Here is a 47,778-nt window from a genome sequence, read left to right as displayed (position 1 = left end):
CGGTCCAGGAACGGCTTCAGCCAGCGTTCGAGTTCGTCTTCCCATTCCGCCATGGTCAGCCCTCCAAGAGCCGACCACCCATGAATCATTGAAAAATCGATTCGGGAATCCTAATAAAGAGCCCAAACCCAACAATCTGCCAAAGTAGTGCTAGGCGCGCCCGTCATCGACCCGCCCGGAAAGCTCGCAGTAATACAGCGGATGACATCCTCGGGTGACGGCAATTCGCCACGGATGGTGCTGACCAGTTGGTGCACGGTCTTGTAGCTTTCGATGTGCATGAGGCTTGGCACATGAACACTTCCGATGCGGCAGACGCGACCAAGATCGTTCCGCATGAGGTCCACGATCATGAGATTTTCGGCCCAGCTCTTCTCGTCCAAGCGCAATTCTTCAGCGATCCGGTCGTCTTCGTCCGGGACTTCGTGTCGAGGCGCGATGCCCTTGATAGGCTTGGTCTCGACAACGAGGTTGCGATCGATCCGCAGGAATCTTTCCGGGGAAGAGCTGGCAACGCAAATATCTCCAAGCCTGAGGAAAGCGGAGTATGGGGCCGGATTTCTCCGCCTTAGGATTCGCTACAGGTTGAGCGGGTCGATCTCTGTCTCGACGGTGATCTCGTTGGTCAGACAGATCTCGTAGGTCTCGCCAGCTCGGATCTTGGAAAGGCATTTTTCGATGTTTTGCAAGTATCGGACCCGTCCTGACGAAGCTTGAACTGAATTGGACCCCGATTTGCGTGGAGGGAGGACGGGGAGACGCCAGCAGCAGGTTCAATGCCGTGGATCTCCCGCTCGGTCTTGCTGATCCAAAGGGCAGCATCGTCGGACAATCCTGTCTCGATGTCGGGATAGAGCGCAACGATGTGGATGCGGCCATTCTCATGATCAAAGGCGAGGAATCTTGTGCAGAAGATGAAGACTGCATCCGGATATTTCGATGGTCGTGAGCTGACGCCGCAGGTGAGTGACTTCAGTTCATAGCCGAAATAGCCCACGTGGCCACCTTTGAAGGGAATGTCTTGCACATCAGCCTGATCTTTCAGCTTGTGCGCGGCACGTCTAACGGCGAGAAATTCGAAAATCGATTTGGAGATGATCATTGGTGATGCCTCGCCGTCGCGAGTGATCCCAATTTCCTGGCGAGTTGCATCGTAGCATCCCAGATAGCTGCCCGGCCCGCTAAGCCCTCCCATGAAGGACCACCGCGACACCCCGGGCACCAGCATGCTGCTGTCCAGCCAGAAAGCAGGCTGCGCACCACCAAAGAGACGCACGAAAACATCCTCAGCGCTTGCGGTGCATGAGGCCGTTGAACTTCTCGCCCTATACGTCGCCGTCTTGAAGAGAAGGTTGCTGGCGCGCGGGACGTTCATTTCAGGACCCCGCCAGTGCTCTGAGCGAGGATGGGGGCGCGGACGAGGCGCACAGATCAGAGAGGAAGTTGGCAAAAAGTTCTCGTCCGTATTGGGAGCAGATGGATTCCGGGTGAAACTGCACACCGTAGTGAGGCGCCTGCCGATGGCGTAGCCCCATAATCACGCCATCCTCACACATAGCACTACATTCAAGGCATTCCGGAAGCTCACTTGTCACTGCCAGAGAATGGTATCTGGTCACATTGAAAGAGCGCGGCAGCCCTTCGAATAGGCCCCTTCCGGAGGTTGTGATGCTGCGGATCCGGCCATGGAGCGGCTCTGGTGCGCGGGCAACGGATGCACCATGAAAATGGGCAATGCATTGATGTCCCAGCACACGCCCAAGACCGGAACGGCGCTCCCGGCCAAAACATCCATCGTTGAGCCGACATCCTTGGAATTTTGAGGACTTCCTGGGCCGGGTGAGAGAATGATCCGCTCATGAGGTATTTTGCGGATTTCGCTCCATGGCACTGTGTTATCCAAGACAATGACTTCCCTACCATTCACCTCGCCGACCATCTGGGCAATGTTGAATGTAAAGGAGTCGAAATTGTCGATCAGGATCACCGATCTCTCAAAGCCTCTCTCGTTTGCTGGCATCTCCATTTCCTGCTGCGCGCGGCTAATCCCATACAACGGAGAACTCCGCTGCGGTGAACGGCAGCGGCATGACCCAGCGTCGCGGTAGATGCGTGCTTCTCTGATCTGCTACGGCTCGAGAAGGCGCAGGGCGTTACTCTGCTGGATCCTACCTGAGCATGCTGTACTTTTGCCGCTGACACGTCAGCTCATTATGTCCATTGCGAGAGCCGACTTTGGTCGCTGCGAGAGTCTTTGTACCTGAGCTTGATCAGGCCAGCATTCGTTATCCGATTGTCCTCCTATCTCTCATCTCGATCAATCACCAGTGCTGGTAGTTGACGGGGGCGCAAAGCTACCGGGCTAAGATTCCGCCATATTGAAGAGGCTGCCATCGGCGCCCTCATCGTGAAGGCGAAGTAGATCGCATTCGGCACGAATGTCGGCGGAGAGTTCTTCTCGATCGCCAGCTGTGGCAAGCGCAGCACGTTCGGAAGCCACCGCTTGTCGGCCCGCAACCGCTCGGCGGCTTCCGCCATCGCGGGCTTCTTCAAGTAGACGAGTTGCGCGACCGACATGCCTACGCGGACGGCATCGACGATAACCGCCGTATCACCGGTCCAAGGTCGTTTGCCGCGTCGGCTGCCAGTGCGGCGCCATATCCAGCGAGACCTCCTCAAAGAGTGCCTCGGCGTGCGTACGCGTCCGGTGACTTTCAATTACCCACAAATGCTTGGCTCGACCGCGATCCGATCGAAAAAACTTGAAACGGATGAATCGCTTGTGATTCGTTGTCGGGCAGCCACCGCAAACCTTTGCCATCGTTGGGGTCGAACAGCTCGCGGGTGTGAGCACCCCACGATGGCGGGGCTTCCGCCGACCTTCGTGTAGAAGATCGCACCCGGCTTGAAGCAGTACTTGAGGGCTTCCTGCAGCGACTTGCGACCCGTGACGGTCAGCGGCGCGAAGCCGCCGCGCATCTTCTCGATCCGGACCATCGGGTCGTAGTCGGCGCGAGGCTTGCCTTCCAAGCCGCGCGCAGCTTTTCAAAAGAGAGATATTCCTTGCTGCCAGGCTCGAAGTAGCTGGGGCCGACGATAAAGATGCAGTGCAGGTGCACCATGAAAAGGCCCGTCTGTCCGTTGCCTGATTTCGAGCGCGCGCAGCCAGGCAAGTAAGGCCCGCCTTATCGCAACCGTGCGCATCAAACTGCGGTAGGCTTCGGGGATCTGGTTGACCGCGACCCAGAGGTCGTATGCCGGCACAGCCCGGGTCGTGAGGGTGCCCATCAAGGGCCGTGAGCCAGGGTTCTAGCGGATGTACCCTCGATCGCGGCGCCCTTCTCCTCGACCAGCTTGGCGGCCCGGCGGCGTTGAGCCGTCGGGCAGACGAGGTGGTTGCACTCGTTCATGGCGCGAAAGACCGCCTGTGCGGCGTCGATCTCTCCGTCCTCAAGCGCGTCGGCGATGCTCGGCCAGACTTGGATCTTAGTGCGCGGAACCTGCGGTCCCGCCACCGAGTTGCGCCACGAGCCAATCTGCAAAGGCTCGTACCGCAGATCTCTGTCGGCTGGCCCGTGGGTAGATCAGGCGATGGCCGACGTAGCGGATATCCTTGGCGCGTCCTGCCAGTGGCGCAACCAGTCGCCCGCTCGCCAGTTCGCGTTCGGCCAAAAGGGTTGATTCCATCGCTACTCCCAATCCCTCCGCGGCCGTTGCGATTGCCAGAAAGCTGCGATCAAACCTCATGCCGTGCAGGGCGGGGGCTTCCAATCCGTTGGCGGTAAACCATTGGTGCCATTGCACCTGCTTCACGTCGGAGCGGATCAGCGTCTGATCGAGGAGATCGGCCGGCTTCCTTATCGATTTTGCGAGAGCAGGGGAGCAGAGCGGGGTGACCGTTTCCTCGGGGAGAGGAACAACCTCCACGCCCTCCGCCCGCGGCGGACCGTAGACGATATCGATGTCGAAATCATCGTTGCTGAAGCGAGCGTAGTCCGTGCTCGCAGCCAGCCGCACTTCGAGCTTCGGATAGGCGGCGAGAAATTGTGCGAGGCGTGGTGCCAGCCACTGCGCAGCAAAACTAGGTGCCGAATGGACGCGCACCAATTGCGGTCCGCGCGCGGCGACTTCCTCGAGGCCACGGCGGAGCTGATCAAATGCCGCTCCCGTGTGGCGCATCAGGTTTTCGCCGGCTGGCGTGAGCCGCACTGACCGCGCGCTGCGCTCGAACAGAACGGTCCGAAGCGTGTCCTCCAGTTTGCGGATGGCATGACTGACCGCACTCGGTGTCAGGTGAAGCTCATTCGCCGCATCGCGAAAGGATCCGGTGCGGGCGGCGGCTTCAAAGGCGCGAATTGCCGATATCGGGACATTCGACAGCATCCCATAAGTGAACCAGATTCATCGATCCATGACAACTGTGCGTTTGTCTGTTGCGCGTCCGCGGTTCATTGGTCTTGCCAAGGAAAAAACATTAGTGGGAGGAACTGATGCTGCTCAGGGGTAAGACGGCCATCATTTCGGGCGCGGCCTCGCCGCGCGGCATCGGGCTTGCCACGGCGCGCCGGTTCGCTACCGAGGGCGCTCGGGTCGCCATTCTCGACATTGACGCGAGCGCGGCGGCGGACACCGCGGCATCGCTTGGCAAGTCCCACATTGGGCTGCGATGCGACGTCGCCGACAAATCATCCTGCGAGCAGGCCGTCGCTCGCGCGATCGAATCCTTCGGAAACATCGATATCCTCATCAACAATGCGGGCATCACCCAGCCGGTCAAGTTCCTGGATATCTCGCCGGCTGATTGGGATCGCATTCAGGACGTCAATCTGAAGGGCATTCTGTTCCTCTCCCAGGCGGTGATCCCGCACATGCGCGTGCGCAAGTCCGGATCGATCGCCTGCATGTCGTCGGTTTCGGCCCAGCGTGGAGGGGGAATTTTTGGTGGCCCGCATTATTCGGCGGCCAAGGCTGGCGTGCTCGGTCTCGCCAAGGCGATGGCCCGTGAGTTCGGCGCGGACGGCATCCGCGTCAATTGCGTAACGCCCGGCCTGATCGGCACCGATATCACCGCGGGCAAGCTGACCGACGAGATGACGGCGAAGATCCTGGAAGGCATTCCGCTCAATCGTCTTGGCACGGCAGACGACGTCGCCGGCATTTACACCTTCCTGGCCTCGGATCTCTCCGCCTACGTGACTGGTGCCGTGATCGACGTCAACGGCGGCATGCTCATCCACTGAGCCAGCAAGACAAGGTCCAGATCGATGGAAACGCTCACTAATACGCCCAAGCTGGCGGACCGCGCCTACAACATTCGCCGCAATGCGCTGCGCATGGGCGAGGTCCAGGGCCAGGGCTATATCGCACAGGCGCTGGACATCTCGGACGTTCTCGCCGTGGCCTATTTCCACGCGATGCGCTACCGGCCGGAAGATCCCTCCTGGGAAGACCGCGACCGCTTCCTATTATCAAACGGGCACTACGCCATCGCGCTCTATGCGGCTTTGATCGAGGCGGGGATTGTCCCCGAGGACGAGCTCGAAACCTACGGCAGCGACGAGAGCCGCCTGCCGATGTCGGGCATGCGCTCCTACACGCCCGGAATGGAGATGTCGGGCGGCTCGCTCGGGCTTGGGCTCAGCATCGCCGTCGGCATGGGCCTCGGGCTCAAGCGCAAGAAATCCGAGGCGCGGGTGTACACGTTGTTCTCCGATGGCGAGCTCGACGAGGGGGCGGTCTGGGAAGCTATTCAGTCGGCGGGCCATTACAGGCTCGACAATCTGATCGGCATCGTCGACGTCAACAATCAGCAGGCGGACGGTCCTTCCACGCAGGTGATGGCGTTCGAGCCGCTGGTCGAGAAGCTTCAGGCTTTCGGCTGGTTCGTGCAGCGGATCGACGGCAATGATCTCGATGCCGTCGTTGCCGCGTTCGATGCCGCCAAGTCTCATCCCGCGCCCAAGCCGCGGATGATCGTCGCCGACACGCTGATGGGCAAGGGCGTTCACTTCCTGGAGCAGCGCGAGAAGAACCATTTCATCCGCGTCGAGCAGCACGAATGGCAGCTCGCCCTGGCCGCGCTGGAAGCCGGGAGGCAGGCATGAAGACCGTCAGATCAGCACCCCAGCCGGGCAAGCCGCGCCTGACGACTTCAGCCATGATCGCTTCGATCGCGGCGGAGGGGCAAAAGACGAAACCGGCGCCGTTTGGACACGCGCTCGTCGAGCTCGCGCGCAGCCGTCCCGATGTGGTCGGCATGACGGCCGATCTTGGCAAATACACGGACCTGCACATCTTCGCGAAGGAATTTCCGGACCGCTATTACCAGATGGGCATGGCCGAACAGCTTCTGTTCGGCGCCGCTTCGGGCCTCGCCGCGGAAGGCTTCATGCCGTTCGCGACCACCTATGCCGTGTTCGCCTCGCGGCGCGCCTACGATTTCATTCACCAGACGATTGCGGAGGAAGACCGCAACGTGAAGATCGTCTGTGCACTGCCCGGCCTGACATCGGGCTATGGCCCGAGCCATCAGGCCGCGGAGGACCTTGCGCTGTTTCGCGCCATGCCGAACATGACGGTCATCGATCCCTGCGATGCTCATGAAATCGAGCAACTGGTGCCCGCGATCGCGGCGCATCAGGGCCCGGTCTATATGCGCCTGCTGCGAGGCCAGGTGCCGGTCGTGCTGGACGAATACGACTACAAGTTCGAGCTCGGCAAGGCCAAGCTGATCCGTGACGGGAAGGATGTTCTAATCATCTCGTCCGGCATCATGACAATGCGTGCGCTCGAGGCGTTGCAAACTCTGAAGAACGACCGCGTCGATGCCGCGGTGCTCCACGTTCCGACCATCAAGCCACTCGACGCCGAGGCGATACTGCGTGAAGCCGGTAAGTCAGGCCGGCTGGTCGTCGTTGCCGAAAACCACACGACGATTGGCGGTCTCGGCGAGGCGATCGCCGCACTCCTGATGCGTTCAGGCGTCCATCCGCCTTTCCGCCAGATTGCATTGCCGGACGAATTCCTTGACGCCGGCGCACTTCCGACGCTGCACGACCGCTACGGCATTTCGACCGCCGAGGTCGCAAGGCAGATCAAGCAGTGGCTTTAGCGGACCGGCACTAAACGCCAGTCAGGCTCCGAGTGAAGAGTTCCACCCGCTGCAGATTGCGGCGGGCGAGCGATGGCTGTTGCCCGAATTTGGGCGGTCGAAGAGCCCGGACAGCTGGAAACCAGCGCAGGCCCATGCAGCCGGCACAACATCAATACAGGATCAGGAGGAAAACATGACTGTCTCGAAGCCCGGAAGCATCAGCCGCCGTTCGCTATTAATCGCGGCGAGCGCCGTACCTCTCTGCGGGATTCTGACCCGTCCGGCCTCTGCCGCCGAGTTCGTCTACAAGTTCGCAACCGGACAGGACCCGACCCATCCGGTGAACATCCGCGCGCAAGAGGCGATCGAGCGCATCCGAGAAGCGACGAGCGGCAGGCTCGAGATCAGGCTGTTCCGGGCCAATCAGCTCGGCTCCGACACCGAACTACTGACCCAGGTTCGCAGCGGCGGCGTCGAGTTCTTCAACCTATCGTCCTCGATCCTCGCCACTCTGTTGCCGAGCGCCGGCATTGTGAACACCGGCTTCGCATTCACCGACTACGACAGCGTGTGGAAGGCGATGGACGGCGAGCTCGGCACCTACATCCGGGCGCAGATCGCCAAGACATCGATCATGGCGGTGTCGAAGGCCTGGGATAACGGCTTCCGCCAGGTGACCTCGTCCGGCCGCGAGATCCGCACCCCGGATGATCTGAAGAATTTCCAGATCCGCGTTCCGCCCGCGCCGCTGCTCACCTCGCTCTTCAAGGCGCTCGGCGCCGGGCCCACCCCGATCAACTTCAACGAGGTCTATTCCGCGCTGCAGACCAAGGTCGTCGACGGCCAGGAGAATCCGTTGCCCATCATAGCGACCGCGCGCCTCTATGAGGTGCAGAGCACGTGCAGCCTGACGGGGCATGTCTGGGACGGCTACTGGATCCTCGGCAACAAGCGCGCCTTCGAGCGCCTGCCCAAGGACGTACAGGAGATCGTGACGCGCGAGCTCGATCGCTCCGCGGTCGATCAGCGTGCCGACATCGCAAAGCTCAGCCAGTCGCTGCGCAACGATCTCTCGGCCAAGGGTCTCAAATTCATCGACGTCGATCGCGCCGCCTTCCGCCAGGCCCTGGCGAAGACCAGCTTCTACGCGGACTGGAAAGGCAAGTTCGGCGAGGAAGCATGGTCGCAACTCGAAAAAGCCGCGGGCCAATTATCATGACCAGTGTGAGTCATACGCCCCACGTCGAGGTCGGTGCGGCGGCCAGCGCGACGCAGGCTGGCCGGCGCAGTTGGGTGCTGACAGCGAACACCGTCCTCGGTCATCTCGTCGCTGTCCCGGCAGCACTGCTCGTGCTGGCGGAGATCGCGGTGCTATCAGCGGGCATCGTGGGCCGATACGTCTTCCGCTCGCCGCTTATCTGGTCTGACGAACTCGCCAGCATTCTCTTCCTCTGGCTCGCCATGCTGGGATCCGTGATTGCGTTCCAACGCGGCGAGCACATGCGCATGACCGCCATTGTCGGTGTGCTGCGTGCGGAAGTTCGCGCATTCCTGGACACGGTCGCGGCCGCAGCATCGCTGGCCTTCCTGGTGCTGGTCGTCTGGCCGGCCTATGAGTTCGCGGCCGACGAGGCCTTCGTGACGACGCCGGCCCTCGAGATCGTCAACAGCTGGCGCGCGGCGGCGTTGCCGATCGGGATTGGATTGATGCTGGTCGCAGCGGTCCTCCGCCTCATCCGCATCGCGAGCCCGCGCAGCTTGCTGGCTTCCTTGGCGCTCGTTGCAGGCATCATTGCGACCTTCGTTCTGCTCGCTCCCGTCTTGAAGCCGCTCGGCAATCTGAATCTTCTGATCTTCTTCGTTTTCGTCGTCGGCGCAATGGTCTTCGCGGCCGTTCCGATCGCGTTCGCATTTGGCCTTGCGACGGTCGGCTATCTCGCCTTGACGACCAGCACGCCCGACGTGGTGATGATCGGGCGAATGGACGAGGGCATGAGCCACCTGATCCTGCTCGCCGTGCCGCTCTTCGTCTTTCTCGGCCTCCTGATCGAGATGACGGGCATGGCGCGCGCCATGGTCAGCTTCCTGGCGAGCCTGCTGGGCCACGTGCGGGGCGGGTTGCACTACGTGCTGGTCGGAGCGATGTATCTGGTCTCGGGCATTTCCGGCTCCAAGGCAGCGGACATGGCTGCGGTGGCTCCTGTGCTGTTTCCCGAGATGCGGCAGCGCGGGGCCAAACCGGGTGACCTCGTTGCGCTTCTGGCGGCAACCGGAGCGCAGACCGAAACGATCCCGCCCTCGCTAGTCCTGATCACAATCGGCTCGGTGACCGGCGTGTCGATCTCGGCGCTCTTCACTGGCGGGTTGCTCCCGGGCGTGGTGCTCGCGGTCATGCTCGCGGCCGTGGTCTGGTGGCGATATCGCCGCGAGGACCTGTCTCACGTCAAAAGGGCGAGGGCCCGGGAGATTGGCCGCGCCTTCGTCATCGCGATACCGGCCATCGCGCTGCCTTTCGTGATCCGGACCGCGGTCGTCGAAGGCGTCGCGACTGCAACGGAGGTCTCGACCATCGGCATTCTTTATTCGGCCTGCGCGGGTCTCTTCGTCTATCGCCAGTTCGACTGGCGTCGCATCTATCCGATGCTGGTCGAGACAGCCTCGCTGTCAGGCGCGATTCTGCTCATCATCGGCGCGGCGACAGGCATGGCCTGGGCACTGACCCAATCGGGATTTTCTGCCTCTCTGGCCAAATTCATGACCAGCCTTCCCGGCGGGGTCCCCGTCTTCCTGGCCGTGACGATCGTGACTTTCGTGATCCTCGGCAGCGTGCTGGAGGGAATCCCGGCTATCGTCCTGTTCGGCCCGCTGCTGTTCCCGATCGCGCGGCAGGTCGGGGTGCACGACGTCCACTACGCGATGGTGGTCGTTCTCGCCATGGGCATCGGCCTGTTCGCGCCGCCGTTCGGCGTCGGTTACTATGCCGCCTGCGCCATCAGCCGCATCAACCCGGACGAGGGCATGAAGCCGATCGTGGGCTACATGATCGCGCTGCTGATCGGCACCCTGATCGTCGCAGCCGTGCCCTGGTTGTCGATCGGCTTCCTTTGACGAGCTCGGCAGGAGCCTCGCGGAAACCCGTGCCTCCTGCTCGGGCGAATTTCGGCAGGTAAAGGGGCAGGCCGTCGCAAGGCATATCGATCTGCTCGACCTGGCCCTTGCCAACCTCCGTCACCCGGAGCTTCTTGCCTCCGAGCGTGAAGGCACAGTTCGTCGGCTGAGGCCCAGTTTGCAATTGTTGCCGAATCTGCTGAAGTGAGACTTGTTGATCTTCGAGGACCGAAATGGTTGACGTGACCTGGCGCGCGCGATTTCGTTTGAAACCAGCGCCACCTTCGGGCAGCGTCAAGAGGTCATATTTCGCGACGACCGCCGGCTTCTTCGTGAAGATGATGCTCAAGGTCTCGTCGAGCTGATAATACCCTCCCAGTGTGAGAAAATCGGTGCCTGGCGGGAATGTGTAGGTGTAGCTCGCGGTCCCATTGAATTTCACGGCGACCTGAGCCGTGAATTTGGGGTTGTCGATGGCCGAGCCTGCGAGAGCCGTGGCCTGCACGGAACGATAGAGCCAATCCTTGATCGCCAGATTCTTTGTGAGCGAATGGTACGAAATCGTTTCGCACTCGCAGGGCAGGGCACTATCGAGGATAGGTTTTTCAGAGTCGAAATTGATCGACGCTTCAGGTATGGCTGCCCCTCATATCAAGGGTGACGCCGTTACCACCGCCGATGACCCAGTTCGAGAAGGGTGTCGTCGCCGTAGCGGGCACCTTCCGCGTCAAGCCGACACCAGGAACGATATCCGCTTCTGATTTTGGATTGAGTGTGACCGCGATCTTCCAGTTTCGTGCATTGAACAGTTCATGCGGCACCTCGCGGTCAAGCGTGCCGAGCGCATCCTGGAGCTCGCAGGCCGAATGGAGCATGATCTCCCCCATCGGCAGAGCCCAGTCCGGAGCAATGTCGGGCACGATGACGCATCCGCCGAGCCCGCCTGCCAGCACAAGCGCTAATCGCCGCGATCCTGTCACGTTCGTCCCCCTGCCTCGTTCGTTCCCCGCTGCATGCGAAATCGCTTCCCCTCGCGATCCTGCCTTATGCAGCTACCCGCTCGCACTATTGCAGGCCATCCCCCGCAATGCGCTCCTGCCGCAAAGTCACGTAACCGGCCCACCATCCGCGCCAGCGATCGACAGCGGGCCCACTTTCCAACCGATACGCAAAGACCGCCGAACCGCCACCGCTATCGATACTGCAGGTGATATCGTGTGCATTATTTTCGCTCTCTGCCTTCGGCACACAGGCTACAACCTTGTAGCCGGGCTCTGCAGCAAATCGGGATTGGTAGTTGCGGGAATGCGATGCCAGGGCGACGGGGTGATCGTCCTTGGTCTCTGAAACCGTGTAGCTTCTCTCAAGCTTGGCGGGGCCCAGGGGCGCTTTCGACGCCGTCCCGTCGACCGCAATGGTGGTGTTCGCGTCGACCACGAGATCGTCCTGAGCCACGCGCCAACACCGCTTGTCCTCGGCAATGTCATACAAAGGACTTGCGATTAGCTCCGACGCGGGGATGAAGTAATTCACACCGTTTACTTTGCGTGTCTCGCCGCCGAAGGTCCACTGGACAATGCCGCCTGCCGCGATACCCAACAGAAAGCCGTGATCTTCGAAAACCGGGCCCCCGCTGTTGCCCGGGTTCATCACAGTGTCCGTCTGCCACCGCAGTTCCTTGGGTGGGGAGCCGTGATTGCTGATCAGACCGCCCGACAAGCTCAGGTCCTGATTGAGCGGAAAGCCCAGTACGAGCACCGAAGTGCCCATCGGAGCCTGGGACGGTTTTAAGACAATGGGGATAGGGCAGCGCTTCCCGCCCGCGTCGGAAACGGGTGTGCTCAGCTGGAGCAGCGCTAGATCACGATCCGGATGGTGAAGAGAGGAGTGGGCGGACAAGTGCCTCGCGCCGTCTGGGCTCATGTCGAACCGCGCGACACTTTTGCTCTCGCTGCGGTCAGTCCAGGGGGCTGGCGATTGCCAAGGAAAAGCATCCGATCGTAACCAGCTACTGACATCGAACCAACCCTTGGGACAACCCCACGAGCCAGACGTCTCTCATACGGGGGCTGACCTCCAGTATGTCGCTCTGCTACCGCCGATTCATCCGCAGGGTGCCGATCTTGAGAGGCTCCGCCGCAAGTGCGAAGGTGAGATTTTGCTGGGACTTTTTCTCGTGGCCGCGAAGCGCTTTCATGATGGATGGGTGATCCGTCGTGAAGAGAAGCTTCTCATCGAGGCACGCCTCAACTTCCTTCTTAGGCCGCTTGTCGGATACGAGGCCGAGCATCAGGATTGGGCGGATCGTCGGCTTAACATTAATGCCGGGCGAGGTAGCTCGCGCGTCACCCATGACGGGATCCGTTTCCCAATACTTATCGGGATCGAAGAAAATCATGGGGGTCACTTCGTCGAGGGTCTTCGCGTAGTAGTTCCGCTCCACGTCCTGGTAGACCTCCCGCATGGTTCCGCCGCCGCCTCGCCCATAGACGATGCCGGCACGCGAATTGTTGACGAGGGCCTCTTCCCTTAGGCTGTTCTGAAAATACTTTGCATAGTGTGTTGCGAAGGGCATAGTCGGCTCGGCACCGTAGAGCCAGGTCGGGATAGCGAGGCTGACGGGGAGAATTTCGGGCGCCTTGGCTCGCGCCTCGAGCGCTACTTTCAGCCATCTGCGTGCGTCGTCAATGGCGCCGAGCTTTTCGTCCTTGATGGTCCAGGTGTCAGTAAAAAGGTCATCCAGAATGGGCGCCTTCGGTACAGCGCTTAAAAGGCCGATCGCTTCGTCGAGCGGACCTACGCTCTCGAACGATGAAAAAGCCACGCCCAGATGAGCGGCCTCCATCACCCCCGGCCCTCCGCCCGTGACCAAGAGAAAGTGCGCGCGGGCAAGTTCGCGCGCCAAATAAGCAATGGCTTTATAGGCCGCATGGTCTCGCGGAAAGACTGTGACCTCCCATCACGCCGACCAGCGGCCGTTGAACCGTTTTCAGAAAGATGCGTAGGGCATCGGCGATGGCTGCGTCGTGCGCGGCTTGCGCGGCGCGGACGGCGAGTGACGTTGGCACCGGCCCGCCGTCGGTTGCGAACTCACGGTAGATCGCAAAGTCCCGGGAGAGCGTGAAGCCCATGGGGTCCCATGGGTTGAAGCCTCCGAGCAACTCCTGAGCGGTGTACAGTTGGCTAGGCACAATGACGCCCATCGCAAAGCCTCCGGCGAAAATGACAAAAGTAATTCAGCGTGAGACGTTTCGACGGGCGTTATACACCCGCCGCACGTATTGCGCGAGCGTCGTATTCGTGCATGATGCGCCTCGAAGCGGGGGAGCGATCATGGTCGCGGCGGTGACAGTCAAAGCCTATGCTAGCCCGAGCTGCGTGCTCTTGACGTTCGATTGGAAAGACGGCGCCGAACACGAAGATTTCCTTGGGTTCGCCATCCAGCGCAATCCGGGTTATGGGCGCGACAGAAAGCCGCAATTCTTATTCAACAAGCTCGACTTTGTGCCCCTCGCGGAGGACGCCCGCCCAAAGGGAAGCGATAAGGCGCCGATCCAAAAGTTCAACTGGTGGGACGGCGGGATCAACCTAGACGATCAAGGCCAGACGTTCGAGTATACAGTTATTCCTGTGCTTGGCACCAGCCCAGGCGATCTGCAGCTCCAGGACGCGGCGGCCGGAAAAAGAACCGTGACGGTGCCAAGGCCCCTCGAAGGACAGATCGCCACCTACTTCAATCGCGCCGTCGTCAGCGCGCAGAGCTTTGCCAAGCAAAAGGACAAGCCGCTTGAGAAGCGGATGGATGGCTGGCCAACGGCCTGCAAAACGCCATTCCTCAAATCCTCAGCGAGAGCGACGCATTTGAATGCGCCATCTATCATCTGTCGGACGACCGGTGGATCATCCCGGCTTTCGAGGCCTTCAAAGGGCGCGGCTCGATCATCTATTTCGAGAAAGCTGACGACACCAAGTCCCGCGCCGCCGCGCATCGGATCGCGGAGGCACGACCCAACATCTCGATCCATAAGCGGGATGCCATATCCAAGCTAATGCACGATAAGTTCATCATCTTCTACCGGAAAAAGCATGAGCAGGCCGTCTTGATGGGCTCGACCAACTTTACGCCTGAAGCCCAAACGATCCAGGCCAACCTCCTTCATATCATCCATTCCCGCGAACTTGCCGCGCTTTACGCCGAGCGCGCGAACGTGCTGGCCAAAAATCTCGGCAAGAAAGATATGGACCCGCCGGACTGGAACGACGTCACGGACGTCGACGGCACCGAAATGCGCGTCTTCTTTTTGCCCGAGCCCGGCGAAAGCCGAAAGTTTCTCGACACGGTGACCGAGGCGGTCAAGAACGCGAAGTCCTCCGTGCTGTTCTGCATGTACACGGCCTCCGACAAGGATCTCATGGAGGCAATCTTTGCCAAGGGAGACTCGTCGAAGCACTTGATCTACGGGCTTCTCAACAGCATCGATGATCCCGACAAGCCGACCAAAAAGGGCGAGAAGCGCAAGCTTCCGGAGATCGCCGCGACCATTTTCCATCGCTCGCAGAATAACCCGGACACACTTCCCTACGCCGCTTTTAGCGCCAATGCGCCACGCGGCTTCCTGCCCGAGCTCAAGACCATCGATACCTCACCGTTTGATGCCTCCGCCGCAAAAGGCAAAGCAAAACCGGCAAAGAAAGCCACAAAGAAGAAATCGAGTGGCCCGCCGCCTATCCACGTGCATCACAAATTCATCGTGATCGATGGGGATACGGAGACGCCCACCATTTACACGGGCTCGCCGAACTTCAGCAAGGCATCGGAAAACTCAAACGACGAGAATGTCCTTGAGATCAAGGGCAACACGCATCTGGCCCAAGCCTATGTTGCCGAGTTGATGCGCCTCTACAATCACTACCGTGCCCGCGCGATCTGGAACAAGACCCACGAAAAGACAGGCACGAAACCGAAGCCGGGCTCGGAGGCCGATCCTCTTGTCCTCAAGCAAACGCGGGATGAGTGGGTGAAAGACGCCTATAAGAAAGGCACAAAGGCCGCTCTCGCCAGGGAGCGCGGCTTATAGGGGCGCTCTGATGTTTTCGTTTCTCAGACGTTGCTTGAATTTTGTTTTTTGTACTCGAACAAACCATTTCCGATCGAACCTATTCAATTGCAATCATGGCCCAGACCCCACGATCCTCAGCCCTTCTCCGTCTTTCCAAACGCTATACCATCATCGCTGTCGCGGCCTGGACCATCGCCGGCGCTGTGATCGCCGGGGTCTGGAAGGTCTACGAGTTTCAGACCGAGCAGGCCCGGCTCCTTAGTGAATCGCTTGCGAAGCAGGCCGAAGTCATTGCCGAGCGCGACGAGGCACGCAGCCAGGCCGCGCTGACCCGAAGGATCGAGGCGCAGAAGCCCTTCTTGCAGAAGAAGCTCGATCTCTTCTTCGAGACCATTCAGCAGGCTCAGCGCCTGACAGAGTGGGAGCTCGACCCTAAAGATGAAACCTGGAAGCAGGCGACCAAGCGCTTTTGGGAATTGCGTTGGGGCGAATTGGAGATGGTAGGCGATGCCGGCGTCCGGAACGCCGCGCGGCTTGTCGGCCAGCAGATCACAGAGACGGAGGAATTTCCAAGCCGCGACAGGCACGATCTCCGTTGGGCGGTTGAGTGCTTGGCGGACGAGCTTCGCTTTGCCATCGAGCACGCGTGGGGAATCGATCGAAATGCCACGCGCGAGAGCGTGCTGCGCGGGGAGGGAGCCACCGGTAAGCTTCCCAATGGCTGTGTCGCTGGCAACCGCGATCCCATCCGCCCGGCCGGCATGCAACCCCTCAAGGCAAAGGGAAACCTTCACCAAGTACGGTCGCCCCAAACTGAATAGGGCCGGTCTGTTGCAAACGTCTGGAGCACTACATGATTCTTCGCCGATCTGTCCTGTTCGCCCTCGTCTTGTTGCTCGGCACAGCGCCGACGGCCCACGCGCGTGACATCCGAATTGCGACATGGAATCTGGGCTGGCATCTCAGCCAGGTCGAGGCGAAGGAGTGGATTCGTGATTGCGGTCAACCTTTCGCCCTCAATCCAGCGAGTGGATTGTTTGAACCCTCGACGGCAGGGGCCACCAAGCCGGGCTGGGAGCTCAAATGGGGACGAAACGCAAAGATCAAATGGGACATCGCGGCAAAGCCGCCATGCGACGTTTACCAGGCCAATTTCAAGATCGTGCCGGTGACCGAAGCCGCCTACCAAAAGCGCTCGCAGCAACTCCAGGATTTCATCCGAACGAACCTCGATCCTGACATCATCACTTTTCAGGAGGTTAGCGGCGCCACCGCCGTTCGCGAGGTTCTGCCCAACAACGGTGCTGATTACGAGATTTGTTCGTTCGACACGTTCAAGGTCCAGCGGCTCGCGATTGCTTGGAAAAAGAACCTCGGGACGGGCTCCGATTGTGGGGTCGTTGCGCCCCTATCACTCCCGGATCTAGCCGCCGTAGATCAGGTGCGCCCGGGCTTATCACTGACGCTGCAGATCGACGGCAAGCCGTTGCGTGTTATGACCGTGCATCTCAAATCCTCCTGCGTCAGCCCGCTCGAAGACCGCGGCAAGCTTGACGGCGGGGGCGATGCGTGTGCCATTCTGCAGAAACAGGTGCGCCCGTTGGAGGATTGGCTGGAAGCGAGCTCTGCCAGCATGCCGGTCGTTCTGATGGGAGACTTCAACCGCAATCTGTCGCACGAGAAAAATTCGATCGGAAAATCAGATATTCGCTCGGACGGAAGCGATCCCGCTTCCTCCCTTCCGAGTGGCGTCCTCGTTCGCAGCCTCTATGGCGAGGTCAATGATGGGGCCCCCACTTCCAGCGCCCTTTCCCATCTGGAGCCGGAATGCCCGGTCAACCCTGTCGCCAAGCAACTCTGCGAACGCTCGAAGCGTGAGCTCTTCGATCAAGAGGCCGTCAAGCCGCTGACAAAGGCCGATAGCCTTGGCTGCCGCAATCCCCTGGGCCTTGATCAGATGCTCGTGAGCGCGAGCCTTTCGATTCCAGATCCTGCCATCAAGGTTGCGATCGGGCGCTTCGGCGGGACGCGCCCGGCAGGCCAAGGCCATCCGGATCCTTTGCTGGCCATTTCAGATCATTGTCCCTCCAAAGCGACGCTTCGTTTCTAGTGCAAGGGCGACTGAGCCGATCCAAAAATGCCTCGCCCGGTTAGTCCGGGCGGGGCATTACCTTGCGCAGGAGCCGGCCGCGATCTTGCGGCAGCGTCGCACCACGATCATGCGAGCTTCGCAGGATGGACGCACTGATTCTGTTAAGGAGCGTCAGTCGCAAGCAACCGAGGGCGCGTTGTCGTGCTTGAGGTGTCGCTTTCGGACATTGTAACTCACCAGCCAGATCACGCCGACTGCGATCGGCACGAAGGCTGCGGTCAGGAACGAGGGCTCTACTCGCAGTCCGACGTCATGCGCGCCCTTGGCAAGATAGCTAAACAAGCTGACCACATAATATCCTATCGCTCCGACCGACAATCCTTCCGTGCACTGCAGCCGAAGTTGCTGTCTGGCGCGCTCGTTGATAGCCTGCAACAGGTCACGATGTTGTCGTTCGATTTCGACGTCGACACGGGTTCGCAACAGATCGGCGGCACGCGCGAGCTTGACCGACAGAGCCGCCTGACGATCCTCTACGGTCGCGCAGGTTCGCATTGCGGGCGCCATGCGGCGCGCCAGAAACGACGACCAGGTTGGATAACCCGAGACATCGTTGCCTTCAATGATGGACAGTCGCGATTGGACCAGCTCGTTGTAGGCTCTGCTGGCGCCGAAGCGAAACAGGCTGCCGGTCGCGCCTTTTTCGAAGCAGGCGGCCAGCGCCGTCAACTCGGCAAGCAGATGGTTGTTGAACTGCAGCCCCTCACCGCTTTGCATTTTTTCGAGCGCCTCAACAAGACGGCGGTCGATGCGATCAACGGAAGGTGCAAGCTCAAGGGCGGCCGACAGGCCAAGCAGCGCCAGTGGACGGTAGGTCTCGATCTCCAGGAGCCGTTGCACCAGCGCTCCGAGATCCTGCGACGTCAATCCGAGGTCGCAGACGAGGATTTTCGTAAAGCCTTTTTCGTCTACGCGGAAGTCTGAGGCGGCAACGCCTGCGCCGTTCTTTGTGGCAACCATGGCCAGGCTGTTTTTGTCAAAAACCTGTTCGGCGCGCCTGGTCGGCGAGGCATCCTGCTCCACTTCTAGCCTGATCGCGACCAGCAACTGTCCGGTCTGACGCAACGCGCGGATCAGCGATCGGACGGTACCATCAACTTTGTCAAATCGGTCTGCGGCGGAAACATTTGTGTTACTCCAGATCCAGGTAAATGTTGTGAATTCCGAATGCTGCTCCCAACGTAGCGTAGCGGTCCCGATGACAATCTGATGAAGTTTCGCCGATTGCTCAGGTGGCGGAAGATTGCGCTCGAGGCAAAAATCGATAAAGCGGCAGCGATCGCTTGTGGCCGCCTCACCCTGCGCAAGAAAAGCCAAGTGGATCACGCTGAATGGCGAAACAAGGCGCGTGAAAGGGCGTGCGTGCACTTCGCCGAGCACGGCGTCGCGTTGCGGATGTGGCGTGAAGGTTCGCAGATCCAATTCATCGACCATGTATTGACATCTCTCTTCAGGGTGAGCAAGCAACTGTCAGCCGCGCGAGGCCGTGGCAAGCAGGAGCGTCTTCCGTTCCCCCGGCGGGGTGCAGACAGGCAACCTCCGGTGCGGCAACCACACTGTCCATTGACAGATCGAGGCCCAAACACGACTCCCATCTTGCTGCCGCCGCCCTGACGCGGAGAGGCGGTGCAGGATTTGGGCCAGCACTGCAGAAGGGGCACGCTTGTGTCCTTTGGCGCAATGTGGCTTTCGAAGACAGTTGGAGGCGGGTTTCAGACATGAAGCGCGCGCTTGTATTCTGACAGGATGCGTACGTGGCGCAGGCCACAGGAAATTGCCTGCTTCGCACGGTGATCGCTCGCCAGGCGGCTGAGACGCCATGCTGTGGACGGATTTGTCCATGCAGAGACCGGCGACTGACCGCGCCCGGACCAGCCGGGCAAGGCTTGGCCGATGGGCTGATAACGTCACGTCGCGTGAGGATGACGTGATCACGCAGCCGGAGCGCACGCTGTCATAGTCTTTTGAGGTGACATTCAGGGCAGTGCAAGCGCCGCGGCTCGACCGCAGTGAGACAGATACGTGGCGAATGTCGTGAGCGATCGACCGAATAGCGGCGGATCACAAGTACGGCCGACTCGACTTGGCGGGCGTATTGCTCAAGTGCGCTCGCGGAGGTTTTGATCCGTCTGTCGCCACGCGGCCGAGAGCCAATCTCGGTCAAACTCGCTCGCCGGTCTTTGCAGGACGCGAGGATCGCCACGTTCTCGTTGATGTCAGCTCTGTTTCGGATCGAGCGCACGAAGCGGCCTCTTCGATGGGTGGATCTGGCCGAAGGCCGGCTAAGCAGCCTCGATCGCCTATGGCGCAACAGCGGCGTCACAACGCTCATCCCCTGCCGGCTGCGCCGTCATTCCTCGCCAAACAAGAAAGTTCCTCCTCTGCTGTCGAGCCCCTGCGGGGTGCGCCGTCGATCACCTCCGGCCTGTCGATCACCATCGAGGCCGCAAGGTGCGGGCTCGGAAAACAGAGATCAAGGAGAACTACCATGGCGACCATCGGCACCTTCAAGACGACCGGCAACAACGAGTCCGGGCGCTCTATCTGCCAAAGGAATGGACGGACGACCCCGCTCGCCTGAAAGCCGCGCATGTCCCGAGCGATGGGCTTTGCTACGAAGCCCAAGATCGCGCGTCGAATGGTCGCTCCGCGATCGCCGCAAAGGTGCCGTTCTCGTTCGTAACGGCGGACAGCGTGTATGGCACAGGTGAGATCGAAACCCTGCTGCGCAAGGCGGGAAAAGGCTATGTTCTGGGCGTTGCTTCCAATCACGTGTTCCGTTCATGGGGCAAGCAGCAGCCGGTCGCCGGCACCGCCTCCGCGATCGCGCAGAGCCTTCCCAAGAAGTGGCCTGGCACCGCTCCGCCTCCGGCGAAGGGACCAAAGGTCCGCGCTGGCACTTGGCCGATCTCGACGCTGGTGAATACAACGACGACCTTGCCGGAGAATGGACGGGGGGTCTTCTGATCCGTCGCAACGTTACTGACGCCAGCTTGGCCTTCTCCACATGGTGCCCCAAGGGCAGGTCCATGCAGAAGCTGGCGTCGGTGGAAGGCCATCGCTGGGCTATAGAGGACAGCTTCGAAACCGCCAAGAACGAGCTCGGCCTTGACCACAACGAAAGCCGCTCCTGGCATGGCTGGCATCGCCATGTCTCACTCGTCATGCTGGCCTTCGCCATGATGGCCGTCATCCGTCATCGAGCCAACACTGGACCATCGCTCAAAAAATGCGACCGCGGCCTCGACCGAAGCATCGCTCTTGATCCGCTTGTCGATCCGGGAAATCCGCCCCATCGCCATGAAGCTTCCCCAGCGACTCATCTCGCACGCCTACGTCCTCGCATGGTCGTCCTGGCGTAGGGCTCATCAGGCCAACGCGCGCAAAGCCCATCTCAGGCAAAAATTGCAACTGTAATGCTAGTTAGGGCACCCGACGGAACACAGCAAGACCGAGTCGTCGTTCTCAGGGGGCAAATACAGCAGTGCCATTAGCCCACTACAAAAATAAAAAACATAAGTCCAGAACGCACAGACAATTACGCGTTCCGGTCAATCAACCGGCCCTAACGAAGAACATTGGGTTCCAAGCTAGATTGATCCGCTCAGCTTCTTGGTCATCCAGGGACGACTCTAAGTTGACCCCACCGGCTCATATCATGCGGCAAAGCCGGGGGCCGACTTCCTCGAAGCCGTTGCGCAGATAGAAGTCGAGGGTGCGCTTCCATTTCGGCTGCCACGGTGCTCCGACCTCCAGCCGCTTCCATCCTCGCGCGCGTCCTTCGGACAGAGCGACCGCGATCAGATGAGGCGCAATGCCCTGCGATCTCATGTCGGGGCGAACATAGAGCTCCGAGATTTCTCCGAACTTGCCGCCCGCGTAGATCGCAGTGCATTCGTTTAGAACCATGACGCCAACCGGCTCGTTGTCTCCGCAAGCGATCACCGCGACGACGCTGACATCCGCAAGAACTGCCGCCGCGCTTTGCGTGACGATTTCGATCCCCGGGGCCATCCGGCGCAAGAGCTCGACTTGGAGAGCATAAACGAAGCCGGCGACGGTTCCGGCATCTGTGACTTCAGCGCGGCGTGTGGATATGACCGGCATCTTTCTTTCTGCTCCGCATCGGAATTGAATCACTCTGCGCCACGAGCGTCAGCGTGACATTTGTGATCCGCTAGACAGACAAGGCTAGCTGAGATTCCCGAACACCTCGAACCAGAGCCGATTGGAGCACTTTCCAATCAGCTGATCTCTGCTGTGGGTCTTGGTTGTATGAAAACGCCTGATGACCCGCGATTTCGGCTGTCAATCAGCGTCCACAACTGAATTTCGATCCAACCGATGGCTTTCACGTCGCAGGGTTTCATCACGAAGCTAAAGCGCGCCTCTCCAAGATAGGATCATGATCATCGCGAACTTCATTGTCGAAACGGTCCTTCAAGCGGCTGCTGACCTTGTGCCGACAATCCAATGAGACGATCACGCATTCCAGGTCAAAAGGCCGATGGATGTCGTCACCTAGAAGGAAACCGTTCAGAGGTGTATGCACCCCACCGCATTTTGACCCTCGGGAACCGAGCTCAATCGCTCTGTGACGGCAGTCTATGGATATTGGCCATCTCCTTCCTCGATGCTGAATCCTTTACCAGTCACGATGTTTGGAGACCAGCTCTCTGGAATGGTAGCCATGGATCCCTCCCGCCAGAAGGATCGCTGGGTTAGGATTCGACAGCCAATGACAGGATCCTCTCGGTCGTCGAGAGCGATCGGGTCGAGACGATAACTCCACTCCTTAGCTCCGCGGCAAAGTCGATTTGCACCGGAACCGCCTCGCTTGGTGCGCTCTTGCTACAAAACAAGGCCCGCGCGCAGGTTCGCAGCACGCGTCGGGGAGTTGCCGTCAGGCCAGTACGCCGCGCCGATCAAGAGTTGCTCGATCGTGTTGAGATTTTCGACGATGAACTCGGCTTGCCGGTCGGGCCGCCTTGACACCGACATCCTCGGCGGGATGTACCGCGTCCACAAAGAAGCGGTCAGGCCACGAGCTGCTGGAGTGTTGCAATCTCTTCCTGTCGCTCGCGGAAGGAGGGCTCGCGGACCAGGTCCAGGCGCTGCTAGTCGGTACATCTTCTTCGGCTGCGGAGCCTCGCCATTGCCCGTTCGTATCTAGCTTCACTGGTGCCCGAACCCGGGAGACCACGTCGCTTGGCTTGGTCAGGCGATGAGCGCGTTGCTTGCCGCGGCTTCATGCTGCCATGAGTTTCGCGAGCCGCGTCAACGCTTCGCGCTCTTGGTGGCGATTCACGTGCGCAATTTGACCTGGTCAAATGTCCAAGCCTTGAATAGCTTTGCCGGGCCAGGAATTTCGCCCCGAGCTGCCGCTGCCTGTATAGCTCTCTTGTTCTCGCCTGTTATTTGGGCGACATCTTCGACCTTGACGCGTTCGGATGTCCCGTTCATCGGTTCTTCGCGCCAATCACGGGGCCGATTAACTGTCTGATGACTTCGGGGCGGGTAAGATTTGGTTGCTTTTGCTGGCGCTTCAATCGTGTCCGCTTGTCGGTGTGTATGTCTGAATCCCGACACGAAGTCGCAAATGATCGGCCGTCGCGGCACGATGCATTGATTTTCTCTTCCTCAAGCAAGTCTCGCACAGATACTTTTGCGGCATGCTGATTGCAGGGAGACGATAAAGGACCGTTTCGGCAATAGTGGTCTCTCGGTCAACGACGCAGGAGAGATGAAAGTTCTCGATCGTATGCAAATTGATACTAAAAACTGCCCCGGGTAAGGCACCTCCCCAATTGAAGCGCTTTGTTCAGCGCGTGTCGGCCGCAGATCATGTCGTTCACGCAAACTAGCGAAGCTGCACAGGAGTTCTGATGAGCTCTACGCAAGCAATTCGTGAACGCCTGCGCGACGCCGGCGCGTCGTTTGCGGCAAACGACAATATCGCAGAATATCTGCTGCCTGGTGACATTGATGTGATCCAAGCCGAGGTCGAGCAGCACGTGCACGCTGTGCTTGAGGCCATGGTTATCGACACCAGCCGCGACCACAACACCAAAGCGACCGCGAAGCGCGCAAATTTGTGCGCCTTGCCAACTGGATCATGTCGCGCCCGCACATCCAGGAGGAGGCCGCTGTTATGCTGGCGGACGAACTGGAACGCCGTATCCTGCCGAAGGGATTGGCCGTCATCGTTAGGGCGCAGCACCAATGCATGATCTAGCGTGGTGTTCGCTAGACTGACACCATCATGATAACCAGCATCATGCGCGTGCTTTCCGCGACGACAAAATATCGCGCAGCGAATTTATGGCACTGATCAAGGATCAACCGTGACCTACCTATCGACGAAGACATACGGTCATGAAACCGGACTATCCGCTACATTTCGCCAGTGGCGCGCGCTGTCACACTGTCGTCTGCTGCACGGTTACTCGTTGTCATTTCGCTTCGAGTTCGAGGCCGACACCCTAGACGACAAGAATTGGGTCGTTGATTTTGGCGGCCTCAAAGAGCTGAAAGCGATCCTCGAACACACATTTGACCATAAGACCGTCGTAGCTGCGGACAATCCGGAGCTTGAATGGTTCCAGGAAGCGGCGCGGCGTGGCGGATATCGTTGTGCTACCTGCTGTCGGCTGCGAAAAGTTTGCCGAGCACGTCTACGGCATCGCGAGCAAGTGGCTGCTGACAGAGCGACTTGCTCCGCGTTGCCGGCTTGCATCTGTCGAAGTCAAAGAGCACGGTGCGAACAGCGCGATCTATCGGGGAACGAGCCGTGCTGCCGGTCAACGAGATCTTTGAAAGTATCCAGAGCGAAGCCTGCAAGAGCGGCACGCCGTCAGTGTTCCTGCGGCTACAGGCCTGCCCAGTTGGTTGCCTCTGGTGCGACAGCAAGCGCAGATGGAAGGCAGATCCAGCATGTCAAGTGCCGATAGCCGAGATCACGGGATCGAGGACGCCACCCGGGGCTAGGATGTCGCCGGAGGAAATATTGCTCGCCGTGCAGGGGTTTAGGGCTCGGCATGTCGTGATCACGGGTGGCGAGCCCGCAGCGTACGACTTTCAGCCATTGACGACGCTACTTATCAAGTCTGGCTTCTCGGTGCAGGTGAAGACATCGGGACCCATGCCATTCAGGTGCACCCCTGCACGTGGGTGACCATCAGCCCGAAAGTTGGCACGCCCCGTTGTTTTGGATGAACCGCTGCGGCGTGGCAACGAGATCAAACATTGCGTGGGCAAGCCTGCCGATATCGAGAAGCTCCTGGCCCTCAACATCCCTCGTGAGTTCATGCCGATAATATGGCTGCAGCCCTTGAGCCAAAGCCGCAAGGCGACGAAGCTTTGCATTCAGGAGGCGACTGCGTGCGACTGGCGTGTCAGCATTCAGACGCACAAGTTGCTCGGCGTGGGGTAAGCAACCCTGCGCGTCAAAGCGTTCTGCGGCTTCACCTTAGAGACGATCATGAATTGCGTCCTCTAAGTCTGAACTCAATGAAGGGAAAGCGGCATTCATCGCAGGCTTCTTTGCCGTTGTTCGCCATTGCCAAGCGGGCCTGATTTCAACTCTTCACATTCTAAGCGAATCCTCTCAATGACCGATTTCACATCCGAAGCCGCGCTGGTTCTATTTTCTGAGCGGTCAGGATTCCGCCACCTGCCTCGCTTGGGCGCTGTCGCGCTTTGCCCGGGTTGAGACCGTCGGCTTTGCCTATGGACAACGCCATGCGATCGAGCTGGCCTGCTGCGATCAGTTGCTGAACGGACTGAAGAAGCTGCGCGTAGACTGGGCGAGCAAGCTCGGCGACAACCATACGCTTGAGATCCCCACACTGGCTGCGATATCAAAGACTGCACTGACCGGCGAGGTCGCGATCGAGATAGGCGCGGACGGGATGGCCGCGGCGCGACAGTTGAAGAATGAGACTGTCCGCAATTTCTGCCTGAACGAATTTGAGCGCTTTTCGTTCGGCTACCGAGCCGACGGCACTGCGCCGATCCAAAACAAGGTAGGCGCCGGTGTTTAATCGCCTCCTGGCCGCTCCCGCGCACGATCTCCACGTCAGGCAGATCATGGATGAGGGCAGGGTGTTGCTCGTAAACCTGTCAAAGGGGCGGATCGGCGAGGACAGCTCGTCCCTTCTTGGCGGCTTGCTTGTGACGACGCTCGGACTTGCCGCTTTCAGTCGGGCTGAATTGCCGGCGCGTGAGCGACCAGACTTCTACGTCTACATTGATGAGTTTCAAAACTTCACCACTCTCGGGATGGCAAATATGTTCTCGGGGTTGCGCAAATATCGCGTCGGCTGCACTGTCGCACATCACTATCGTCATCGGTTAGAACCGGATGTGCGCGATGCGGTGCTCGGAAATGCCGGATCGATTATCTCCTTCAGAGTTGGTGCTGAAGATGCGCAACACCTTGCTCGCGAGTTTCTGGGAACGTTCGAGGAAGCCGATCTCCTGCAACTGCCGAACTATAGGATTTTATCTGAAGCTCATGATCGACGGGACGCCGTCGCGGCCATCTAGTGCCGGTACGCTTGAGCCCGGCGTCCTAGATTAAGACACCGCCGTTGATTAGTAAGTCTCGGCGCGTCGAGCTTCTTGCAAACCCGGCGCGGGGGGATAGCGCCCCAGGATCATCGTCTCCGGCTCATTCCGCGCTGGCACTGACCCGCTCCCCCAAGCGGAACCTCTCCTACTTTCAGCTATCGCTTCGGTGGCGACGCCGCTAATATTTCAATTTTCGGCACCTTCGGGACAAGGCTCTTTGCAAAATCGCGCGAGAGATCTCCCCATATTCCTTTTGCAGGCGGCAGACAGGATACTATCGAGCAGGGCGCAGCCGGTTTTCAGCCTTTCCTGTTCTGCCGCTGGTTCGACAGCCTGAGCGAAAACAACAGGAGCCATTCCGCGCCGATGTGCACTGCAGCAACGGTAGCCATGCGTCGAGTAGAGGCATCTCACGTTTCGGATCTCGACAAGCTATCAATGAACGTTCCAGGGGCGACATCAAGGTGATCTGGATCATGGATTTTGAGAGCGGTCTGGCCGGGGGTTGGCAACGATCTCTTTAAGATGAGCTGTCCCCAATCTCCTGAGAAAGCGAGTTGTCTTTAGGGCTGCGGCCCGCTTTATCGACGCACAGCAAGCGTTGCTTTTTGTTCTTTACTGTCGCGCAGTCCGTTATTGGCATACTGGCCCGCCGTACATCGGCTGCCAATGCGGGCGAACACGAAAAAAAAGATGATTGCGGAGCTACAAAGGTACGAGAACCATCTCTGCTTTTGAATTGACTGCCGACGATTCATCCGGACTCATCTTTCCGCAAAGAGAAGGCATGAAGGCTGCTCGCAACTCGGCAACTGCCCTCCGTGGGCGGTTCGCCCGGAGGCAGCGGCGCCGCGCAGCCTACGCGTTGCAGGCTTTCATCGTGCATCGATTAGGTTAGCTATAAGACTTATGCGCTTGCAGACCAATTCACTCAAACTTGTAGGACACCTCTAAGAAGGTACCCCATCGCTCCATGCTGTACTTTGCGAGTGCAGGGATCTGGATGAACGTGCCTCGGTCGCTGCAGCCGCTGCAGTTGAATGTGACATCGCTGTCATTCTTGGTCCACATTGCCCAGTACCGAGTGCCGACGCCGATACTGAAATTTCTGCCGAGGAGGTACGACAGCGTTCCTTCGATCTGTACGCCCCCCACCTTGCCTGCACTGATCGTAGAAAGTTGTTTCAGGACGGAGGAGATGGTTATCACGACCGGTGAAGTCGGTCCATGGCAGGTAAGCAACATCTGCGCTCACGGCGCTCAAACAGCATAGTCTCGGCGTTAAGCCCGACGCGCAGCGCATCCCAATTGGCACCTTGAGTACCGATGATTTGCTGGGCCGGAACCGCGCATGCCCCGTATGGCGAGGCTGTCTGCACGCATGCGATCGAATCCGACTTTTGGCCGAAGTAAGTGCCACTGATAAATGCGCCCAGCTTGTAGGTGCTACCGCACATAAAGTCGTAACCGACATCGGCGGTGTAGTACGTGAACCTTCCGTTGGCCTGATCTCACAGAGTGTTGCATAGGCCGTACTGCCGATGCTCGAATCCTCGTTCATTCTTCCCTTGTTGAAGCGTCCGAGCCAACGTTGCCCTTCAGGAATCTCCCCCAGGACTATCAAGCCGTGCGAACAGCTCGCCGGAAATGCCGTCCAAGCCATGATAGGTGAGCGTGGAATTGGGGATGCCGCTATCTCCGGATATCGGCGGCTGATTCGTGTAGTCCCACTGGAATGTGCCTCTGCTGAGCCAGACCCGCGAGCCCCTTCGAACGACCAGTCGCCCGTATCGAAAACAGGCTTTATTGTTTTGGCGGCCGCTCGTCCCGGATAGACCGATGCGTCGAACCATTCCGCCCCGCTCGCGTCGCCGCCGAAATGGTGATTCAATCTGATCTTTCCGATGTGACAGTTGCTGGACAAGCTGGTTGTCCTGGCGGCAATGTCGGCGGGGCGGGGAACTGCACCGTCGGCGGGGTCGCCAGACGCGTCCCCATCGAAGCCCATGTAGTCGTACTCGAATTTGACACACCAAGCAGGTGTAAGCGCTTGCTCAAAGCGACTCCGACGACGGTCCAGCCGAAGCGACTATAATCGAACTGCGTTGTATGCTGCAGGAAGCCGCAAAGCGCCCCTCGAATTCGTTGTTATGTTGCCTCGGTTATGTTGCCAGGCTGCCCGCCCTGATGTAGCCCAGCGTTTGGCCTGTTAGGCCGAAGCGGCGTAACCCACTCGAGCAGTCCCTGTGACAAAGGCGTTTGGACCTGCCTCGCAAGTGGCGATAACAACAGCGCCCGAGAAGGCAAGACAGCTGTTGGTGCCATCGGAGACAGCATGGCTCGCATCGACTTCGGTGCCGGAAATCCACCTATCCGTTTGCCAGTTGTAGCCGGGAGCGGATCGGCATCCAGTATTGGCGCAGCGCCTCGACGGTCGCTGGAATGTCGAGGTGGGCATTGCGGAGAAAGTCCTCGGTCTCGCGGCCGCTTCGCGCTCCCTTAGCCTAAGCCGGGATGAGCTCGAAGCCGGTCCTGGAGGGACCGCCGATTGGCGACGAGGTTGTCAAGGTGCAGCAACTCGTGCCCTGGCCGCTCTCCTTGGGCCAATCGTCGAACCAGCGCCCGCGTGCCGTCCACCACGAAGACGCCGCAATCATAGCTGTTCCGCTGCTGGGCCATGCTAGGTGACTCCAGGCGGGCGCGCAGCCGTCGTGCGAGCTGCGCTGCCGGCTCGTGGTTGTGTCCCCGGACAGAGTCGTAGTGATAGGCAATCGGCTCTCCTCGCGTGCGGCGATCAAGGAGCAGCAGCGACCAATGCGTGCCGAGGCGATTAGGATCCATTGCATCGTTCACCGGCAGGAATAGGAAGTCGGCGGTATCATTACCATTCGGATCGTAGACGATGCGCCGGAATGCACGGAGCATGTCGGGCTCGGCGCCGAAGCGCAATTGATAGTGGGCTATCAGGGGATCCACGAACTGCGCCAGGGCGGCGAATTCCGGACGGTCCCGCTGCAACTCCTGCGCCAGGAGCTCGTAATCCCTGTGGATGTGCTCGTCGCCCAGCCATTCCTTGGCGCCGAGCGCTAGTCCGCTGCGGCCGTGGGATGAGGCTGTCGGATCCAAAGCCCCGATCTGAGCATCGGCGGATGTGCGCGGGACAGGCGCATAACTAGCATCATCACGCGGCTCCTGCGGCGTCGGCGCATTCAGATCAATCAATGGCTCACGACCCCCGTAGGTGTCTGAGCGAGCCCTGGCAAGATGCGCGGGCGCAACATGAGCATCGTCGCGCAACTCGGATGGCGTCCGTGCATTCAGATCAACAAAAGGCTCTCGGCCGCTGTAGGTGTCTGAACGAGCTCGGGCAGGATGCACTGGCGCAAAATCAGCATCGTCGCGCAATTCGGACGGCGTCAGCGCATTGAGATCAACAAATGGCTCAAGGCCAGCGTAGGCGCCTGAGCGAGCCCTGGTCGGATCGGCTGGCGCAAAGTGAGCATCGTCGCGCAATTCGGACGGCGTCCGCGCATTCAGATCAACAAAAGACTCTAGGCCGCTGTAGGTGTCTGAATGAGCCTGGGCAGGATGCACTGGCGCAAAGTCAGCATCGTCGCGCAATTCGGACGGCGTCGGCGCATTCAGATCAACAAGAGACTCTAGGCCGCCGTAGGTGTCCGAGCGAAGCCTGGTAGGATGCGCCGGCGCAAAGTGAGCATCATTGCGCAACTCGGACGGCGTCGGCGCAATCAGACCATAAGATGGCTCAAGCCTGCCCTTAGCATGTGACGCGGGCCAGGATGGTGATGCTCGTTCTTGCACCTGTTCACCCAACCAAACCCAAGCTCCGGCGCTCGGGCTGGCCGGCGTTGAGGGAAGATCCTGCGCCGAGCCCGAGTGCCAATCGCCCTGCGCGGCCGGCGAGTTCGGCTGCTCAGGGCCTGGCAGCCCCAGTTCTCGGTTCGGCTCAATGAGTTTCAAGTAGCTGCGAAGATGCGACAAATCGGGACCATGTACTCTGCCTCCAGTCCGTTGGAATGCTACCACGTCATTGTCGAGGGATACCTGCTCCCTGCTCGAGCCGTTTAGCCGCCCGATGATGCTCCCTTTGCGCTTCTCTCTAAGCCACGCACTAAGCGCACGAAGACGCCTCGCCCGCTGTTGCGCAGACTGCCTCAGCTTCGCAGTCGGAGTTTTAAGATCTTTCAGAGCTTGGTTCAGCGCGCCCTCGATGAGGGGCGCATCTTCTGGATGAGGAACTAGGCGACGGGGGGCACCGAGGACGCGGGGTTCAGGTGCTTCCACTTCTTCACCCCCACGCAGCAGCCGCCGGAGATGATTCAGAGCCGATCTAATGCGGTTGTTGGGGTCACCGCCCGAGCTCCTGTACTTCGCAATCTCCGCGTCCAGCGATGAACCGTCGCGCAGCCGAGAAGCTACCGGGCCCCTATGACTCGCGTTGACCCAGCGAATAAATGCCCCAAGCCCGTAAACACCGTTGTTGATGGCCCCTTTGGTGAGCTTGCGCAGCTCCGCGTCTCCACGAAACTTCGCCAAGAGCTCCGCGTCTTCGACCGGAAGCTGCTCGCCGATCGGTTCGTCCGGCGACGGCATCGGGGCTTGCATCTGCGATGGTGACGCCACCACTTGATGGGATAGGGTCTGCATCAGCTGCTGCTCAACAGCGACGACCTGCGGAGGCGGCGAGGAGCTGCGTCCGTCCATCGTCTCTAAAAGCAGATCCTGCTGGTTCGCAGGCAGAGTCTCCGGCCAGCTGCCAGCTCCGTTCGACCCGCTGTGCTGCGCAGTCGTCCGCCTCGTCTCGGCGCGAACCGCGTCTTCGAGATCAGGAAGCGGGCGAATATGACGCCGTAGTTCGATCGCTCTAGCACCCGCCGGCGACCTCAGGAGATGAGCCAGTGCGGCCCCGGCTTTTCTGCGGCCATGGGGGTCCTCCTCCTTATACTGGCTGACATCTTCATCCAGCGAGTCGTGGCCAAGTCGAGCAGCAATGCCGGGCTTATGCTTTTCACGGAGGTAATCACTCAAATCGATAAGAAGAGTTGCATAGGTCCTGGCGGTGTTGGCGGTGCTTGGGGCTGCTTCTTCCTTGTACCTTTTGATGAGATCCGCATCCTGGGGATAGGGATTCCGCTCAACCCGGCTTGCAAACGGCGTGATGCCGCCCGGCGATTGGGAGGCTCTAAGAAGATCCAGTGGGATAGCGATGGCCTGCTTCTCCTTCTCGGCGAACTCCTGGGCATCCTTGTCCAGCGACTTGTCGTAAAGCCGGGAAGCAATGCCCGGCTTGTCGTTCTTTACGAGCCAATGCCCCAAGCTGAGAAGACCACGTAGATTGCGACCGACCGTGCTCTCGGAGGCCCCAGCCTTGATGAGTGCCGGCCTGAGCCCCTCAATAAGAGACGCATCTTCGCAATAAACAGGATCCAGGCTGCTACCTGCGAAAACAAAATTTGCATGGCCGGGCGGTAGCGCCGAGGCATTCAGCATCGTTCTACCGCCTTGACCGTGCGGAGGCGGCGTAGATGGGTGGCCGCTCGCCCGCATGATGGGAATCTGCTCGCCTGGCACGAGAATGTTGCTGTAACGTTCATCCGTCAGCTCGTCGTCCTGGTGGCGCCGGTTCACGGGATTAGGGGACTCTGTAGGATCCAATGCTAGGCCATGCCGCGGTGGCTGAAGACACGACGATGCACCGGCTTCGTCGACCGTCCCCAAGAATAAATCTTGATCATCCCCCTCAGCGAGTGCCGCTGGCCAACTGAAGGCGGGCTGCGACCCGCCCTGCTTAGCCGCGGCCTCAATGCCCCCGGCCCGGCCAGTGATTGACGCGACTCCGCCCGGCGACTGAGAGGCGCGGAGACGATCTAGTGCGGTAAGAACGAGGTGCCTGCGATTTTTATCGAAGATCGCAGCGTCGTTGCTCAGCGATTCGTCGTTAAGCCGAGCAGCCACTCCCGGCTTTTTTTTTGCGAAGAGCCACCGGCTAAATCTGCGAAGAGGACCAACATAATTCGTCTTAGCGGTGATCTCCTCGTACCCAGCCTCAACGAGTGCTTCTTGAAGTCCGGAAATCAAGCGTGCGTCTTCGGGATGAAAAGGGGGACCGTTGAGTTTTCTCGCTCCGTTACGGAGATGATCAAGTGCCGCGCCGATACTTTTGCTACCCCCGGCGTCCTTGTAGCGCTTGATCTCTTCATTCAGCGGTTCGTCGTCGTTCCATGTCTCGTCCTGAAACCGAGCAGCAATGCCACGCTTGTTGTTTGCACGAAGGTAGTGGCTGAAATCCGTGAGAATAGATGCATAGGTTTTGGCGGTACTTGAAGTTCGGGCCGCCACTGCTTGCTTTTTGTATTCCTTGATGAGAGTCCCGTCCTTGGGATAAGGAGTCAGGTCAGGGCGGCCTGCGATCGGTACGGCTCCTCCCGTCAATTGAGAGGTCCGCAGATGAGCTAGTGCCCAAGGGACGTTCGCCGTCCCACCTTTTATTATGAACTCCTCGACATCCTTGTCCATCGTCTCGTCATGAAGCCGATCAGCAATGGCCGGCTTGTCGTTTGCAAAGAGCCAACGGCTCAAGCTGAGCAGATAACCGACGTAGCTCGTGGCGGTGCTCTCAACGGCTCCACCCAAGAGGAGCGCCTGCTTAAGGCCGGAAATAAGGGGCGCATCCTTAGCATAAAGCGGATCCTTGCTGCGACCTACCAAGACCCAATTTGATTGAGCGGTCTGCAGCGCTGAGGCGCCCAGCACCGCCTCATCCTCTCCGGCATGCGCCTCAGATCGCGATGCATCCGCTTGATGGGCGCGGACCTGCATGAGCACGGGAGCAGACGGCACAGCGATCTCGCCCAGCTGCTGCTCAAAGGCGGCCGCATCTGTGGACGGAGCCGATGAGCTCTCTTGCGGGCCCGCGGTGCCCGATTGTTGACGCACCCAGTTGGTGGATTCGAACTTCATTCGTTCTCAGTTTCGGAATAATAGGCCAATTTGAAGCCTGAGGTCGCTTGTGATTTGCCACGGAACCGACTCGGCAGCATCGAACCCAGCAGAAAACTATCGTGAACGCCCCAGAACGCCGCGTCCAAGCACTCCGACCGCGCGCTCCAGTATTCTTGCAGCGATCGCCAGCTATGATCGCCTCTGGAGACTCTATGAGCGATAGCTGTCGAGAACCTGACGCGGAGCCGCCGACTTGTTGCAGCGGACACCCAGGCTGCCCCCTTGGCCGGAAATCAATAAAGACCTGTTCACCGGAGAATCAGACGCGCCAGCTCGGTCGTCAGAGATCTACCGCGGTCTCGACTCTTTCATTGATCTGCCGGCCACACCGCACCAGATGCGTGACGATGCTCACTCAGTGCCGGTGCTCAGCCCGGCCGGTAGTGCCGCGTTCTTCGTCGGGCCATCAGGCGTGCTTCAGGAGCTTGAGGATATCGGATATCTCGTTCCCGAGGATTGGCAGCATGGCTCCCAGCCGGTGGCGGATGTCCAGATCCGTATCCTGAATAACCACGGGTTGCTGCCGACCCAGTTCAGCGGCCCAAGGCAGGTTTTGATCAACGGTGAGACCTACTCGATCGCATTAGGGCCGCGAGGACGCGGTGCACAATTCATCCATCATCCTCGCCCGTCCCCGGTCCCGCCTGCTCAGATCGGCCCTTTGACCGGAGTCTCTGTTGACCGCAGCGGACGCGTCCTGGGCCCCACGCAGTGGCTGGGTGACGAGCATATTGAGCGGGACTATGGGGTCCTGAGGCGGGAGTTGCAGGAGAGCAATCCCGATCTCGCCGCCCGGATGCGGTTCGTGGATCCTTTGATAGCCCAAATGTTGCGGTCAGGCTCCAACGAGGACGCGGAACGCGCATTCGGGTGGAGTCGCGGTGATAGAGCCGACTTCCTGTTCCTGCCGGTTAAGCGATGCCAGCGCTGCGGATAGAGGGTGGCGCGGCAGTCACTGGTCGCTGCTGCTGGTTGATCGCCGCGATCGGGCAAGACCGGCTGCCTATCACTAGGACTCTGCGCCAGGACCCAATAACCTGCCCGCAGAGCAGCTCGCAGAACGGCTGCAGGCCAACCTGCAACAGGGCTCCATGCGCGAGCAGAGCAACACCTATGATTGCGGCGTCTTTGTCGTGGACGGCACCCGGGAGCTGGCGGAAGGACGGCATCCAGACCCGCTGAACCTCAGCAACCTCCGCATCAATCGGCGGGCACTGCAGGACCGGCTAAGGGCTGGGGTCAGCTTCAACTGAATAGAGCGCGCGCAGCTGGTTGAAATGCAACTTCTCGCCGATTGAAGGTCCACAATCGCGCGTTCGCAGAGCATCATGGTGTCTCACAAGTCAGGAGCGGAGACTGGAGCTAAGGCTATTTTCGCAGACGGCGAAGGAGCCCGACGGCGATTGCGCGGCCAGCTTCCGACGGCCGCACAGCCATCATCAACCTCTCCGGTATCATCTTTCCCAAACAGCCGCAGCTGGGACTAAAGGCCCAGCTGCGAGCTAAACACGTGGAGACGTCGCGCCAACATTGCTCCACGAATTGACCCGGCGGCTTGGCTCTCGGCATTTTGGATCCATATTTCGATTGAATCGCCTGTCCAATCATGCTGCGTCTATGCAGCGATGCTCCCGCGCCTGGGGTGATCGGCGCCCAAGTTCTGCAAAACCTGCAGCCAGGCGCCTCCTTTCCGAAGCTTGAATGGTTGACAGACTTATACCAGCCTCCGCGGGCCATGCTGTGCGTGCCGCGAGCACATACAAACCACCACGAGAATCCGCCGGTCGGCCTTCGCGCGACGGCGTGAGTTGTTCGGCTGCTGATTCCGCTCGATGTCGCCCACCATTGAACGAACCCGCTCCGCGGGAGGCCGTGGCGAGACCATTTATCTAAGAGGCATCTGTTTGAAGGATGGGACCGCAAGTCCGTTCCTCTCAATACAGGAGTGCCTCATGGCCACGATGAGTTCGAGCCCGCTGCGCCGCCGCATGATCGACGATATGACGCTGCGCAACTTGTCACCGTCGACGCAGCAATCCTATGTCTACGCGGTTGCAAACTTTAGCCGACATTTCGGCCGATCGCCCGACAAGCTCAGCCTTGAGCAGGTGCGCGCGTACCAACTGCACCTGATCGGGTTGAAGCGGTCGTGGACCCACATCAACCAAGTGACGTGCGCGTTACGCTTTTTCTATGCGCGGGCGCACGGAGGCGATTGAGAACATTATTTCGGCCTGTGAGCCGGTCAAGCAACCGCTGGTGCTGAGTGCGGAGGAAGTCGCCCGTTTCCTGGAGGTTGTACCGGCCCTGCGCGACCGCGTTGCGCTGGTGACGGCCTATGCTGCCGGGCTACGAGCCGGCAAGGTCAGCCGCCTTGAGGCCCAGCGCGATCGACAGCAAGCGCATGCTGATCCTGATCACCGCCGGCAAAGGCGGCAAGGACCGTTACGTGATGCTGTCGCCGCGGCTGCTCAGCATCCTGCGATCCTACTGGTGTCTGGCCAAACCGCGCCATTGGCTGTTTCCAGGGCGCAATCCGGACGATCCGGTGAGTGTCGGCACGTTGCAAGAGGCCTGCCGCAAAGCTCGGCAACATGCCGGTCTCGATAAGCAGGTGACGACACATGTTCTGCGCCATAGCTTCGCTACTCACCTTTACGAGCGCGGTACTGATACCCGGCTCATCCAAGTCCTTCTTGGGCATGCGCGACTGTTATCGACGGAGCGCTACACGCACGTCGCAACCAATCCGCAGCCCGTGGTGCAGACCTGCATCGTGCACCTAATCCGAGCGTTTCGGCAGTTCTGTTGATTGGTATCGGCGGGTTCGGCAAATGCCGCATTCTCAAACAGGCGGTCGAGGCGTTCGAGATAGCCAATAAGAGTATCGTCGTCCGCCACTTGTCGCGTAACGCTGAGGTAACCAAGAAGAGCCTTGAGGATATCGGCGACAACGCAGGAAGCCGCTCACCCGCTGCAGTCAATTCGGATGCTTGAAATATCCCGTAAAGGCTGCGCCGCACATGCGGCGCGAGAGCGGGCCTTTTGTCGGGCACTTGCTGCGCCGGTTGTCGGCATTGAGACAATGCAAGAAGCCTGACACTAGGAAGTGCCTGCTGAGCCTCCGATTCACTCCGGCACGCGATTTGCTCGTTCACGGCATCATCACTATCGCAACGCGATTGGTCTTCGAGACGGAAACGGCGCCTTCGCTGTTCGCGTCTGGTCCGTTCCGACGGTTTGCGTGGCAATGACTTGTCGCTCGCTTGTGACCAAGAAAATGCAGGAAGTGTTGGATGCGATCTAGAGTTCTCCTTTTGGGAGCCACAACAGTTGCGCTCGTCGCGGTGCAACCAAAGCGGCAGACCTTGAGCCAGGAGCGAACTGCGCATGGCGCTGTGGGCGTGGTCCGGAGGCTATAGTGGCGGACAGGTCGGTGGCGGGTGGGTCGAGCCTCCTTCACCAATCCCTGCGGTCAGTCGATCTATGACAGCCGACGGGTTCGAGCCGCACGGCGGCATAACGCGCACCTGTCGATTGGCCAAGGGCCGCATTTCTGCTTGGGCGCTGGGCTGGCGCGCCTACAGCGATGCGCCTTCCCCGCGCTGTTCGTGCGACTAGAGGATGTCGCGCTGATCATCGCCGCGGAGGACCGTCGTCTACATGCCGTCTTACGTCATTCGCTGCCCGCAGCGCTCGCCGGTCACCTTCCGCCCTTCCATCGCTTAGAGAGTGAAGTGCCACCATGTCCGAACAACCCTTGCCGAGGCTGCCGATGTGGCGCGTCGATCACATCGAGCCCTCGCCCGAGATGTTGATGCTACGCGCCAACGGTCCGATCCACCGCGTGCGCTTCCCGTCCGGGCACGAAGGCTGGTGGGTGACAGGCTACGACGAGGCCAAGGCGGTGCTGTCTGACGCGGCGTTCCGGCCCGCGGGAATGCCGCCGGCGGGATTCACTCCGGATTCGGTGATTCTCGGTTCGCGGGGCTGGCTGGTCTCGCACGAGGGAGCCGAACATGCCCGGTTACGCAAGATCGTGGCGCCGGCCTTCTGCAACCACAGGGTGAAGCTGCTCGCCCAGCAGGTCGAGGCGATCGCCGCGCAGTTGTTCGAGACGTTGGGGGCCCAGCCCCAGCCCGCCGACCTGCGGCGCCACCTCTCGTTTCCCCTTCCGGCCATGGTCATCAGCGCGCTGATGGGCGTGCTCTACGAGGATCACGCCTTTTTCGCCGGGCTGTCCGACGAGGTGATGACGCACCAGCATGAAAGCGGCCCGCGCAGCGCGTCGCGCCTGGCTTGGGAAGAACTGCGCGCCTACATTCGCGGCAAGATGCGGGACAAGCGCCAGGATCCGGGCGACAACCTGCTAACGGATCTGCTCGCGGCGGTTGACCAGGGCAAGGCGACGGAGGAAGAGGCGATCGGCTTGGCGGCGGGTATGCTGGTGGCGGGCCACGAGAGCACCGTCGCGCAGATCGAATTCGGCCTGCTGGCCATGTTCCGCCATCCGCAACAGCGCGAACGCCTGGTCGGCGATCCATCCCTGGTGGACAAGGCGGTGGAGGAAATCCTGCGTATGTACCCGCCGGGCGCGGGCTGGGACGGCATCATGCGCTATCCGAGGACCGACGTGACCATCGCGGGCGTTCATATTCCCCCGGAAAGCAAGGTGCTGGTCGGCCTGCCGGCGACGTCGTTCGATACGCGCCATTTCGTCGACCCGGAAATCTTCGACATCGGGCGCGACGGAGAGCCGCACCTGGCGTTCTCTTCCGGGCCGCACTCCTGCATCGGCGGCGCGCTGGCCAGGCTAGAACTCAAGGCGGTGTTCGGTTCGATCTTCCAGCGCTTTCCCGAGCTGCGCTTGGCCTTAGCCCCCGAAGAACTGAAGTTGCGCAAGGAGATCATCACCGGCGGGTTCGAGGAGTTCCCGGTGCTCTGGTGATGTGCGGACGCCGCTGGGGGATCGCGATCGTCTCCGCGATTTGCCGGCGTGCCTGCCACGTACCGGTCAGATCAGCCAGCCAATAGGTAACCAGGATGGACGTGCAAGAAACAACATGCCGGGACGCCTTCGCCGAACTGGCGTCGCCGGCGTGGATTCACGACCCGTATCCATTCATGCGGTGGTTGCGCGAGCACGATCCGGTGCATCGCGCGGCGTCGGGCCTCTTTCTGTTGAGCCGCCACGCCGACATCTGCTGGGCTCTCAAGGCCACGGGCGATGCTTTTCGAGGACCGGCGCCCGGCGAACTGGCGCGCTATTTCCCGCGTGCGGCGAGAAGCCTGTCGCTCAATCTGCTGGCGTCCACGCTTGCGATGAAGGACCCACCGACGCATACGCGTCTGCGCCGGCTGATCTCGCGCGATTTCACCATGCGCCAGATCGACAACCTGCGGCCGAGCATCGCGCGCATCGTCGCAGCGCGGCTGGACGGCATGGCGCCCGCGCTGGAGCGCGGGGAGGCGGTGGACCTTCATCGGGAATTCGCGCTGACCTTGCCCATGCTGGTCTTCGCCGAACTGTTTGGCATGCCCCAGGACGACATTTTCGGGCTCGCCGCCGGCATCGGCGGCATCCTGGAAGGCCTGAGCCCGCACGCCAGCGATCCCCAGCTCGCCGCGGCGGACGCGGCCAGCGCCAGAGTGCAGGCCTACTTCGGCGACCTCATACAGTCCAAGCGCACCAATCCCCGCCACGACATCGTGTCGATGCTGGTCGGCGCACATGACCACGATGCCGACACGCTGTCGGATGCGGAGTTGATCAGCATGCTGTGGGGCATGCTGCTGGGCGGCTTCACCACCACTGCTGCGAGCATCGACCATGCCGTCCTGGCGATGCTGGCGTATCCCGAACAGCGGCACTGGCTGCAGAAGGACGCCGCGGGGGTGAGGGCATTCGTCGAAGAAGTCCTGCGCTGCGACGCGCCCGCGATGTTCAGCTCCATTCCGCGTATCGCCCAGCGCGACATCGAACTGGACGGCGTGGTGATCCCGAAGAACGCGGACGTGCGCGTGCTGATCGCGTCCGGCAATCGCGACCCGGACGCCTTCGCCGATCCCGATCGCTTCGATCCCGCGCGGTTCTACGGCACCAGTCCAGGCATGTCGACCGACGGGAAGATCATGCTGAGCTTCGGCCACGGCATTCACTTCTGCCTCGGTGCGCAACTGACCCGGGTGCAGTTGGCCGAGAGCCTGCCCCGGATCCAGGCCCGCTTCCCCACGCTGGCATTGGCCGAGCAGCCGACCCGGGAGCCCTCGGCGTTCCTTCGGACGTTCCGCGCACTGCCGGTGCGGCTGCATGCGCAGGGGAGCTGAGATGCGCGTCATGGTCGACCAGGATCTGTGCGGAACCAGCGGGCAGTGCGTGCTGACGCTGCCGGGCACCTTTCGCCAGCGCGAACCGGACGGCGTGGCCGAAGTGTGCGTGGCGAAGGTCCCGCAGGCGCTGCACGCCGCCGTGAGGCTCGCGGCGAGCCAGTGCCCGGTCGCCGCCATTCGGGTCATCGAAAGCGACGCTGGCGATGGCGAGCGCGCCAGCGCGCACCCTGCGCCTTCTCCAGCGGAGGCCGAGCGGCATGCCGCGAAAGACCAACACAATCTAGGGCGATACATGGGACGGTTTGAAAGCAAAGTGGCCGTGGTGACCGGCGCCGGAGCCGGCATCGGCAAGGCATGCGCCCTCGCCATCGCGCGCGAGGGCGGCAGAGTGGTGGTGGCCGACATTGATGGATCGGCGGCTATCGCCTGCACCGCGCAGATCGCGGCCGAAGCGGGCCACGCGCTCGCCCTGGCGATCGACATCGCCGATGCGCAGGCGGTGGCAGCGCTGTTCGAGACGGCGGAGCGGCACTTCGGTGGGGTCGACCTGCTGGTGAACAACGCGAGCGCGATGCATCTGACCCCGCGCGACCGCGCGATCCTTGAGCTGGACCTAGCGGTCTGGGATCAGACCATGGCGACCAATCTGCGTGGCACGCTGCTCTGCTGCCGGCAGGCCATCCCACGGATGATCGCCCGCGGAGGTGGCGCGATCGTCAACATGTCGTCGTGCCAGGGGCTCAGCGGTGACACCGCGCTGACATCCTACGCCGCGTCGAAGGCGGCGATGAACATGCTGTCGGCCTCGCTCGCCACCCAGTACGGTCATGCGCAGATCCGCTGCAATGCGGTTGCACCCGGTCTCATCATGACCGAGCGTCTCCTCGCCAAGCTGGACGCGTACATGCAAACCGATCTGCGCCGGCACCAGCTCCTGCCGCGCGTGGGCCGCCCCGAGGACGTGGCCGCGCTGGTGGCGTTCCTGCTCTCCGACGATGCTGCGTTCATCACCGGCCAGGTCGTGTGCATCGACGGCGGCATGCTGGCGCATGTGCCGACATACGCCGACGGTGGCAACAGCCGCGCCGCGCGGCCTGCCGGCGAGACCGCCGAAGCGGACGCGGCGCCGCGCTGCTGATGGACATGCTGCTCAACCCGCTGAACCGTCGGCATCGGCTGCGGCACGACATCCCGGTCGTGCCCGGCGCTTTTCCCTTGGTCGGGCATCTTCCCGCCGTCGTCTGCGACCTGCCGCGCCTGCTGCGGCGCGCGGAACGGACGCTGGGCAGCCACTTCTGGCTAGATTTCGGCCCTGCCGGACACCTGATGACCAGTCTGGATCCGGATGCTCTCGCAGTGCTCCGGCACAAGGACGTGTCCTCGGCGCTCATCGAAGACATCGCGCCCGAATTGTTTGGCGGAACGTTGGTCGCCCAGGATGGCATCGCGCACCGGCAGGCGCGCGATGCGATCCAGGCGGCGCTTCTGCCCAAGGGGCTGACCCAGGCCGGCATCGGCGAGCTGTTCGCGCCCGTCATCCGGGCGCGCGTGCAGAGATGGCGCGACCGGGGCGACGTCACCATCCTGCGCGAAACCGGCGATCTGATGCTCAAGCTCATCTTCAGTCTCATGGGAATCCCCGCGCAGGACCTGCCGGGATGGCATCGCAAGTACCGGCAACTGCTGCAGTTGGTCGTCGCGCCCCCGGTCGACCTGCCCGGACTGCCCTTGCGGCGCGGCCGCGCCGCCCGCGACTGGATCGATGCGCGGTTGCGCGAGTTCGTCCGCGCCGCGCGCGAACATGCCGCGCGCACCGGGTTGATCAACGACATGGTGAGCGCCTTCGATCGCAGCGACGATGCGCTTTCCGATGACGTCCTGATCGCCAATATCCGCTTGCTGCTGCTTGGTGGTCACGACACCACCGCCTCGACGATGGCCTGGATGGTGATCGAGCTGGCGCGGCAGCCTGGGCTGTGGGACGCGCTGGTCGAGGAGGCGCAACGCGTAGGCGCGGTGCCGACCCGGCACGCGGACCTGGCGCAGTGTCCGGTCGCCGAGGCGCTGTTCCGCGAGACGCTGCGCGTGCATCCGGCGACGCCGCTCCTGGTGCGTCGCGCATTGCGTGAATTGCGACTCGGCCAACGGCGCATTCCCGCGGGCACCGATCTGTGCATCCCGCTGCTGCATTTCTCGACCTCGGCGCTGCTGCACGAGGCGCCTGATCAGTTTCGGCTGGCGCGGTGGCTGCAACGCACCGAGCCGATCCGGCCGGTGGACATGCTGCAGTTCGGTACCGGCCCACACGTCTGCATGGGCTACCACCTGGCATGGCTGGAACTGGTGCAGTTCTGTATCGCCTTGGCGCTGACCATGCACGAGGCCGGGGTGCGGCCGCGGTTGCTGAGCGGCGTCGAAAAAGGCCGGCGCTATTACCCGACCGCGCATCCGTCCATGACTATCCGCATCGGATTCTCATGAGCTGGCATCGCATGCCCCGTGTGGTGAGGCAGCGGCGCCGGCGACACGCGGCATTGCTCCACTCGGCGCGCGCGCTCGGTGCGAGGCCGGCAACACCGCGGCGGCTCGCGGCTCGCCGTGGCCGTCTCCTGGCAGGTACAAGGACATGAACAACATGCAGACCGGTTCCACGCCACACGACGACCGAGCTGGCGTTTCCGCGAACGGCGGATCGGGCGCGCAGGCGCGCGGCGCATCCGGCAGGCTGCTGCCCGAGATTTGGATGCAGGACGGCGCAAAGCGGGTCGAACAGGCGCTGGCGCGTCTTCTCTGCGCCGAAGACGACGGTGAGACCGAGCTGATGGCGGCGATGCGCTACGCCACCTTGCATGGCGGCAAGCGCACCCGCGCCTTGCTCTGTTTGGCTGCCGGCGCACTGGCCGACACGCCGGCGCACATGCTCGACGAAGTCGGCGCCGCCATCGAGATGATGCACGCCTGTACGTTGGTCCACGACGATCTGCCTGCGATGGACGACGACGTGCTTCGCCGCGGCCTTCCGACCGTGCACGTCAAGTTCGGCGAAGCCACCGCGATCTTGGTGGGCGATGCGCTGCAGGCGCACGCCTTCCTGACCCTGGCGAGCCTGGATGCGCCGGGCGACAACCGTATTGCGCTCGTGCGCGAACTGGCGCAGGCGGTGTCCGCCGAGGGGGCCGCGGGCGGGCAGGCCATGGATCTGTCGCTGGTTGGAAAGCACGTCGAGCTGGACAGGATCCTGGTGATGCACCGGATGAAGTGCGGAGCGCTAGTGCGCGCATCCGTTCGCATGGGCGCGCTATGCGCCATTGCGGAGGATGCCGCGCACGCTGCGATGTACTGTGCGCTCGATCGCTACAGCGCCCATTTCGGCCTGGCGTTGCAGGTGATCGACGACATTCTCGACGCGACAGTAGATACCGCGACGCTGGGCAAGACCCCCGGCAAGGACGCGGCGGCGCGGAAGCCGACCTGCGCGTCGATCATGGGGCTGCAGGCAGCGCGGCAGTTCGTGATGGATCTGTTGCGCGACGCCGGGGAGGCCGTCGCCCCGTTGGGGCCGCGTGCGGAACGGTTGGCGCAGATCCTGCAGCGGGCCGACGCCTATCTGTTCAAGCACGCGCCATGCGCATGAGCGCGCCGGTCCACATGGAGTCGCCCCTGGGCCGCTGCGATCGGCCTGCGGCAGCGGTGCATGTTGTCCGAATCCGTGGCGCTGAGCGCAGCGGTTGCCCAGCATGGCCGCGACGGGCCTGCGGCGACGTGCGCGGCGTCTGCCCGATCCTGGTTCCCGTCAACCGTCTGCAGAAGGAACATCCCGCGTGAACGCGCTGGCTGAACAGATCCTTTCCGAATTGCGCCACCTGCTGAGCGAGATGCGCGATGGCGGCAGCGTCGGTCCATCCGTCTACGACACGGCGCGAACTCTGCAGTTCCATGGCAACGTCATCGGTCGGCAGGACGCATACGCGTGGCTCATCGCACAGCAACAGGCCGATGGCGGATGGGGAAGCGCAGACTTCCCGCTGTTCCGTCATGCGCCGACATGGGCGGCGTTGCTGGCATTGCAGCGTGTCGATTCTCTTCCCGGCGCTGCCGACGCTGTCCAGGCTGCAACGCGGTTCCTCCAGCGCCAGCCCGATCCCTATGCGCGTGCGGTGCCGGACGACGCGCCGATCGGCGCGGAGCTGATCCTACCGCGGTTTTGCGACGAGGCCGCATCCTTGCCGGGCGGCGTGGCGTTTCCGCGCCACCCGGCGCTGTTGCCGTTGCGGCAAGCGCGGGTCAAGCGGGGGGCCGTGGCGACGTTGCCGAGCGGCCATCCGTTGCTGCACTCCTGGGAAGCCTGGGGGACGTCGCCGACCACCGCATGGCCGGATGATGACGGCAGCATCGGCATCAGTCCCGCGGCCACTGCCGCGTGGCGTGCGCACGCCGTGACACAGGGGAGCACGCCGCAGGTCGGGCGCGCCGACGCGTATCTGCAGGCGGCATCGCGAGCAACGCGCAGCGGCATCGAAGGTGTCGTTCCCAACGTCTGGCCGATCAATGTGTTCGAGCCATGCTGGTCGCTATACACCTTGCATCTGGCCGGTCTGTTCGCGCATCCCGCGCTCGCCGGGGCGGTGCGCGTGATCATCGCGCAGCTCGACGCCCGCCTGGGCGTGCGCGGTCTGGGCCCGGCCGTGCACTTCGCGGCAGATGCGGACGACACCGCCGTTGCGTTGTGCGTCCTGCGCCTTGCAGGCCGCGACCGGGCGGCCGATGCGTTGCGCCATTTCGAAATCGGCGAGCTGTTCGTCACCTTCCCCGGCGAGCGCAATGCCTCGGTGTCGACCAACATCCATGCCCTGCATGCGTTGCGACTGTTGGGAAAGCCCGCCGCCGGCACCAGCGCCTACGTCGAGGCCAATCGCAACCCGCACGGTCTCTGGGACAACGAAAAATGGCACGTTTCGTGGCTGTATCCCACCGCGCATGCGGTCGCAGCGCTGGCGCAAGGCAAGCCCCAGTGGCGCGACGAGCGCGCGCTGGCGGCGCTGCTGCAGGCGCAGCGCGACGACGGCGGCTGGGGCGCCGGTCGCGCGTCCACATTCGAGGAAACTGCCTATGCGCTGTTCGCGTTGCACGTGATGGACGGGAGCGAAGAGCCGACAGGGCGGCGGCGCATTGCGCAGGCGGTGGCGCGTGCGCTGGAGTGGATGCTCGCCCGCCATGCGGCGCATGCATTGCCGCAGACTCCGCTGTGGATCGGCAAGGAACTGTATTGCCCCACCCGGGTCGTGCGCGTGGCCGAACTCGCCGGGTTGTGGCTGGCACTTGGTTGGGAGCGGCGCGTCCTGGCCGAGGGAACAGGAGCGGCGCCATGATTCAGACCGAACGCGCGCTGCAGGAGGTGCTGGAGTGGGGGCGTTCCCTGACCGGGTTCGCCGACGAGCACGGCGTGGAAGCGGTCAGGGGCGGCCAGTACATCCTGCAGCGCATCCTTCCGAGCCTGCACGATATCAGCGCCCGCACCGGCCGCGATCCGCAGGATGAAACGCTGACCGTGGCGTTCTATCGCGAACTGGCGATGCTGTTCTGGCTCGACGATTGCAACGACCTTGGCCTGATCGCGCCGGAGCAGCTCGCCGCGGTGGAGCAGGCACTGGGGCAGGGCGTGCCGTGCGCGCTCCCCGGATTCGAGGGCTGCGCTGTGCTGCGCGCTTCGCTGGCCGCGCTCGCCTACGATCGTCGCGACTATGCTCAGCTTCTCGACGATACCCGGTGCTACTGCGCGGCGCTGCGCGCCGGACACGCGCAGGCGGTGGGGGCGGAACGCTGGTCCTACGCCGAGTACCTGCACAACGGCATCGATTCGATCGCCTACGCGAACGTGTTCTGTTGCCTGTCGTTGCTGTGGGGACTGGACATGGCGACCTTGCGCGCGCGTCCGGCGTTTCGCCAGGTCCTGCGGCTCATCTCCGCGATAGGGCGCCTGCAGAACGATCTGCATGGACGCGACATGGACAGGTCGGCCGACGAGGCCGACAACGCGGCGATCCTGCTGCTGCAGCGCTATCCGGCTATGCCTGTGGTGGAGTTCCTCAACGACGAGCTGGCCGGCCATACGCGCATGCTGGATCGGGTGATAGCGAAAGAACGCTTTCCCGCGCCCTGGGGACCGTTGATCGAGGCCATGGCCGCCATCCGCGCTCAGTACTACCGGACCTCGACCAGCCGCTACGGCAGCGACGCTGCGGGAGGAGGCTAACGTGCGCCGGCCTGAACGCGCGAAGGCGGCGGCGTGCGCGCGCTGCCTTCGGCCGAATCCGACGCAACAACGTCGCCCGATGCGACGGATGCCCTCGTTGTCCACCGTGCAATACGCAGTGGTAGAGAGTCCTTCCGAAGCGGATAGTTGGTCTATGGATTGCCGATCAAAGGGGATGCCATCGCTCATCGCGAAATCCCAGAGATGCAGCTTCGGCAGCAGCAGAACTCCGTTTACGTTCTTGTGCGCGCTGTGGTTGGATGCCCGCAATACGCGTTGACGATAGATCTTCGATATATTCGCCCGAAGTCGATGTCGGCAGCGCAACGCCTGCCGCATTCAGGCCGGTGAATCAGCTTCCGGCAGCTGGAGCCAAGCTCAAGCTTTTGGCGCTTGCTCAGAAAACTGCCTCTGTGTGAGACAAGGGTCCCTGTACGCGCAATAAGAGGAACCGCGCTGACAGTCTCTCTTGACGGCGAAGTTCGAGACGGACGGCACTACATGCAGGTCCGTGTCTACTTTGAAGATACCGACGCCGGCCAGATTGTTTATCATGCGAATTTTTTGCCTTTCATGGAACGTGGCAGACGAACTACTTGCGCCTGCTCGGCAATCCGTTAACGGGGGAGGCGATGCAATTTGCAGGAGAGCCCGCAAGCAAGTCGGTCACGGCGCCACCATTGAAGGTCGGCAAGGATGCTGTTTGTGGCTTCAAGGAAGGGGCGCGCTGATCTCGCTGTCAGATACCAAAATTGAGCGAACCCACTAAAGCTCCTGGGCCGCCGCGACGAATTATTGATTGCGGATTGCTTTAATGGAAGGCTGTACGGTCAAGCGATAAAGCACGAGGTGGGCCGCTCCGAGCTCCTCGATCAGTGTGCCGCAAGCAGGGCAGTGGTAGTTTCCTTGGATGCCACGTTCAGACGTAAGCTCAAGACGGCGAAAACCAGCACCGCATTCCGAGAGTCAAATCACTCTTTTTCATGCGTGGCCTCCTCGCGCCGGCAGTCGTCACATTTCTTTAACATGCGCTTAGTTATCACGCATCTCTCTGGGACGGTCCTTCAAGCACAATTAACATTGAGGATTTGCTGGCGCCTGCGCCGTCGGCAAATGGTAGTCGTACAAATCGGACATCCGACAAAAAATTTCGCGCGCAACTGACGAGCGCTACTTCGTAGAATACGTGAGGCTCAAATCATTTGTTCGAAGATTCTCGTCGTTCCAGTGGCGCTGGCAAACGCTTTTCGTTGAATTATGCACTACCGCCGCGGATTTTCTGCGTTATGAGTCTTGAAGACGGTCGCGCCAGATGTTTCAGGCAACGGCATCGATCAGCAGGGGCCGAACGCGACCGTCTCGTCTTTTTAAGAGCGAATTAAGCCAAGCTGGATTTGATGCCGCCCGGGCAGGAAGCTTAGGTGAGTGGGGCGTGTGATGCGTGCTGCCAACGAGCAATCCGCGGAATCAGATACGAGGCTGATCAATGACATGCCGGTCCTGCGGCGCAAGTGGCAGGTTGCGCTCAAGCCCGGCGAAACGCTTCCCCGCTACGAAAATGTGCTACTGGGGAGCCTCGGGCGGCTTGCCGATCATCTTGTGCTGCTCAGGTGTAACAATGGCGCGTTTGCCGTTTCGCGCACCGGTCGCTATGCTCAGAACTGGCTGGGCGAGGCCCGTTGGGACATTCCGCTGGATGCGTTGCGTCCAGATTGCGCGACAGCCCTCACCGGGGCGGCTTCGAATGCGATTGCAAACAACCATCCCTATCTGGTCGTCCGTTAAGAAGGCGAATTGAGCGCGGCGGGACGGCCGAACGTGCGCCATAGCTGGAGCGGATGAGGCACAAGAGTTCTCTGAGCCAGGCGAGGATGCGGCGGAAGTTGTGGCCCACGGCTGAGAGGATGACGTTAGCCGCATTGCCGGCGCGGCCTTTGAGGTAGCAGCGGCCGAGGTGACCATCGGCCTTCAGGTGTCCGGTGATGGGTTCGATGGCGGAGCGGCGGCGCAGCTCGCGCTTGATGACACCGAAGACGCCGCGCTTCTGGCCGGAGATGAAGGTCCGTCGGGGATTTTGTGCGTCGTGGCCGCGGTATCCCTTGTCGACATAGGCCCGCTCGATCGCGCAGCCGGTGAGTGTCTCGGTGCGGTCGATGACGTCCCGCAAGGTGTGACCGTCGTACGGGTT

Annotated in this window: 39 protein-coding genes and 6 pseudogenes; 30 read left to right on the top strand and 15 right to left on the bottom strand. The window is 61.2% G+C overall.

Features of this window, described 5'->3' with window-relative positions:
- Positions 1-110: 110 nt before the first annotated feature.
- The 6 genes and pseudogenes from I6F33_RS38715 to I6F33_RS36060 all read right to left on the bottom strand — a co-directional run bounded on the left by I6F33_RS38715 (position 111) and on the right by I6F33_RS36060 (position 4,383).
- Positions 111-521, bottom strand: coding sequence for a chorismate-binding protein (locus I6F33_RS38715; RefSeq protein WP_369418416.1), 411 nt, complete (start codon positions 519-521; stop codon positions 111-113).
- Between the two features lie 104 nt (positions 522-625).
- On the bottom strand, positions 626-1,276 hold the full coding sequence (locus I6F33_RS36080) for a hypothetical protein (RefSeq protein WP_346656764.1): 651 nt from the start codon (positions 1,274-1,276) through the stop codon (positions 626-628).
- Positions 1,277-1,376: 100 nt separating this feature from the next.
- Positions 1,377-1,939: pseudogene (locus I6F33_RS38710) on the bottom strand (aminodeoxychorismate/anthranilate synthase component II).
- 362 nt (positions 1,940-2,301) lie between these two features.
- Positions 2,302-2,577: a hypothetical protein gene (locus I6F33_RS36070; protein ID WP_225143518.1), complete on the bottom strand. Its 276-nt coding sequence runs from the start codon at positions 2,575-2,577 to the stop codon at positions 2,302-2,304.
- 141 nt (positions 2,578-2,718) lie between these two features.
- On the bottom strand, positions 2,719-3,030 hold the full coding sequence (locus tag I6F33_RS36065) for a protein rep (RefSeq protein ID WP_225143516.1): 312 nt from the start codon (positions 3,028-3,030) through the stop codon (positions 2,719-2,721).
- A gap of 456 nt (positions 3,031-3,486) precedes the next feature.
- Complete coding sequence (locus I6F33_RS36060; RefSeq protein WP_225143514.1) at positions 3,487-4,383, bottom strand: LysR substrate-binding domain-containing protein; 897 nt, start codon at positions 4,381-4,383, stop codon at positions 3,487-3,489.
- Between the two features lie 107 nt (positions 4,384-4,490).
- On the opposite strand from I6F33_RS36060, the gene I6F33_RS36055 reads away from it, so the two are divergent.
- From I6F33_RS36055 to I6F33_RS36035, 5 genes are all read left to right on the top strand, one after another.
- Complete coding sequence (locus I6F33_RS36055; RefSeq protein ID WP_225145651.1) at positions 4,491-5,240, top strand: SDR family NAD(P)-dependent oxidoreductase; 750 nt, start codon at positions 4,491-4,493, stop codon at positions 5,238-5,240.
- A 24-nt stretch (positions 5,241-5,264) separates the two neighbouring features.
- On the top strand, positions 5,265-6,104 hold the full coding sequence (locus tag I6F33_RS36050) for a transketolase (RefSeq protein ID WP_225143510.1): 840 nt from the start codon (positions 5,265-5,267) through the stop codon (positions 6,102-6,104).
- Positions 6,101-7,111: a transketolase family protein gene (locus I6F33_RS36045; RefSeq protein WP_225143508.1), complete on the top strand. Its 1,011-nt coding sequence runs from the start codon at positions 6,101-6,103 to the stop codon at positions 7,109-7,111. The genes I6F33_RS36050 and I6F33_RS36045 overlap by 4 nt, the downstream gene beginning before the upstream one ends.
- A gap of 175 nt (positions 7,112-7,286) precedes the next feature.
- On the top strand, positions 7,287-8,312 hold the full coding sequence (locus I6F33_RS36040) for a TRAP transporter substrate-binding protein (protein ID WP_225143506.1): 1,026 nt from the start codon (positions 7,287-7,289) through the stop codon (positions 8,310-8,312).
- Positions 8,309-10,201, top strand: a complete 1,893-nt coding sequence (locus I6F33_RS36035; RefSeq protein ID WP_225143504.1) for a TRAP transporter large permease subunit — start codon at positions 8,309-8,311, stop codon at positions 10,199-10,201. Before I6F33_RS36040 ends, I6F33_RS36035 begins: the two co-directional genes overlap by 4 nt.
- A gap of 629 nt (positions 10,202-10,830) precedes the next feature.
- Here the strand turns inward: I6F33_RS36035 and I6F33_RS36030 are convergent.
- The 4 genes from I6F33_RS36030 to I6F33_RS36015 form a co-directional block, all read right to left on the bottom strand.
- Positions 10,831-11,121, bottom strand: a complete 291-nt coding sequence (locus I6F33_RS36030; protein ID WP_225131104.1) for a hypothetical protein — start codon at positions 11,119-11,121, stop codon at positions 10,831-10,833.
- A gap of 145 nt (positions 11,122-11,266) precedes the next feature.
- A complete protein-coding gene (locus I6F33_RS36025) occupies positions 11,267-12,124 on the bottom strand; it encodes a serine protease (protein ID WP_225131102.1) in 858 nt (285 codons plus the stop codon).
- A gap of 169 nt (positions 12,125-12,293) precedes the next feature.
- A complete protein-coding gene (locus I6F33_RS36020) occupies positions 12,294-13,049 on the bottom strand; it encodes a hypothetical protein (RefSeq protein WP_225131100.1) in 756 nt (251 codons plus the stop codon).
- A 70-nt stretch (positions 13,050-13,119) separates the two neighbouring features.
- Positions 13,120-13,404, bottom strand: coding sequence for a hypothetical protein (locus tag I6F33_RS36015; protein ID WP_225131098.1), 285 nt, complete (start codon positions 13,402-13,404; stop codon positions 13,120-13,122).
- Positions 13,405-14,007: 603 nt separating this feature from the next.
- Here I6F33_RS36015 and I6F33_RS36010 point away from each other — a divergent pair.
- The 3 genes from I6F33_RS36010 to I6F33_RS36000 are packed head-to-tail and all read left to right on the top strand — an operon-like array spanning position 14,008 to position 17,371.
- A complete protein-coding gene (locus I6F33_RS36010) occupies positions 14,008-15,279 on the top strand; it encodes a phospholipase D-like domain-containing protein (protein ID WP_306469184.1) in 1,272 nt (423 codons plus the stop codon).
- 41 nt (positions 15,280-15,320) lie between these two features.
- Positions 15,321-16,082 carry a hypothetical protein gene (locus I6F33_RS36005; RefSeq protein ID WP_225143501.1) on the top strand — a complete coding sequence of 254 codons (762 nt, stop codon included), beginning with the start codon at positions 15,321-15,323 and terminating at the stop codon, positions 16,080-16,082.
- A 32-nt stretch (positions 16,083-16,114) separates the two neighbouring features.
- Entirely contained in the window at positions 16,115-17,371 is a 1,257-nt protein-coding gene (locus I6F33_RS36000) for an endonuclease/exonuclease/phosphatase family protein (RefSeq protein WP_225131093.1), read from the top strand.
- Positions 17,372-17,524: 153 nt separating this feature from the next.
- Here I6F33_RS36000 and I6F33_RS35995 read toward each other — a convergent pair whose 3' ends face one another.
- Positions 17,525-18,847: a DUF3422 family protein gene (locus tag I6F33_RS35995; RefSeq protein ID WP_225145650.1), complete on the bottom strand. Its 1,323-nt coding sequence runs from the start codon at positions 18,845-18,847 to the stop codon at positions 17,525-17,527.
- A gap of 1,098 nt (positions 18,848-19,945) precedes the next feature.
- On the opposite strand from I6F33_RS35995, the pseudogene I6F33_RS35990 reads away from it, so the two are divergent.
- Positions 19,946-20,678: pseudogene (locus tag I6F33_RS35990) on the top strand (IS701 family transposase); the annotation flags it as partial.
- A 386-nt stretch (positions 20,679-21,064) separates the two neighbouring features.
- On the opposite strand, the gene I6F33_RS35985 reads toward I6F33_RS35990, so the two are convergent.
- Both I6F33_RS35985 and I6F33_RS35980 read right to left on the bottom strand, forming a co-directional pair.
- A complete protein-coding gene (locus tag I6F33_RS35985) occupies positions 21,065-21,520 on the bottom strand; it encodes a GNAT family N-acetyltransferase (RefSeq protein ID WP_225143497.1) in 456 nt (151 codons plus the stop codon).
- Positions 21,521-22,264: 744 nt separating this feature from the next.
- On the bottom strand, positions 22,265-22,408 hold the full coding sequence (locus I6F33_RS35980) for a hypothetical protein (RefSeq protein WP_225131078.1): 144 nt from the start codon (positions 22,406-22,408) through the stop codon (positions 22,265-22,267).
- Positions 22,409-23,528: 1,120 nt separating this feature from the next.
- Here I6F33_RS35980 and I6F33_RS35975 point away from each other — a divergent pair.
- The 6 genes and pseudogenes from I6F33_RS35975 (at position 23,529) to I6F33_RS35950 (ending at position 25,960) form a co-directional block, all read left to right on the top strand.
- Positions 23,529-23,648 (top strand): GTP cyclohydrolase I, encoded by a 120-nt coding sequence (locus I6F33_RS35975; RefSeq protein WP_249782202.1) that lies wholly within the window; start codon positions 23,529-23,531, stop codon positions 23,646-23,648.
- Positions 23,649-23,757: 109 nt separating this feature from the next.
- The gene (locus I6F33_RS38565; protein ID WP_225145649.1) at positions 23,758-24,363 is read left to right on the top strand and encodes a 6-carboxytetrahydropterin synthase; all 606 of its coding nucleotides are present in this window, start codon (positions 23,758-23,760) and stop codon (positions 24,361-24,363) included.
- The gene (locus I6F33_RS38705; RefSeq protein WP_225131066.1) at positions 24,270-24,587 is read left to right on the top strand and encodes a radical SAM protein; all 318 of its coding nucleotides are present in this window, start codon (positions 24,270-24,272) and stop codon (positions 24,585-24,587) included. Before I6F33_RS38565 ends, I6F33_RS38705 begins: the two co-directional genes overlap by 94 nt.
- A 15-nt stretch (positions 24,588-24,602) precedes the next feature.
- Positions 24,603-24,845, top strand: a complete 243-nt coding sequence (locus tag I6F33_RS35960) for a hypothetical protein (RefSeq protein ID WP_225131055.1) — start codon at positions 24,603-24,605, stop codon at positions 24,843-24,845.
- 177 nt (positions 24,846-25,022) lie between these two features.
- Positions 25,023-25,323 (top strand): annotated as a pseudogene (locus tag I6F33_RS35955) (7-cyano-7-deazaguanine synthase); the annotation flags it as partial.
- A gap of 124 nt (positions 25,324-25,447) precedes the next feature.
- On the top strand, positions 25,448-25,960 hold the full coding sequence (locus tag I6F33_RS35950; protein WP_225131052.1) for a hypothetical protein: 513 nt from the start codon (positions 25,448-25,450) through the stop codon (positions 25,958-25,960).
- Between the two features lie 2,523 nt (positions 25,961-28,483).
- Here I6F33_RS35950 and I6F33_RS35945 read toward each other — a convergent pair.
- Positions 28,484-32,965: a Ulp1 family isopeptidase gene (locus I6F33_RS35945; protein ID WP_225143495.1), complete on the bottom strand. Its 4,482-nt coding sequence runs from the start codon at positions 32,963-32,965 to the stop codon at positions 28,484-28,486.
- 235 nt (positions 32,966-33,200) lie between these two features.
- On the opposite strand from I6F33_RS35945, the gene I6F33_RS35940 reads away from it, so the two are divergent.
- From I6F33_RS35940 to I6F33_RS35875, 15 genes and pseudogenes are all read left to right on the top strand, one after another.
- Complete coding sequence (locus I6F33_RS35940; RefSeq protein WP_225131048.1) at positions 33,201-33,944, top strand: hypothetical protein; 744 nt, start codon at positions 33,201-33,203, stop codon at positions 33,942-33,944.
- A 154-nt stretch (positions 33,945-34,098) separates the two neighbouring features.
- Positions 34,099-34,260 (top strand): C48 family peptidase, encoded by a 162-nt coding sequence (locus tag I6F33_RS35935; RefSeq protein WP_225131038.1) that lies wholly within the window; start codon positions 34,099-34,101, stop codon positions 34,258-34,260.
- Between the two features lie 699 nt (positions 34,261-34,959).
- Positions 34,960-35,226 carry a site-specific integrase gene (locus I6F33_RS38260; protein WP_249782201.1) on the top strand — a complete coding sequence of 89 codons (267 nt, stop codon included), beginning with the start codon at positions 34,960-34,962 and terminating at the stop codon, positions 35,224-35,226.
- A 119-nt stretch (positions 35,227-35,345) separates the two neighbouring features.
- On the top strand, positions 35,346-35,819 hold the full coding sequence (locus I6F33_RS38255) for a tyrosine-type recombinase/integrase (RefSeq protein ID WP_249782200.1): 474 nt from the start codon (positions 35,346-35,348) through the stop codon (positions 35,817-35,819).
- Positions 35,816-36,004 (top strand): hypothetical protein, encoded by a 189-nt coding sequence (locus tag I6F33_RS35925; protein WP_225131036.1) that lies wholly within the window; start codon positions 35,816-35,818, stop codon positions 36,002-36,004. Before I6F33_RS38255 ends, I6F33_RS35925 begins: the two co-directional genes overlap by 4 nt.
- Positions 36,005-36,752: 748 nt before the next feature.
- Positions 36,753-37,955 carry a cytochrome P450 gene (locus tag I6F33_RS35920; protein ID WP_225145648.1) on the top strand — a complete coding sequence of 401 codons (1,203 nt, stop codon included), beginning with the start codon at positions 36,753-36,755 and terminating at the stop codon, positions 37,953-37,955.
- A gap of 95 nt (positions 37,956-38,050) precedes the next feature.
- Positions 38,051-39,334: a cytochrome P450 gene (locus I6F33_RS35915; RefSeq protein ID WP_225145647.1), complete on the top strand. Its 1,284-nt coding sequence runs from the start codon at positions 38,051-38,053 to the stop codon at positions 39,332-39,334.
- 1 nt (position 39,335) lies between these two features.
- A pseudogene (locus I6F33_RS35910) lies at positions 39,336-39,623 on the top strand (ferredoxin); the annotation flags it as partial.
- A gap of 6 nt (positions 39,624-39,629) precedes the next feature.
- Entirely contained in the window at positions 39,630-40,475 is an 846-nt protein-coding gene (locus tag I6F33_RS35905; protein WP_225131121.1) for an SDR family oxidoreductase, read from the top strand.
- The gene (locus tag I6F33_RS35900; RefSeq protein WP_225131020.1) at positions 40,475-41,818 is read left to right on the top strand and encodes a cytochrome P450; all 1,344 of its coding nucleotides are present in this window, start codon (positions 40,475-40,477) and stop codon (positions 41,816-41,818) included. The genes I6F33_RS35905 and I6F33_RS35900 overlap by 1 nt, the downstream gene beginning before the upstream one ends.
- Before the next feature lie 154 nt (positions 41,819-41,972).
- Entirely contained in the window at positions 41,973-42,971 is a 999-nt protein-coding gene (locus I6F33_RS35895) for a polyprenyl synthetase family protein (RefSeq protein WP_225131119.1), read from the top strand.
- Between the two features lie 187 nt (positions 42,972-43,158).
- Positions 43,159-44,706 carry a hypothetical protein gene (locus I6F33_RS35890; protein ID WP_225131018.1) on the top strand — a complete coding sequence of 516 codons (1,548 nt, stop codon included), beginning with the start codon at positions 43,159-43,161 and terminating at the stop codon, positions 44,704-44,706.
- The gene (locus I6F33_RS35885) at positions 44,703-45,590 is read left to right on the top strand and encodes a hypothetical protein (RefSeq protein WP_225131016.1); all 888 of its coding nucleotides are present in this window, start codon (positions 44,703-44,705) and stop codon (positions 45,588-45,590) included. Before I6F33_RS35890 ends, I6F33_RS35885 begins: the two co-directional genes overlap by 4 nt.
- A gap of 456 nt (positions 45,591-46,046) precedes the next feature.
- Positions 46,047-46,201, top strand: a pseudogene (locus I6F33_RS35880) (4-hydroxybenzoyl-CoA thioesterase); the annotation flags it as partial.
- Positions 46,202-47,027: 826 nt separating this feature from the next.
- A complete protein-coding gene (locus tag I6F33_RS35875; protein WP_346656697.1) occupies positions 47,028-47,375 on the top strand; it encodes a hypothetical protein in 348 nt (115 codons plus the stop codon).
- Here I6F33_RS35875 and I6F33_RS35870 read toward each other — a convergent pair.
- A pseudogene (locus I6F33_RS35870) lies at positions 47,372-47,778 on the bottom strand (IS5/IS1182 family transposase); the annotation flags it as partial. The gene I6F33_RS35875 and the pseudogene I6F33_RS35870 sit on opposite strands and share 4 nt — an antisense overlap.

Source organism: Bradyrhizobium sp. BRP20 (genome assembly GCF_020194215.1).
Classification (GTDB): domain Bacteria; phylum Pseudomonadota; class Alphaproteobacteria; order Rhizobiales; family Xanthobacteraceae; genus Bradyrhizobium; species Bradyrhizobium yuanmingense.
The sequence above is the reverse complement of the archived record's forward strand: the minus strand, read 5'-3'. Positions and strand labels throughout refer to the sequence as shown.

Bases quoted from the DNA above. Each gene is read 5' to 3' on its own strand.
- I6F33_RS36070 (WP_225143518.1), bottom strand. From the start codon at position 2,577: ATGTCGGTCGCGCAACTCGTCTACTTGAAGAAGCCCGCGATGGCGGAA.
- I6F33_RS36060 (WP_225143514.1), bottom strand. From the start codon at position 4,383: ATGCTGTCGAATGTCCCGATATCGGCAATTCGCGCCTTTGAAGCCGCC.
- I6F33_RS36055 (WP_225145651.1), top strand. From the start codon at position 4,491: ATGCTGCTCAGGGGTAAGACGGCCATCATTTCGGGCGCGGCCTCGCCG.
- I6F33_RS36050 (WP_225143510.1), top strand. From the start codon at position 5,265: ATGGAAACGCTCACTAATACGCCCAAGCTGGCGGACCGCGCCTACAAC.
- I6F33_RS36045 (WP_225143508.1), top strand. From the start codon at position 6,101: ATGAAGACCGTCAGATCAGCACCCCAGCCGGGCAAGCCGCGCCTGACG.
- I6F33_RS36040 (WP_225143506.1), top strand. From the start codon at position 7,287: ATGACTGTCTCGAAGCCCGGAAGCATCAGCCGCCGTTCGCTATTAATC.
- I6F33_RS36035 (WP_225143504.1), top strand. From the start codon at position 8,309: ATGACCAGTGTGAGTCATACGCCCCACGTCGAGGTCGGTGCGGCGGCC.
- I6F33_RS36025 (WP_225131102.1), bottom strand. From the start codon at position 12,124: ATGAGCCCAGACGGCGCGAGGCACTTGTCCGCCCACTCCTCTCTTCAC.
- I6F33_RS36015 (WP_225131098.1), bottom strand. From the start codon at position 13,404: ATGGGCGTCATTGTGCCTAGCCAACTGTACACCGCTCAGGAGTTGCTC.
- I6F33_RS36000 (WP_225131093.1), top strand. From the start codon at position 16,115: ATGATTCTTCGCCGATCTGTCCTGTTCGCCCTCGTCTTGTTGCTCGGC.
- I6F33_RS35995 (WP_225145650.1), bottom strand. From the start codon at position 18,847: ATGGTCGATGAATTGGATCTGCGAACCTTCACGCCACATCCGCAACGC.
- I6F33_RS35985 (WP_225143497.1), bottom strand. From the start codon at position 21,520: ATGCCGGTCATATCCACACGCCGCGCTGAAGTCACAGATGCCGGAACC.
- I6F33_RS35975 (WP_249782202.1), top strand. From the start codon at position 23,529: ATGTCGCGCCCGCACATCCAGGAGGAGGCCGCTGTTATGCTGGCGGAC.
- I6F33_RS35945 (WP_225143495.1), bottom strand. From the start codon at position 32,965: ATGAAGTTCGAATCCACCAACTGGGTGCGTCAACAATCGGGCACCGCG.
- I6F33_RS35935 (WP_225131038.1), top strand. From the start codon at position 34,099: ATGCGCGAGCAGAGCAACACCTATGATTGCGGCGTCTTTGTCGTGGAC.
- I6F33_RS38260 (WP_249782201.1), top strand. From the start codon at position 34,960: ATGGCCACGATGAGTTCGAGCCCGCTGCGCCGCCGCATGATCGACGAT.
- I6F33_RS38255 (WP_249782200.1), top strand. From the start codon at position 35,346: ATGCTGCCGGGCTACGAGCCGGCAAGGTCAGCCGCCTTGAGGCCCAGC.
- I6F33_RS35920 (WP_225145648.1), top strand. From the start codon at position 36,753: ATGTCCGAACAACCCTTGCCGAGGCTGCCGATGTGGCGCGTCGATCAC.
- I6F33_RS35915 (WP_225145647.1), top strand. From the start codon at position 38,051: ATGGACGTGCAAGAAACAACATGCCGGGACGCCTTCGCCGAACTGGCG.
- I6F33_RS35905 (WP_225131121.1), top strand. From the start codon at position 39,630: ATGGGACGGTTTGAAAGCAAAGTGGCCGTGGTGACCGGCGCCGGAGCC.
- I6F33_RS35900 (WP_225131020.1), top strand. From the start codon at position 40,475: ATGGACATGCTGCTCAACCCGCTGAACCGTCGGCATCGGCTGCGGCAC.
- I6F33_RS35895 (WP_225131119.1), top strand. From the start codon at position 41,973: ATGCAGACCGGTTCCACGCCACACGACGACCGAGCTGGCGTTTCCGCG.
- I6F33_RS35885 (WP_225131016.1), top strand. From the start codon at position 44,703: ATGATTCAGACCGAACGCGCGCTGCAGGAGGTGCTGGAGTGGGGGCGT.
- I6F33_RS35875 (WP_346656697.1), top strand. From the start codon at position 47,028: ATGCGTGCTGCCAACGAGCAATCCGCGGAATCAGATACGAGGCTGATC.